This is a genomic window from Streptomyces sp. NPDC096311 (assembly GCF_044763085.1).
Classification (GTDB): domain Bacteria; phylum Actinomycetota; class Actinomycetes; order Streptomycetales; family Streptomycetaceae; genus Streptomyces.
Window position 1 is genome coordinate 110543 of record NZ_JBIWFN010000025.1, and the last position, 57671, is coordinate 168213.

Here is a 57671-nt window from a genome sequence, read left to right on the forward strand (position 1 = left end):
GGCCGGCATCGTCTGCTGGCGCAGATCCCCGCGCCCGGACGGCTGGCCCAGATCGCCCAGAAGCACTCGAAGGTCTTGCTCACAGGGGCGGGCACGGCCTCGGCGGTGCTGCTCGTGACCGTGCTCACCATCAGCCTGTGGTCCCACGGCGACGGTGGCGCCGACCCGACCGCCTCCACGGGTGTCGGCAGCAGCCACACCGTCTCGCCCAGCCCGGTCGACCCGGACCCCTCCGCCGACTCCTCGCCCCCGACCTCGGCCGGACTGCCCACCAGCACCGAGCAGACCCGGCTGCGCAACCTCGCCGCCGATCTCTGCCTCGACATCCGGGGCGGAAAGGCCGAGGTCGGTGCCGAGGCCGAGCTGGCGGTCTGCTCGTCCGCCTGGACCCAGCAGTGGTCGTACGAGAGCGACGGCCTGTTGCGCAGCGTGGCCGACCCCGCGCTGTGCCTGGACTCGCACGCCGACGACGGTGTCGTCGCCCTGGACCGCTGCGTCGCGAAGAGCGCCGCGCGGGGCGGAGACGTGCGCTACGACCTCACCGTGCGGGGCGAGTTGCTGTCCCGCTCGCGCGAGGGACTCGCGGTCACGCCCAGCTCCTCCGATCCGAACGCCGACATCGTGGTCAAGGACCGGGACGGCTCCGACGCGCAGCGGTGGCGGACCGACTCCGCCTCGGCCGACCCCGGATCGCTGTCGATCGCGGGGACGGCGAGCGCCTCGACCCGGCCGGTCAGCGAGCCGCCGTCCCCGCAGAGCACGGCCGATGAGCCGAGCGCGTCGCCCAGCGAGTCGCCGACGGACGGCAGGGCCGACCCGTCGGCGACCCCTTCGGAGTCCTCCGCCGAGCCCCGTTCCGTGACGGTCGGCGACCGCACGAGCGCCCGGCCCGCGCTCCCGCCGACCGCTCAGCTCTCCTCCCTGGCAGAGGGGTTGGGACTGTAACGGGGCGCGCCGGGCGGACGACGGGAATGTGACGACAGGACCTAGGACACCACGTCCCGTGGCGGCTTGCCCGCCACGAAGTCGGCGGCGTTCTGGACGGCCGCCAGCGCGATCCGGACGAGCGTCTCGCGCGTGACGCCCGCGACGTGCGGCGACAACACCACGTTCGGGGACTTGAGCAACCGCAGGGCCGAGGTGGGCGGTTCGGGGTCGAAGACGTCGATGCCCGCCCCGGCCAGGGCACCCGCCTCGAGCGCGTCCGCGAGGGCGTCCTGGTCGATCAGGGCGCCCCGCGAGGTGTTGACCACGAACGTGGTCGGCTTGAGGAGCGCGAGCCGCTCGGCGTTCAGCACATGCCGGGTCTCCTCGGTGAGCGGGGCGTGCAGCGTGACGTAGTCCGACGTGCGCAGCAGTTCGTCGAGTTCGACATGACGGGCGCCGCCGAGCCGCGCCTCGGCCTCCGCGCCGACGGACTGCGGACCGGCATACACGATGCTCATGTCGAACGCGACCGCGCGCCGGGCGACCTCCTCGCCGATGTGGCCGAGCCCGACGATGCCGAGGGTCTTGCCGGACAGTTCGGTGATGGACCGCTGCAGCCTGGGCAGCGCCCAGTCGGCGTCGACGAGCGCGGTGTGCGCCGGGATCAGCTGCTTGGCGAGGGCCAGCATGAGGGCGAAGGTCTGCTCGGCCACGTTCTGCTTCTCGGCGCCGCTGGAGCCGATGTTGCACACCGGCACACCCTTGGCGCGGGCGGCGTCCAGGTCGACGTAGTCGAAACCGTGGCTCGCGCACTGGACCAGTTCCAGGTCCGGTGCGGCGGCGAGGTGTTCGGCGGTCACCGGGCTGAGACCCGTGATGATGACATGGGCCTCGCGCAGCGCGGCCGGGTCCTCGTCGGTCGTCTCCACGACGGTGACCCTGGCCTCGCCGGGGAAGACGCCGGCGAGCGCGGCACCGGCGGCGCGACCGCCGACGTGGGCCGAGACCACGGCCAGAACGTTCTTCGCCACCGCGGTGACCGACGTGGCGGTCGTATCGGCCGTGTGGGCCGTGTGGGGGGTGTCGGTGGTGCTCATGCGGATTCCTCGATCAGGTCGTCGGGGCCGAGGGTGGCGGGGCGGGCGTGCCCGGACAGGGCGAGAGTGAGGTCGAACTCGGCGAGCAGACAGCGGACGACGTGTTCGACGCCCGCCTGTCCGTCCAGGCCCAGCCCATAGGCGTACGGGCGTCCGACGAGCACGGCTCGCGCGCCGAGCGCGAGCGCCTTGAAGACGTCGTCGCCGGTGCGGATGCCGCTGTCGAAGAGGACGGTCAGCTGTTCGCCGACCGCCTCCACCACCCGTGGCAGCGCGTCGGCCGCCGCCACCGACCCCGCCACCTGCCGGCCTCCGTGGTTGGAGACGACCACGCCGTCCATCCCGGCGTCGGCGGCGCGCCGGGCGTCGTCCGGGTGCAGGATGCCCTTCAGGACGATCGGCCCGTCCCAGTTCTCCCGCAGGAACGCGAGATCGGGCCAGGTCTTGCCCGGGTCCGCGAACATGCCGACGAAGTGCATCACGGCCGCGTTCGGGTCCTCGTGCACCGGCTTGGCCAGACCCGCCTGGAACGCCGGGTCGGAGAAGTAGTTCGCCGTGCCCACACCGTGCAGGAACGGCAGATACGCCTGGTCGAGGTCGCGCGGACGCCAGGCCAGCAGCGGGGTGTCGAGAGTGACGAACAGCGCGGTGAACCCGGCCGCCTTCGCCCGGTCCAGGAAGGACCGGGTGACCTCGCGGTCCTTCGCCCAGTACAGCTGGAACCAGCGCTCCGCCCCGCCCATCGCCTCCGCGACCTGCTCCATGGGCGTGCTGGAGGCCGACGACAGGATGTACGGGACGCCCTGCGCCGCGGCGGCCCGCGCGGCGGCGGACTCCGCGTCCGGATGCATGATCGACAGCACGCCCACGGGCGCGAGCGCCAGCGGCGCGGGCAGGGCGCGCCCCAACACCTCGACGGACAGATCGCGTTCGTGTACGTCGCGCAGCATGCGCGGCACGATCCGGCGCCGGTCGAGGGCGGCCCGGTTGGCCCGGGCGGTGCTCCCGTCGCCCGCGCTGCCCGCCACGTAGCCGACCGGACCGGGCCCGAGCCGCTGCTCGGTGAGCTCCTCCAGCCGGGTCAGATCGGTGGGCAGCCGCGGCACGGCGCCCGTCATTCCGTTCAGATAGATCTCGTACTGGAAGTCGGCCCAATGCTTAGCCATCCGTACGTCCCGCCTCTCGTCCCTGAGACCGCGCTGTACGCGGTCGATCCTGGCGAAGGTGACAAGGGACGTCCACCGTGGTGCGCACATCGCGCGGCTGGAATCATCACCCTGTGACAAGTCAGCCCGTTGCCGCCAGAGAACACGTCCGGCAGGAGATGGTCGCCGATCCGCGCGTCGTGGCGGCGATCGTCTCGGCGGTCCACGAACAGGTCCCGGTGTACGCCGCGCTCGACGACAGCCGGCTGCCGGAAGTACGGGCCATCGCGGCCTGGGGCCTGGAGCGGCTCCTCCACCTGTGGGTCACCGACGGCGCGCTCGAACCGTCGGACCTGCGGCGCCTGCGAGGTATCGCGGCGGCCCGCGCGGCGGACGGGCGACCCGTGCAGGCGGTGCTGCGGGCCTACCGGGTGGCGGCGACCGTGCTCACCGACGAGATCGCGGCCCGCGCGCCCCGGCTCGCCGCCCCGGACGCCTTCGCTCTCACCCGGATGCTGCTGACCGCGCTCGACACCCTCTCCGAGGAGATGACCACGGCGTACGCCGCCACCGACGAGGACCTTGCGGCGGACCGTGACCGGGCACTGCGGCTGCTGCTCGACGACCTGATCGCCGGGCGGCACGCCTCGGTCGGCGCGCTGAGCGACCGGTCGGCCCGGCTGGGGGTCCAACTTCCTGACCCCTATTGTCTGTTGGTGGCCGAACCGGTGGGCGCGGAGCGTCCCGACATGGCGCTCGACGCGGCGACGGGGCTGCTCGAGGCGTTGGCCGTGCCGGGGGACGAGGTGGCTTCGTCCGCGACGGTACGTGGCTCCCGTGCCGTTCTGTTGCTGCCGGGTGCCGCTGCCGCCGGGGCGGGGGCGGTGCTGGGCGCGCGGTCCTGGCGGGGCTGTGCGATCACCGGAGAGAGCCTGGACCGGGTCGCCGTGGCGCATCGGCTCGCCGCCGACGCCCTCGACACGGCGCCCGCCCACGCGCACCGGCCGGGGCGTGTCCTCACGGACGCCGACGCCCATGTCCTCGCCCTGCTCGGCGGGCATCCGGCCGCCGCGCCGGACCAGGTCGCCCGCCTCGTTCTCGGGCCGCTCACCGACCCGGGTCAGCGGCATCTCATGGAGGCGCTGACCGCGTACATCGACGCCGGCTCGGCGAACGCCGCCGCGCGGGTGCTCCACCTGCACGCGCAGTCCCTGCGCTACCGCCTGCGGCGCATCCACGCCCTGACGTCCCGTGATCCCCGCGACCCCTGGCAACGCCTCACCCTGGACATCGCCCGCACGATCAGGCCGTAACCTCCTCCCCCGACGAACACACCCCCAGACAGGGACTACCGCGCCCCGGGCGTGATGCGGGCCGTCGCCCGGACCGGGCCTCCGTCGGCCCCGGCGAGGCGCAGGGGGAACAGGAACACCTCCGCCGAACACCCCGCGGCCTGCGCGTCCGCGACGCCTCCGAGCCCGGTCAGGTTCTCGGCGATCACACCCCCCGCTCCGCACAGCACACGGTGGGAGGGGAGATCCACAGGACCGGTCGGATCGACGCTCAGCGCGTCGATCCCGACGGTGAGGACACCCGCCGCGACCACGGCCTCCGCCGCCTCGGGCGTGAGCCAGGGATGGGCGAGGTAGTCCTCGGTTCCCCAGTACCGCGACCACCCGGTGGCCAGCAGCAGGATCGAACCGGGCCGCAGCAGGCCGAGGGCGGGGGCGAGCTGGCCGGGAGTGATCGGCGCCCGCGCCGGCAGACCACGGACGTCGGCGACGACCGCCGCCCCCGCGAACCGCTCCAGCGGCAGATCGTCCAACGTGGGCCACGCCTCGTCCACGTGGTACGGCGCGTCGACGTGCGTACCGGACTGCGACCCCATGTGCAGCCGAAGGACGTTCACTCCGTGCTCGGCGACCCGCAACGCCCTGGAGACCTCCACCTCCGGGTCACCGGGATAGACGGGCATCCCGGTGACCACGGGCACGGACAGGTCGAGCCAGCTCTCCATCAGTTCTCCATCAGCCAGTTCTCCGTCGGTTCTCCATGAGCCAGATCTCCGTCGGCTCGTCAGCCAGTTCTCCGTCGGCGCATCAACTGCCGTCGACGGCGAGCACCGCAGGCGTGCCCTCGCTCTCCGCACCCGGACCGGTGATGGGCGGCACCGGCACGTCGACGGCGCGGGCCAGCCGCGGTCCCTCGGGCCCGTACACCGCGCGAGGCTCGGGGAACAGTCGCAGCATCGCCAGATACAGCACGGCGGCGACGGCCAGCGACAGCGGCAGGCTGATGTCGATGCCGTTCGCGAGGTCGCCCAGCGGTCCGACGAACTGGCCGGGGATGTTGGTGAACAGCACACCGACCACCGCGGCCACCCACCAGGCCGTCATGCCCCGCCAGTTCCAGCCGTGTGTGAACCAGTAACGGCCGCCGCGCTGACGGCGGTTGAAGACCTGGAGCGCGTCCGGGTCGTACCAGCCGCGCCGGGTGTAGAACCCGAGGATCATCACGACCATCCAGGGCGTGGTGCAGGTGATGATCATCGTGGCGAACGTCGAGATGGACTGAACCAGGTCGAACCCGAAGCGGCCGATGAAGATGAACGCGATCGACAGGACTCCGACCAGGATCGTCGCCTGGACCCGGGACAGCCGCGGGAACACCGACGAGAAGTCGAGCCCGGTGCCGTACAGCGACGTCGTGCCGGTCGACATGCCGCCGATCAGGGCGAGCAGACACACCGGCAGGAAGAACCAGCTCGGCGAGATGGCCAGCAGGCCGCCGACGAAGTCGGGGGCCGCCGGGTCGACGTACTTCGGCGCCTTGGTCGCGATGATGCTCGCGGTCGCGAGCCCGAACACGAACGGCAGCAGGGTGGCGATCTGGGACAGGAACGCGGCACCGACGACCTTGCGGCGCGGCGCGTTCGCCGGGATGTAGCGCGACCAGTCGCCGAGGAACGCGCCGAAGGACACCGGGTTCGACAGCACGATCAGTGCCGAGCCGATGAAGGAGGGCCAGAACAGCGCCTGCGTCGCCGAGTCGGCCGAGGCCGTGAAGACACCGGCGTACGAGGGATCGAAGTCACCCGCGAAGGCGATCGCGCCGAGCAGGAACAGCACGGTCGCCGAGGTCACCGCGATCTTGTTGACGAACAGCATGAACCGGAACCCGTACACGCAGACCGCGAGCACCAGGCAGCCGAAGAGCGCGTACGCGACCACGTACGACAGGTTGCTGCGCTCCAGGCCGAACAGCCGGTGCGCGCCGCCGACCAGGGCGTCGCCGGAGCTCCACACCGAGATCGAGAAGAACGCCACGGCCGTGAGCAGGGACAGGAACGAGCCGACGACCCGGCCGTGCACCCCGAGGTGCGCGGAGGACGCGACCGCGTTGTTGGTGCCGTTGACCGGGCCGAACATCGCCATCGGGCACAGGATCAGCGCCCCGACGACGACTCCGAGGAGGGTGGCCGCGAGCCCCTGCCAGAAGGAGAGGCCGAAGAGGATGGGGAAGGCCCCGAGGACGCAGGTGGAGAAGGTGTTCGCACCGCCGAAGGCGACTCTGAACAGGTCGAGCGGCGACGCGGTGCGGTCCGCGTCGGGGATGCGCTCGACGCCGTAGGTCTCCACCTCGGTGAGAGACGGCGACGACGTGGCGGGGGAGTTCTCGGACAAGGGTGCTCCAGCGAAGTGCCTGTGCCCGGAAGCGGGCGGTGGAGCGCGTGGTGGCGCGAGGGGAGGTCGGCTCCAGTGTCGCCGCGGGGGTGTGCGGCGGCGGATGCCGTCCTTGGTAGGTCTGCCGACGCTAAGGCCGGGCCGGAGACCTGTGCCAGAAGGTAAAACATCCATCTTCCGTGCCCGGGGTGGAGCATTCGTCCAGTCCGGCGTGTGTCTGTCGATGGAGGTGCCCGGTGGTGGGGAGGTGCCCGGCGGTGGCTCAGTGCTCCGGGCCGGGCTCCGGGGTGGCGCGCCAGCCGTGCCAGCGGTGGACGGTGACGGCGATCACCGGCCCGTCCGGCGGCCGCTGCCGGTACTGCGCGTACTTCTCGCGCAGCAGGTCGATCGCGGCCGTGTACTCGTTCTGCGGGCCGGGCGGCAGGACCCGGGCGTCGCCGTCCGCCCGTACCCACCACAGCCGCTCCCAGTCCTCGTCGTAGGCATCGACGAGCAGGCACACGGCGGGGTGGGCGGCGATGTTGCTCAGCCGCCGCAGCCGCCGCGACCTCTTCGGTTTGTGGTCGACCGCGGAGACGATCTCGCCGCCGCGCGCCGCGAAGACGAGGGGCACCAGGTGCGGGTGCCCCTCGTCGTCCACCGTCGCCAGGCGCGCCACCCGTGCCGCCACGAACCGGCGGCGCGCCTCCTCCTGGTCCAGGTCCGGCACGGCGAGCTCCGATTCCCCGGCGGCGGGAACACGGTGGGCTCGCGATCCCCGGCGGCCGGAAGCGTCAGCGGTGGGCGGACACGGCCCCGGCCAGTTCGTCGAGTGTGCGCAGCGTCTCGTCCTCCGGCAGGGTCGGCAGATACACCAGCACCCGGTCGACGCCGAGATCCGCGTAGATGTCGAGGGACTCGCGGTCGTGCCCGCCCGCGTAGACCACCACGGCCGGCCCGTCACCGGCCGTCTTGCGCATCTGTTCGATGCGCGCGCCCAGTTCCTTGGCCGGTACGCCGCTGGGCAGCCACGCCGACCCGTACTCGGCGACGCGGGCGAAGGTGCGCTCGCTGTTGCCGCCGACCCAGAGGGGCGGGTGCGGCCGCTGGACCGGCTTGGGCCAGGCGTAGACGGGTGCGAAGTCGACGAAGTCGCCGTGGAACTCGGCCTCGTCCTTGGTCCACAGCTCGATCATGGCGCGAATGCGTTCGTCCATCAGCCGGCCGCGGGAGGCCGGATCCGTGCCGTGGTTGCGCATCTCCTCCCGGTTCCAGCCGGCGCCGACACCGAACACGGCACGGCCGCCGGAGATCAGGTCGAGGGAGGCGATCTCCTTCGCGGTGGTGATCGGATCGCGCTGGACCACCAGAGCGATCCCCGTGCCCAGGAGCAGGTCCCGGGTCACGGAGGCAGCGGCGGCGAGCGCCACGAACGGATCGAGCGTGCGGTAGTAGATGCGGGGCAGTTCGCCGCCGCCCGGATACGGCGTCTCCCGGTTCACCGGGATGTGCGAGTGCTCGGCCAGGAGCAGCGTGTCGAACCCGCGCTCTTCCAGAGCGGGACCCAGGGCCCTGGGGCCGATGCCCTCGTCGGTGATGAACGTCGACACTCCGAACTTCATCCGCGACCACCTCGTCTTGTCGGCTGTTGCTGCCAGTGTGACGCGGTCGGTCACTCCTCGTCAGGTGTGGCGTCCCGCGGCGTGGCGTCCGGACCCTGGGACCGGACCCGCTGCACATGCTCCAGCGAGTCGCGCAGTTCCGTCAGCCAGTCGTCGGCGTGGCGCTGGACGAGGCGGACGCACCAGGCGAGGGCGTCGCTGCGGCTGCGCGCGACCCCGGCGGCGATGAGGGTGTCGAGAACCTGGCGCTCGGGCTGGCGCAGTCGGGTCATGACGGGTGCGGCGATGTGAGTGAACAGGGCGCGCTCGCCCCCGCACTCCACACCCCAGGAGACCCTCTTGCCGAAGCGGTGCTCGGCTTCCCGTGCCACCGCGACCCGGTCGTCGCGGGTGCGCTCGCGGAATTCCTGGATACGGGCCTGGGCGGCCGCCTCCTTCTCGGCGTCCGAGGCACCTTCGGCGAGCCCGGGCTCGGGGATGCGGCCGACGACGGTGATCTCCTCCCGGTCGACCGTCACCTCCACCAGGCTCTCGAAGAGATCGTCGGGCAGGCGGCCGGCGAACCAGCCGCGCAGCTTCTCGTGCTGCTCTGAAGTAATCATGTAATGACGATTACTCCATTGCAGGGAAGAAGCAAGAGGGTCCGCCGGGGGCTGAACCGGAATGTTTCAGGCCTATTGCGGAGCCGGGGGAATCCGGCCAGGAGGGTGTCCTTGGCGATTAGCAACCCCTCAGTTCCGGGGCTTGAACGTTCGAGTTTCGCTACTTCGCGCCACTGATTCAATACTCAAAGTTACTGAAACGCGTGGGGTCGATGTGTGTTTCCGGTCCGGACTCGGCAGACTCGCGCTCGCCGCACCGGCACTCAACCGAGCCGGTACTGCATTCAATCGAGCGGAAGGATGCACACAATGCCGACCACCGCGCGCTGGGCAGCGACTCTCACCCTCACGGCCGCCGCCGTCTGCGGCCCCCTCGGGGGGCCCGCCCTCGCCACCCCGACCCACGTGACTCAGACGGCTGAGACCCGGACGGTCACGAGCCAGGCCCACGCCACGCCGGCTCTCGCCCCCTCAGGGCTCTACGCCCCCTCGGCCCTGGTGCTCACCATGGGCCACGGAGAGACCGCCGCCACCGTCACCCCGGAGCGCGCGGTCACGCTGAACTGCGCCCCGACCCCCTCGGGCACCCACCCCGCCGCCTATGACGCCTGTGCCGAACTCCGGGCGGTGAACGGCGACTTCGACGCCCTGACCCTCAGAGACGGCGCACTGTGTACGCGGCAGTTCGATCCGGTGGTCGTCACCGTCCAGGGCGTCTGGCGCGGCAAGCGCGTCGCGTACGAACGGACCTTCGCCAACGAGTGCGTGAAGAACTCCTACGGGACGAGCTTCTTCACGTTCTGAGAGACCGGGATCGCGCGGCCTTCGTGAGCGTCGAGCGGGGTCAGTAGGTGGGGAGTGCGCGCCCCGAAGCACGGAGTACGACGCGATCTCGCATCGGGGGTCGGTCAGGCGGAGTGGGGCCGCCGGCCGGCCCCCGACATCTGTTTGTCCGGCGTCCGCCCCGGCGCCTGCCCCAGCTAGGTGTCCTCAACTCGTAGTTCTGTCAGAAGTGTTGACCCCGCATTGGAAACGTTTTAATTTCCCCTCACCCGACAGTCTCAGGTGAGGAGGCTCCGTGGCCGCAGTGTTGCGGGACCACGCAGGTACAGAGGCGGTGGACCCTTCGCGCCGCCCTCCGATCGAGCCCCGTCGCGGCTTGAAACGCTTTCATGGACGTGGCGGCAGGGCGCTGTTCCTGCTGATGCTCCCCGGGCTCGCCTACTTCCTGGTCTTCCACTACGGCGCCCTGCTCGGCAACGTCATCGCGTTCAAGGACTACGTCCCGTTCGACGGCATCTGGGGCAGTCGGTGGGTGGGTCTCGACAACTTCCGGAGGATGTTCGAGGACGGCGAGTTCTGGGACGCGGTCCTCAACACCCTCTGGATCGCGGTCCTGCAGATCACCTTCTACTTCCCCGTCCCGCTCGCCCTCGCCCTGCTGCTGCACAGCCTCACCCGCAGCAGCATCCGCCGCTTCGTGCAGTCGGTGGCCTACCTGCCGCACTTCATCTCGTGGGTGATCGTCGTCGCACTGTTCCAGCAGGTCCTGGGCGACACGGGCATGGTGAACAGCTATCTCGGCGACGCCGGCCTGCACACCGTGGACATCATCGGCAACCCCGAGGCCTTCAAACCGCTCGTCGTCGCCCAGGTCATCTGGAAGGACGCCGGCTGGGGCACGATCATCTTCCTCGCCGCGCTCTCCCAGGTCGACGAGCAGCAGTACGAGGCCGCGGCCATCGACGGCGCGGGCCCCTGGCGCCGTTTCTGGCACGTCACCCTGCCCGCCATCCGCGCGGTGATCGTGCTGTTGCTCATCATGCGGCTCGGCGACATCCTCTCGGTCGGCTTCGAACAGATGCTGCTCCAGCGCGACGCCGTCGGCCCGCAGGCCGCCGAGATCATCGACACCTTCGTCTACTACCAGGGCATCGTCGGCGGCGACTACGGATTCGCCGCCGCCGCGGGCCTGTTCAAGGGTGTCGTCGGCGCCCTGCTCGTCTACGCGGCCAACAAGGTCGCCCACCGCCTCGGCGAACAGGGGGTCTACCGGTGAGCACCCATGCCCGGCCCGGCTGGATGGAGAAACCGAGGCCCGCGACCCAGGCCGCCAAGGCCGTCGCCCTCGTCGCCGTCGTCCTGCTGGTGTGCGTGCCGTTCCTCGTCATCCTCTCCACCTCGCTCGCCTCCCAGCGGGAGGTCGTGGCGAACGGCGGCTGGGTGCTCTGGCCCCAGCACCCCACCCTCAAGGCCTACCGCGACATCCTCGACGGCGGCATCGTCACCCATGCCCTCGGCGTCAGCGCGGGCGTCACCCTCGTCGGCACCCTGCTCAGCCTCGTCTGCACCGTCACCCTCGCCTACGCGCTGTCGCGCCCCGGCGTCTTCGGCGGCAAACCGGTCCTGCTCCTGATCCTGTTCACCTTCCTCTTCCCCCCGGGCATGATCCCCGGCTTCCTGCTGGTCAAGGAGCTGGGCATGCTCGACACGTACAGCGCGCTGATCCTTCCCGTGCTCGTGAATGTGTTCAACCTCGTCGTCCTGCGCGGCTTTTTCCAGGCGATCCCGGAGGAGCTGTACGAGGCCGCACGGCTGGACGGGGCGGGGGACTGGCGGGTGCTGTGGTCGGTCGTACTGCCCCTGTCGAAGGCGGCCCTCGCCGTCGTCGGACTGTTCTACGCGGTGGCGTACTGGAACTCCTGGTTCTACGCCTCCCTGTATCTGGAGAGCGACCACTGGCCGCTCCAACAGGTGCTGCGCACCTACGTGGTGGCCGGTTCCGGGCTCACCGACACGACGGTCGGCGAGGGCACGGTCAACGCGCCGCAGACCGTGCAGATGGCGGTCCTGGTGATCGCCACCGTACCGATCCTGCTCGTCTATCCCTTCCTCCAGAAGTACTTCACCAAGGGCGTGCTCACCGGCGCCATCAAGAGCTGACTCCGTCCACCAGGAAAGGTCGGTTTCCCATGCCCTCCCTGTCCCGGCGCACCCTGCTGCGCTCGATGGCCATCGGCGGCGCCGCGCTCGCCGCCCCCGGCACACTGGCCGCCTGCTCGACCGGCTCGGGCGACGACGACGTCTCCAACGCGGGCAAAAAGCTGGCCCCTTGGCCCGCGTACAAGGCGTTCGCCGGCCCGAAGCCCGACCTCGCTCCCACCGACGCCGGGGTCCAGGCCGGATACACGGCCTACCCCGCCAACCTGGTCACGGCGGTCTCGGGCACACCGGGCGACGGCTCCACCGTCAAGGTCATGTCCGTGACCTTCGGTACGCCGCCGAAGCCGGCCTCCGCGAACCAGTTCTGGGCGGCGGTCGAGAAGGCGCTCGGCGTGAAGATCGAATACACGATCATCTCGCAGACCGACTATCAGAAGAAGATGGCCACGGTGATGGCCGGTGACCCGGGCGAACTGCCCGACATCATCAACGTCTTCTCCGGCTTCGTACTGCCCCGCGAGGCCCAGTTCGTACAGCGCAGGGCCGAGGACCTCACCCCGTACCTCTCCGGCGCGGCGATCGCGGACTACCCCAACCTCGCCAACATCCCCACCCACGCCTGGCGCGACATGGGCCGCGTCGGCGGCCGGATCTACGGCATCCCCCTGGAACGCCCGCTGCCGGGCTCCACCCTCTGGCTCAACCAGGCCTTCTTCACCGACGCGGGGATGAAGGAGGGCTGGACTTCCCAGGACTTCGCCGCCGTCGCCAAGAAAGGCACCAGGGGAAAGAAGTACGCGCTCGGGGCCGCGACCGGCTCGCTGTTCGGCAACGCGGTGCACTCCGCCGCGCACAACGCGCCGCAGGGCTGGGCCGTGGACAAGGACGGCACCTTCCACGCGAACTACGGCGACGAACGCTACAAGGCGGCGGTCGCCTATCAGGCGCAGCTCCGCAAGAATGGCTCCTACCACCCCGACGCCACCTCCCTCTCCCAGCCGGACCTGAGCACGCTCTTCCTCAACGGCACCGTCGGCTCCATGCAGGACGGATTCGGCGGGTACCTCCCCAAGTACCTGGACTCCAAAGGCCTGTTGACCCCGGCCGCCGCGCTGCCGTACAGCGTGGAAGGGACACCCGGCGGGATCGTCGCCGGCCGCCGCTCCTTCGGCTACACGGTCCTGAAGAAGGCGAAGAAGGAGCGCATCGAGCTTCTCCTGCGCGTCCTGAACTACCTCGCCGCGCCCTTCGGCAGCAAGGAGTGGGAACTCGTCCACTACGGCGTCGAGGGCACCCACTTCACCCGCGGCAGGGACGGCTCGCCCGAGGCCACCAAACTCGGCGACGTAGAGAACAACACCAACCTGCCGCTGAAGTACCTCGCCGAGGGGCCCCAGGTGCTGTTCGTGCCGGGCATGCCCGAGGCCGTACGCGCCCTGCACGCCTGGCAGGTGAAGGTGGTCCCGGTGGCGATCCGCAACGCGTCCTTCGGGTTGCAGTCCCGCACGTACACCGCCCAGGGCACCACGCTCAGGGCGCTGATGGACGACACGGTCACCGGCGTCATCGCGGGCCGCCTGCCGCTGTCCGAGCTCGACGCGGCCGCGAGGAGATGGCGCGATCGCGGCGGCGACAGAATGGCCGAGGAGTTCGCGAAGGACTACGCCGCCAACACCTGAGGCGGCGGAGCCGGTCGAAGCAGAGGCACGGGGGATGGGCATGGGGATGGGGAACGACATGACGTCGAAGGGGCGGGTCACGATCCGCGAGGTGGCCGAGCGGGCCGGAGTGTCCATGGCCACGGTCTCGCGCGTGCTCAGCGGCAACCACCCGGTGCCCGCGTCCACCAGGGCCCGGGTGCTGCGCGCCGCCCGCGACCTCGACTACGTCGCCAATGCGCACGCCCGCGCCCTGGTCGGCGGCGGCCGGAAGATGGTCGCCGTCGTCCTGCGCCAGGTCACCAGCCCCTTCTACGCCCAGGTCGCCGAGGGCGTGGAGGCGGAGGCCGCCGCCCGCGGCTGGCTCTGCCTGGTCGGCACCACGGGCGGTGACCCCGGGCGCGAGCTGGAGTTCGTCCAGCTCATGCGCGAGGAGGGGGCAGGGCTGGTGATCCTGGTCGGCGGGGTCGTCGAGGACGACGCCTACCGCGAGCGCGTCGCGCACTACGCCCAGGCCCTCGCCTCGTCCGGCGCGCGGCTCGTCCTGTGCGGTAGGCCCGCGCCGGATGCCGACATCCCAGCGCTCGTCGTCGAGTTCGACAACGAGGCCGGGGCACGCGCGATCACCGGCCATCTGCTCTCGGCCGGCCACCGCAGGATCGTCTTCCTCGGCGGCCTGCCGGGCAACACGGCCCTCGACGCCCGCGTCGCCGGATACCGGGCCGCACTCGCCGAACACGGCCTGGGCCCCGAGGCCGCCCACGTCGTCGACTGCGGCCTGGGCCGGGCCGCGGGCCACCGCGCGATGACGGAACTGCTCAAGGCGGGCGGGGGCCCGGGCCCCGGTGACACCGCCACCCCGGACACCGACACCGTCGACACCTTCACCCCGGGCACCGCCACCCCGGACACCGACACCGCGCGCTTCACCGCGGTCTTCGCCGGGGACGACATGGTCGCCGCCGGAGCCCTGCGGGCCATCGCCGACGCCGGGCTGCGCGTACCCCAGGACATCTCGGTGGTCGGCTACAACGACATCCCGCTCGCAGAGGACTTCAACCCTCCACTCACCACCGTCCGCACCCCCGCCGAGGAACTCGGCCGCGCCGCCGTCCGCATCGCCCTGCGCGACCCCGAACACGCGGCGGGCGCCCACCACTTGCTCGGCACCCACATCGTCGTGCGCGACAGCGTCCAGCCGCCCCCGCCGGGGGCCTAGAAGACGGAGGATCCACCCCCGTATGACCGTGCCGCATGTGTCGCTCACCACCCCGACACACCTGCCGCCCCCCGACCCCACCACCTCACCGGTCACCGGCTGGACCCGGGCCCACTGGGAGGCGACCGCCGACCGCCTCCTGGACGGACTGCTCCCTTACGCCTCACCCACCTGGGCCCAGTACCGCCTCCCCGGCCGGGCCAGTCACTCCGGACCCTGGTCCGACGGCCTCGAGGGCTACGCACGTTCCTTCCTGCTCGCCGCCTTCCGTATCGCGGGCTCCGGCGGCCGGGTGGGTCCCGGGCTGATCGAGCGCTACGCGGCCGGGCTCACCGCCGGGACGGACCCGCACGGCCCGGACCGGTGGCCGCCCATCACCGACCGGGGCCAGCCCATGGTCGAGGCCGCGTCCGTCGCGATCGCCCTGCACGAGACACGCCCCTGGATCTGGGACCGCCTCGGCGACTCCGTACGCGGCCGTGTCGTCGACTGGCTGAGCGGCTTCATCGGCGCGAGGGCCAACGACTCCAACTGGCGGCTCTTCCAGGTCATCACGGAGGAGTTCCTCGCCTCGGTCGGCGCCCCGCACAGCCGGGACGAGATCGACGCCGGGCTGGCGCGGCTGGGGGACTGGTACCGGGGGGAGGGCTGGTACACGGACGGCGACGGCCGCAAGTTCGACTACTACAACGCCTGGGCCCTGCATCTGTACCCGGTGCTGTGGGCGCGTGTCGCCGGATCGCGGGCCGCCCCGGAGCTGGTGGCCGGGCACCGCGCCCGACTACGCGAATTCCTCGGCGTCCATCAGTACTTCTTCGGCGCGGACGGCGCCCCCGTGCACCAGGGCCGCTCCCTGACGTACCGCTTCGCGACCACCGCTCCCCTGTGGGCGGGAGTCCTCGCCGACGCGACCCCGCTGGCACCGGGTTTGACCCGACGCCTCGCCTCCGGGGCCCTGAAGCACTTCGCCGAACGCGGTGTGCCCGATGAGAAGGGGCTGTTGTCGCTCGGCTGGTACCGTCCCTTTCTCCCGGTCACCCAGCTCTACTCGGGACCCGCCTCGCCGTACTGGGCGAGCAAGGCGTTCCTCGGCCTGCTGCTTCCCGCCGACCACCCCGTGTGGACGGCCCCCGAGGAGCCAGGACCTGTGGACACGGCCGACTCGTGCGTGGCGTTGCCCGTCCCGGGCTGGCTCCTGCACTCGACGGCCGCCGACGGCGTCGTACGCCTGGTGAACCACGGGAGCGACCGACTGCCGCCCCCGCCCGCACCGGACGAGGACAGCCCGCACTACACGAGGTTCGCCTACGCCAGCGCGGCCGCGCCCGACACCGAGTGGGCCGGGATCGCCACCGGGGGCGCCGGGATCGACAACCAGCTCGCGCTGGTCGCGGCGGACGGCACGCGGTCCCGGCGCGGCCGGATCCATCCGCTGGGGGCGGCCGGGCGCCGCGCCGCCTCCTGGCACACGGCACGTCTGGCGGGCGCCGAGCATCGCATCGAGACGACCAGCGTGGTGCACGGTCCGTGGGAGGTGCGGGTGCACCGGGTCGCGGGGCCGCGCGGCGCGGTCGTACGGGAAGGGGGGTGGGCGCTGGCCGACGACGCCGGGGCGCCTGCGGAGGGCACGGGGCCGCGATGGGCGCGGGCGCGACGCCCGGACGGGCTGACGAGCGCGGTCGTCGGACTGCTCGGCTGGGACGCGTCGGGAAACGGCCTGGTCGCGCGGGCCAGGGACGCCAACGCCTACGGGGTCCATTCGGCGACTCCCCATCTCGCGCTGCCCGCTCACCCTGGCGGGGTCCATCTCCTCGTCACCCTGGTGGTCCTCGGCCGCGATCCCGAACTCGTCGGTGCGAGCGCCCGGGTCACGGCCGGCGGTGGGGTTCTGATCCGCTTTCCGGACGGGACGCAGGAGGAACTGCCGGGCGGTTTCGCGGGTGCGTCGGTTCCGGTGGTTCCGGGAGTCCGGCCAGCGGTGGAAAGCGGCTGAGCAGGTGCGCGGCGCGCAGGAGGCGGTGGACGCGGGGCCCGTCGGAGACGACGCGGAGCCGTCCGCCGCGCTCCCGCGCCCGTGTCTCGGCGCGGCACAGTACACGCAGGCCCGAGCAGTCGAAGAAGGCCACCCGGCGCAGATCGACCAGCACGTCCGGCTCGGCCCGAGCCGTCGCCGCCGACAGATGCTCGGCCAGCGCCTCCGCCGTCGCGATGTCGATCTCTCCCGTCACCTCGACCACGGTGAACGGACCGCGCGGATAACTGTGGGCGTAGGGATTGGTCGAGGGAAGCCCGGAATCTGCGAGGGTCATGTGGTCTCGCTAGCTACCCCGGCCTGGCCGGAAACATCCTCAGGTCGCCACAGACGCGATTCTGTTCACTCGAACGGGTGAATATTGGGGATGGTGTATTGACTGGGGATGCCGAGGTGGGCCGGGTGCCGTAGCCGTGGGGCATGAGAGTTCTCGGCGAATGGGATCGGCGGCTGTTCACGCGGGTGGCCGCGGCTCGGGTGCCCGGCGCGGATCCGGCGCTGCGACGGCTCAGCCGCTGCGCCGATCACGGACGGCTGTGGCTCGGCACGGCGGTCGGCCTCGCGCTCGTCCAGGGCCGGGCGCCCCGCCGGGCGGCCCTGCGGGGCGTGGGCTCGCTCACGATCGCCTCGCTGACCGTCAACACCGTCGTGAAGTGGAGCACCCGGCGGCCCCGTCCGCTGCTGGAGCATGTGCCGTCGATCCGGCACCTGAAGCGTCAGCCGCACACCACCTCCTTCCCCTCCGGCCACTCCGCCTCGGCCGCGGCGTTCGCCACCGGTGTCGCCCTGGAGTCGGCCGGATACGGCGCCCTGGTCGCGCCCTTCGCTGCCGCCGTAGCCTTCTCGCGGGTGTACGTCGGGGTGCACTACCCGGCAGACGTGCTGGCCGGGATGGCGATCGGCGTCGCAGCCGCCGCGCTCACCTGCCGCTGGTGGCCGCCGCGCCCCGCGCTCCCGGCGCGCGAACGGCCCTCGGCGTCCGCGCCAGCGCTGCCCGGCGGCGAAGGGCTCGTCGTCTTCGTCGACACCCGGGCCGGGACGGGTGCGCCGGGCACCCCGTTGCCGCCCGCCGAGCGGCTGCGCGGACTGCTGCCGCGGGCCGAGCTGGTCGAGCGCGGCCCGGACGACGACTTCGCCGCGCTGCTGGAGCGGGCGGTGGACAGGGCGGTCGAGCGGGCCGGGGCGGCGGGCGGTGCGCTCGGTGTGTGCGGGGGCGACGGCAGTGTCAACGCGGCGGCCCGCGCGGCGGCCGGGCGGGGCCTCGCACTCGCGGTGTTCCCCGGCGGCACCCTCAACCACTTCGCCCAGGACGTCGGCGTACGGGATGTCGAGGACACCGCGGTCGCGGTCGCGCGGGGCGAGGCGGTGGCCGTGGACTTCGGCGTGGCGCGGTCGGGGGCGGGTCACGAGGTGCGGTTCCTCAACACCTTCAGCATCGGCCTGTACCCCGAACTCGTGCGGATGCGGGAGCACTTGGAGCAGCGCATGGGCAAGTGGCCGGCGGCGGCCGTCGCCCTCGTCCGGGTGCTGCGCACCGCGACGCCCGTGGAGCTGAGCGTCGACGGACACCACCGCCGGCTGTGGCTGCTCTTCGCGGGCAACGGCCGCTACGAACCCCAGGGCTTCGCTCCCGCCTACCGGCCCCGCCTGGACGACGGGCTGATCGACCTGCGCCTGATCGACGGCGAACACCGGCTCGCCCGCACCCGGGTGATCGTCTCCGCGCTCGCCGGCACGCTCGGCCGGTCCCGGGTCTATGGAGCGGAGGTGGTTCCGCGGGTCGAGCTGACGGAACTCGGTGGTACGGACACACTCGCGTACGACGGTGAAGTCGCGCCCGCGCCGCCCGGGTTGAGGCTGGAGAAGGAGCGGCGGACGCTCGTCGTGTACCGGCCCTCCGTACAGCGGAACGAACCCGCCCGGAGTACCCGGCCGGCCGGCCGCCGCAGACGTGAGAGGGGCCGCCGTCTCCCTGCAGACGGCGGCCCCTCGGCCTGTGAGTGATCACACGGGACCTACATGTGGACGGCCCGTACGGCGTCCGGGTCCGCGTCCAGGGTTCCGCGGCGGTAGAGCAGGAAGGCGATCACCGCGCCCGCGGCGAAGAAGCCCGCCGACCACCAGAAGGCGGTGGTGTAGCTCTCGATCGTCGCCTGTGCCTGGACCAGCTTGCTGGTCGCGTCCTTGCCGGCGAGGTAGCTCGTCGCGGCGCTCGCGGCCAGCGTGTTCAGCAGCGCCGTACCGATCGAACCACCCACCTGCTGCATGGTGTTGACCGTCGCGGAGGCGACACCCGCGTCCTCCGCCGCGATCCCGCTGGTGGCCAGCGACATGGCGGGCGGCATCACGATGCCGAGGCCCGCACCGATCAGCAGCAGCGGCGGCAGCACGGCGGTCGAGAAGTCGGAGGCGACTCCGATGCCGGTCAGCCAGGCCATGCCGCCCACCGCGATCGCGAAGCCCGCGGGGATGACGACCTTCGGTCCGATCCGCGGCACCAGGACGGTGGTGGAGACCTGGGCCATGACCATCAGGGCCGCCATCATCGGCAGGAACGCCACACCTGTCTTGGTGGGGCTGAAGCCCAGGTTCAGCTGCAGGTAGTAGGTGAGGAAGAGGAAGACGCCGAACATGCCCGCACCGGTGATCAGAACGGTGATGAAGGACGCGGCACGGTTGCGGTCGAGCAGCACGCGCATCGGCAGGAGCGGGTGCTCGGCGCGCGTCTGCCACCAGGCGAAGGCGCTCAGCAGGACACCACCGGCGATGAGGAATCCCCAGGTCAGGGGTGAACTCCAGTCGTGCGTCTCGGCGTTGGAGAAACCGTAGACGAGAGCGAAGAGACCGGAGGAGACCAGCAGCGTGCCCGGCAGGTCGAGCTTGGAGTTCGCCGCGTCACGGTGATTGCTCAGCAGCACCCAGCCACCGGCGAAGGCGACGACCGCGAAGACGAGGTTGACGAACAGCGTCCAGCGCCAGTCGAGCGCGTCGGTCAGTACACCGCCGAGCAGGAGGCCCACCGCGCCACCGGCGCCGGCGATCGCCCCGTAGACGCTGAACGCCTTGGCGCGTTCCTTGGCGTCGGTGAACGTCGTGTTCAGCAGCGAGAGCGCGGCGGGCGCGAGCAGCGCGCCGAAGACACCTTGCAGGGCGCGCGCGGTGACCAGCATCCCGAAGCTGGTGGAGGCGCCGCCGAGCACCGAGGCTCCGGCGAATCCCGCGATACCGATGAGGAAGGCGGGCTTGCGCCCGAAGAGGTCGGCGATGCGTCCGCCGAGCAGCAGCAGGGAGGCGAAGGCCAGCGAGTACGCCGTGACGATCCACTGCCGGTTGCCGTCGGAGAAGCCGAGGTCCGCCTGGGCGGAGGGGAGGGCGATGTTCACGATGGTGGCGTCGAGGACCACCATCAGCTGCGCGATGCCGATGATCGAGAGGATCCACCACCGCTTCGACGAGGGAGTGGACGAACCGTCCACGGTGCCCTTGCGGGCGCCTTCGGTCAGGGTCTGGGACATGGGAGAACCACTCCAGGGAAGTCGCTCAGGGGTTACAGGAACGTAAACGAAACTGTTTCGTACACCTCGAAGCCTAGGGCACCCTCAGCGAAACGGCAACGTTTCGCTGAGGGTGTCGGGTGAGGCGGCCGTCACAGTGGTGGCTGGAGTCGGTCCGACGCGTATGCCTTGACGGGCATATAACCAGCGAGGCATATTGACCCCATGTCCGACGCCACCCTCTGGACCGCTCTCGCCGACCCCCACCGTCGTGCGATCGTCGCGCTGCTCCTTGAGCGCCCGCGGCCGGTCGGAGAGATCGTGGAGGCGTGCGGTCTGAGCCAGCCGGGCACGTCGAAGCATCTGCGGGTGCTCCGGGACGCGGGCCTGGTGCGCGTACGACAGGACGCGCAACGCCGTGTCTACGCCCTCGACCCGGCCCCGATCGCCGCACTCGACGCCTGGCTGACCCCGTACCGGAAGCTGTGGAACGAGAGCCTGGACGCTCTCGGCCGCCGCCTGGACAGGACGGCGCTGGAGCCGTCGGACCCCCCGGAAGACCCCACTCCTAAGGACTGAGCGACATGTCCGCCGAACCCACCGCGCTCACCGGCACCTACCTCACCCTCGACGACGGCCGCCCCGCCGTCCGTTTCAGCCGCACCTACGACCACCCCGTCGACCGCGTCTGGCGGTTCGTGACCGACCCGGACGAACTGGTCGAGTGGTTCCCGTCCCGGGCCGAGATCGAGCTGCGCCCCGGCGGCACGATCAGGTTCAGCGGCGACCCGAACATGCCCGAGTCCACGGGCCGGGTCCTCGCCGTCGACCCGCCCCGGCACCTCTCCTTCGACTGGGGCGGCGACGAGCTCCGCTTCGACCTCGACGCCCTGGACGACAAGCGCACCCACTTCACCCTCACCCACGTCCTCGCGGCCGAGAACACCGCCGCCCGCAACGGCGCCGGCTGGGAGGTGTGCCTCGCCGCCCTGGAGAGGAAGGCCCGTGGCGGGCGCTTCGAGGGCCCGCACGCCGGGGCCACCGCGCCCTGGAAGGAGATCTACGCCCGTTACGTCGAGGCCGGGGTCCCGTCCGGTGCCCCGGTGCCGGGCATGGACTGACGGAGTCGCGGTGCTGGGGAGGGGGCGACGGCGCCCCGGTACCGGAAGGGACCGACGGCGCCGACTCAGGCCAGCTGCCGTCGCACCAGCTCGTGCAGCCGCCCGCCCGTGTCCGCCAGCAGATGCGCGGGCGGGCCCTGCTGGGCGACCCGGCCGTCCTCCATCACGATGACACGGTCCGCGTCCATCACCGTGGACAGCCGGTGCGCGATCACGATCCGGGTGGCGTTGAGCGCCCGGGTGCTCTCGATGACCGTGCGCTGGGTCTCGTTGTCGAGCGCGCTGGTCGCCTCGTCGAAGAAGAGGATGCGGGGCCGACGGATCAGCGCCTGGGCGATCATCAGGCGCTGCCGCTGGCCGCCCGAGATCGCGCCGCTGCCGGAGACGATGGTGTGCAGCCCCATCGGCATCCGCTTGATGTCCTCGGCCAGGCCGGCCATCTCGGCCGCCGCCATCGCCTCCTCGGGCGTGTACGGCTCGGTACCGCAGATGCAGTCCAGGATCGAGCCGGTGAACGGCTGGGCGTGCTGGAGCACCACACCGCACTGACGGCGTACGGCGGACTGGTCGAGCGCTCCCAGGTCCTGCCCGTCGTAGAGCACACTGCCCGAGACCGGCTTGTCGAAGCCGATCAGCAGCCGCAGCAGCGTGGACTTTCCGCAGCCGCTGGGGCCGACGATCGCCACGAACTCGCCGGGCTTGATGTCGAACGACACGTCGTCCAGGACCAGCGGACCGTCGTCGGCGTACCGGAAGGACAGCCGCCGGGCCTCGATCGCACCGGACAGCACCCCGGGGCGGGTGCTCGCCACCCGCACCTCCGGTGTGGCGTCGAGCACCGGCTTGATCTCCTCGAACATCGGCAGCGCGGCCGCCGCCGACACGAACGCGCCGGTCACCTGGGTGACCGAGGTCAGCAGCATGGTCATCGACGTGTTGAAGGTCAGGAAGTCGGCGGCCGACAGCGAGCCGCGCGCCGGACCCGCGAGCAGCATGAACATCAGCAGTGAGCACAGCGGCAGGTACACCGCGCCCATCACCGTCGTGAGGTTCTTGATGCGGCCGACCTTCTGCTGGAGCTCGCGGCTGCGCGCGAACTCGCCCGCCCAGGCGGCGTACGCGTAGTTCTCGGCCGCCGCGACCCGCAGCTTGGGCAGGCCGCGCAGGGTCTGGAACGCCTGGTTGTTCAGCTTGTTGCTGAGGACGACCAGACGGCGCTGCCAGCGCACCTGCCACAGACCGAGCCCGAGGAACGCGGCCGCGATGACGACGAGCATGCCGATCGCGGCGAGCGCCATGGGCACGCTGTACCAAAGGAGAAGCCCCAGGTTCATCGCGCCGACCGTGCCCGCCTGCGCGAGCGTCGGTCCGACGCCCGCGAGGAGGCGGCGGATCGCGCTGATGCCCATGGCCGCGCTGGCCAGCTCACCGGTCGAGCGGGACGTGAAGAACTTCGTGGGCAGCCTCAGCAACCGGTCCCACACGGCCGGTTGGAGCGTCGCCTCGATCCGCCCCTCCATCCGCAGCATCGTGAGGTTCTGGAGCAGCATGAACGCGGCCGACACGATGCTGGTGACCATGATGGCCAGACAGACCTGCACGATCAGGCCGTGCTGGGCCTTGGGCACGTACTCGCCGAGCACCTGGCCGGTGGCGATCGGCACCAGCGCGCCGATAGCGACGGTGACGAGACCGCTGATCGCGAGGTTGCGCAGGTCGCCGCCGGTGCCCTGGAGGCAGAAGCGCAGCAGCCGCAGCGGGCTCAGCTTCCGCTCGGGCAGCGGACGGTAGAACATCACGGCCCGCGGCTCGAACTCCGGCGCGTTGGCCTTCTCGACGGGGGTCTCCCGGCCCGAAGACGGCTGCAGGGCCACGTAGCCGCCGCGCCGCCACAGCAGCGCGACCGGGGAGCCCGACACGGCACGGTGGCCCACCAGCGGGCCGATGTTGTCGCGCCACCAGCGCCCGTCGAGGCGTACGGCACGGGTGCGGACGCGCGAGGCGAGCGCGATCCGCTCCACCGGGTCGAGCCGGTCGCTCTCCGTGCCGCTCTGCGCGGACTCGGCGAGGGTGATCCCGGACGCGCGGGCGACCAGCTTGCAGGCCGCGTACGTGGCGTCCGCGTCGGCCGCCGTCGGGCGCTTGGACGACTTGCCGATCGACGCCAGCAGGGTCCGGTCGGCCTGGGCGCGGACGGCCTCGCCCGCCTTGATGCCCGCCGCCGTGCGGTCCTCGTGGCTGGCCTCCAACTGCTCGATCCAGCGGTCGAGCGTGGACAGCAGCCGGTACTGCTGGTCGACCATGCCCTGCCAGACACCGGAGTCCATCAGCAGATCGGCCGCCGCCTCGGCGCCGTACAGGGAGCCGTACTGGACACTCCCGGGCGGCACCTGCATCCAGAAGACGTCGTCATCGGTCAGCGCGGCGGCGTTCTCCGTGGCCATCGGCGCCTGGAAGAGAATGGACAGGCTGCGGCCGACGCCGAGGGCGAGGGCGTACTCCAGCGGGCTCGACGTCGGCGGTACGTACTGGGGGTTGCCGTAGTCGTCGTAGGACCAGGTCTGGGTGTCCACCGGCTGGTACAGCTCGCGCAGCACGATCCGGCGCACGACGCAGTCCCGCAACGGCCGCCCCACGAGGGTGTGTTGCGGGCCGGCGACGGGGCCCAGCAGCAGGGAGCCCGCTTCGAGGCGCCCGAGGTGGTGCCAGTGGCCCTGCTGGACGGCGTCGACCGCGAACAGGTCCATGGCGCCCGCCGCCACCAGCCAGAGGACCTGCGGTCCTTCCAGATCGAGGCGGCCGAGGCCGGAGCAGTCGACCGGCGTTCCCATGCCGCCGAGCGCGCCGAGGACGAGGTCTCCCTCGCGTGCGCCCTCGTGAACCGTGGTCATCTCATCGCTCCTTGACCAGCTCGGCGTACGGACCGCCGGCCGCCACCAGGGCGTCGTGCCGCCCGCGTTCCACGATCGTGCCGTGCTGCAGCACGACGATCTCGTCGCTGTCGCGCACGGTGCTGAGCCGGTGCGCGATCACCACACAGGCACAGCCGCGCTTGCGCAGGTTGTCGATGACCGTCTGCTCGGTCTCGGCGTCCAGCGCGCTGGTCACCTCGTCGAGCACCAGGATGCTGGGCCTGCGCACCAGCGCCCGTGCGATCTCCAGGCGTTGGCGCTGGCCACCGGAGAAGTTGCGGCCGTCCTGCTCGACCCGGCTGTGGATGCCACCGGGGCGGCGCGTGACGACGTCGTACAGCGCCGCGTCCTGCAACGCCGCGACCACCGCCTCGTCGGGGATGGACGGATCCCACAGGGCCACGTTGTCGCGGACCGTCCCCTCGAACAGGAACACGTCCTGGTCGACGAAGGAGACGGAGGCGGCGAGCGCGCCGCGCGGGATGTCCTCCAGTCGCTGTCCGTCGATGCGGATCGTGCCCTCCCACGGGGCGTACAGGCCCGATATGAGCCTGGAGACCGTGGACTTGCCGCTGCCCGAGCCGCCGACCAGGGCCACCTGCTGGCCCGGTCCGACCGTCAGTGAGAAGCCGGTGAGCAGGGGTTTGTCGAGCGGGCTGTAGCCGAACGTGATGTTCTCCAGCTCGACATGACCCTGGAGCCGGCGGGTGGACTCGCCGTTGCCGGAGCGGGCGTAGAGCGGGTCGGTCTGAAAGTTCTCGACGTCCTTGAGCCGGGCCACGTCGGCGGCGAAGTCCTGGATGCGGCCCGCGACGCCGTTGAGCCGGGTGAGGGGCGCGGTGAAGCGGGTGACCAGGGCCTGGAAGGCGACGAGCAGACCGACGGAGATGTGCCCCTCGACCGCCCGCAGACCGCCGATCCACAGGATCAGCGCGGAGTTGAGCGTCGCGAGCGTCGGTGCGACCACGCCCAGCCAGGCGCTCGGCACCCCGAGGCGCTGCTGCTCCTCCAGCGTGGTCGCGTGCTGCCCGGCCCACTTGCGGAAGTAGCCGTCCTCGCCGCCGGTCGCCTTCATCGTCTCGATCAACTGGAGGCCGGTGTACGCGGTGTTGGTGAGGCGCGCGCTGTCGGCGCGCAGCTTCGCCGTACGGGTCGCGCGCAGCCGGATCACCACGCGCATGGCGATCACGTTGAGCAGCGCGACGCCGATGCCCACGGCCGTGAGCTGCGGGTCGTAGGTGTAGAGGAGCACCGCGTACAGGACGACCACGATCGCGTCCACGCCGGCCGCCGCGAGGTCGCGGGCCAGGGTCTCGGCCACCGCGTCGTTCGACTGGAGCCGCTGCACCAGGTCGGCCGGGCTGCGCTGGGAGAAGAAGGTGACGGGCAGCCGCAGCAGATGGCGCAGGAAGCGGGCGCTGGAGAGGGTGGAGGAGATGATGCGGCCGTGCAGCAGGTTGGCCTGCTGGAGCCAGGTCAGCACGACGGTCAGCGCCACACAGGCGCCCATCGACGTGAACAGCACGCCCAGCAGCGAGGTCCGGCCGCCGATCAGATACGTGTCGATGTACGTCCGGCTCAGCGCGGGGACCGCCGCGCCGACCGCGACCAGCAGCAGGCTCGCCAGCACGGCCGCGGGCATCGTGCCCGAGGTGCCGCGCAGCCGGGCCGGCATGGCACCCAGGACGCCCGGCTTGCGGCCGCCCTTGTGGAAGTCGGGCCCCGGCTCCATGACCAGCACCACACCCGTGAAGCTGGTGTCGAAGTCCTCCATCGGCACGAAACGGCGGCCCTTGCCGGGGTCGTTGATGTGCACGCCGCGCCGTCCGAAGCGGCGGCCCATGCCGTCGTAGACGACGTAGTGGTTGAACTCCCAGAACAGGATCGCGGGCGCCTTCACCTCGGCGAGCGCGGCCGTGTCCATCTGCATGCCCTTGGCCGTGAGGCCGTAACTGCGCGCCGCCTTGAGCAGGTTGCTGGCGCGCGAGCCGTCCCGGGAGACACCGCACGCGATGCGCAGCTCTTCGAGGGGGATGTGGCGGCCGTAGTGGCCGAGCACCATGGCGAGGGAGGCGGCGCCGCACTCCACGGCCTCCATCTGGAGGACGGTGGGGGTGCGGACCGTCTTCCCCTTCGCCTTGGGGACCGTGCGCTTGGGCGGGGCGGTGCGGCGTCTGCTCCGGGTGTCTGGTGCGGCGGTCACGGCAGGAGCCAATCGACGGGGCGCTGATCGGCCAGGCGGATCGAACCCGTGGCCAGGGTCATGGAGGTGAGCGCGAACGGCGGGCCGTCGGCCGAGGACCACTTCAGGCGGCTCTTCGTCGCGGCGGAGCGGTCGAGGCGGACCAGGACGGCCACCGGCCGGCCCTTCTTGGTGAACTGTTCGCCGAGTTGGCTGTCACCGAGGAAGGAGGAGATCTGCTGGGGGGTCTGCACGCTCCGGCCGACCGCCTTCACATGGCCGCGCAGTACTCCGTACTGCTGGGTCGGCACCGACTGCACGGTGAGGTCGACGGAGGCGTTCGCGGGGATGGTGGCGGCGCTCTCGGCGGGGACGTACACCGTCGCGTAGAGCGGATCGTCGGCGTGGGCGACCTTCTCCACGGCGGCGACGTTCGCGCCGGTCGAGATGATCGCGCCGATGGTGGCGGCGAGCGCGGTGACGCGTCCCGCGGCGACCGTGCGGACGACGGTCGTACCGCCCTGGGCCGTACGGACCTTGAGCACGGGCGCGTTCGCGGGCAGTCGTTCGCCCTCCTGGGCGACGACCTCGGTGACCTGCCCCGCGACGGGGCTCTGCAGTATGTAACTGCCCTCGCCGTGGGTGAGGACGGCGGGCGCGCTCACGGTGGACGCCACCGTGCCCGTCACGGCCCAGACGGACGCCGCCGCCATGACGACCACCGTCACGGACAGGGCGAGCCAGCCCTGGGGGCGGGCGAAGCGCACCGGAAGGTCGAGTTCTTCGGGCGACTGCAGCTTGGCGAGGGCCTGTTGGCGGAACTGCACGGGACTTCCCTCACCTGTTCGAGAGGTTTACGGCATCCGAGAAGTCCCGGAACCGGGGAGTGGTTCCGGGACTCAACGGCACTGAAACGCGATCAGAGACCGGCGACCAGGCCCGTGACCGGGGCGGTGTTGAGGCCGGTGACACCCTCGACGGTGCCGACGACCGTGTTGACCAGGCCGGAGACCGGGGCAACACCGTCGACCAGGCCGGAGACGGTGCCAACGGCGTTCAGCGACAGGCCGCCGGAGACGTTGTCGAGGTCGGCGTCCGAGATCTCGGCGGTGGCAACCTGGGGGGTGGAGTTCATGAGGGAACTTCCCTTCGTATGGATATTCATAAGGGGGAGAGCGGCCCCCCTCTGGGGACAGATGACGGCCGCCACCGCGGGGGTGCGGCACCCGATTCCGGGCGCTGTGGGGTGCCCGTTCCCGAATGCCTGGCTGCGACCTCCGCGGTGCAACGGATCAAAGCACGCTCGCGGCGCGCGCATCCAATCAACCGGGGCTCCCACCTGCGAACTTGAGCGCGGCCGGGGCCCAACCGTGCAGGTGTGCGCACGTCTCGGCAGTCAGTTCTTCACATGCTGCACGGCATTGTTCCGTCCCCGCGCTTGTCGCCCCGTGCCCGAAAGGGACAGTCCCACCGCAATGGCGCGGAGGGGGGCGCGCGAGTGTGCAGATCCGCTGTCCGCCGTGAGGCGCCTGCGTATTCGATGTGCAGATTCCCTGAAGTAGGGATTCCGTTCCTGTCGGAAGACGGACCGTTACCGGTCGGTAGCGGAGCGTGTCGGACTGGCTGCTCACTCGGTGTAATGGCCCGATTGCCTGGTATTTCATGTGTTTGGCCCAGCCAACTCGGCTCTTTTTTAAACACAGTTGAACAGCCCGCGAGGCTCACGCGTATCAACAGGCATCCAGGCGCCCCCTAGTCAGCCGCCGGACGGTGGCCTCGACCCCGTCCCCAGGAGGTCAAAGAGTTGAGTCACAAAAGGATTCCCAAGCGCAAGGCCGCCATCGCTGTCGGAGGCGTCGCGGCGCTCGGAGCGGCGGCCCTGCTGCTGCCCCACGCCAACGCCTCGCAGACCGACGCGAAGGACGCCACTCCCAAGACGCTGAAGTCCGCGGACGCCTCGAGCCTGGCCTCGCTCATCGCCTCCCAGCTCGGTGACGCCTTCGGCGGCGCGTACTGGGACGCCTCGAAGCAGCAGGTCATCATCAATGTCGTCGGCAACAACAGCAATGTCGTCAACACCGTCGAGAAGGCCGGCGCTGTTCCCCGCAGCGTCAACAACAGCCTGTCCTCGCTCAGGACGGCTGCCAAGACACTGAAGTCCGACGCGACCATCCCCGGCACCGCCTGGTCGATCGACCCCAAGACGAACCAGGTCCAGGTCACCGCCGACAGCACGGTCACGGGTGCGAAGTGGGCCAAGCTGACGTCGACCGTCGACTCGCTCGGTTCTGGCGTGGCCACGGTCAAGAAGTCCGCCGGTACGTTCAAGACCTTCGTGTCGGGCGGTGATGCCATCTTCGCCCAGACGGACGCGGGCGGTGTCCGCTGTTCCCTCGGCTTCAACGTCACAGCGAGCGACGGCGCCCCCGCCTTCCTGACGGCCGGACACTGCGGTGTCGCGGCCAAGCAGTGGTCGGACTCGCAGAACGGGCAGCCGGTCGCGACCGTCGACCAGGCCACCTTCCCCGGTGCCGGCGACTTCTCCCTCGTGAAGTACGACGACCCCGCCACCCAGGCGGCGAGCGAGGTGAACGAGGGCAACGGGAAGACCGTCCAGATCACCCAGGCGGCGGACGCCACGGTGGGTCAGCAGGTTCTCCGGATGGGCAGCACCACCGGTCTGCACGACGGCTCGGTCACCGGTCTCGACGCCACGGTCAACTTCCAGAGTGAGACCGACCCCAACGGCGTCGACACCGTCACCGGTCTCATACAGACCGACGTCTGCGCCGAGGCGGGCGACAGCGGCGGCTCCCTGTTCACCGCGGACGGCAGTGCGATCGGCCTGACCTCCGGCGGCAGCGGTGACTGCACCGTCGGCGGCGAGACCTTCTTCCAGCCCGTGACCGCGGCCCTCCAGGCGACCGGCGCGACGCTCGGCGCGGGTGGCGCCGCGGGTGCCGGCGACGCGAGCGCCGCGGCGACCGACCCGGCGGCCACCGACCCGGCCGCGACCGACCCGGCGGCCACGGACCCGGCCGCGACCGACCCGGCAGCCACGGACCCGGCCGCGACCGACCCCGCGGCCACGGACCCGGCGGCCACCGACCCGGCCGCGGGCGACCAGTCCGGGGCCGGCAGCGACCAGTCCGGGACCGGCAGCGACCAGTCCAGCACCGGTATGGACGCCGGCTCCGGCCTGGTGACCAGCACCCCGTGACACCGGTGACCACGAGCCACTGACCCGGCCGCGCCACCACGGCCCGGTCGGCAGTGGAAGGGTCCGGCCCTCCGGCGGGAGGGCCGGACCCCACCGCGTTTCCACCGCCGCTCACGAGAGGGCCGGACCCCGCGGGATTCCGGTACCGCTCAGTCGTGGGGACGCGCCCGCAAGAGAAGCAGCGCCACGTCGTCGAGCCGCTCCTGCGTCGCCGCCCCGCTCTGCTCGACGAGACGGTCGGCCAGCGCGTTCAGCGACAGGTCACCGGCCTCGGTGAGCTTGCGGCCGAGGTCGGCCAGGGCGTCCTCGATGTCCACGCCGGGCGACTCGATCAGACCGTCGGTGTACAGGGCGAGGACCGAACCGGGGACGAGCGGCACCTCGGTCGTCGGATACGTGGCCGCCGCGTCGATCCCCAGCAGTGGCCCACCGGCCAGGTCGAGCACCCGGACCCGCCCGTCCGGCCGCAGCAGCAGCGGGGGAGGATGACCCGCGCGCGCCATGACGGCCACCTCGCGCGCCGGGTCGAGACGCAGATAGAGACAGCTCGCGAACAGCTCGGCCCCCAGGTCGATCAGCAGCCGGTTGGTGCTGCGCATGACCTCCTCCGGCGGCTGACCGACGGTCGTGTACGCCCGTACGGCCGTGCGGATCTGTCCCATCAGGCCCGCCGCCGTCACGTTGTGCCCCTGCACGTCACCGATGACCGCGGCGGCCAGACCCTGCGAGGGCACCAGGTCGTAGAAGTCCCCGCCGATCTCCATCCCCTGAGTGGCCGGGAGATAGCGCGCGGCCGCCTCGATCGAGGGCAGCGCGGGCAACGAGTGCGGCAACAGCGCGGCCTGCAGACCCTGTGCCAGGAGCAGCTTGGCGTCGTAGAGCAGGGCCCGCTCCAGGGCCTGCGCGATCAGACCGCAGAGGCTGGCCAGCACGGCACGCTCGTCCGCCGGGAAGGTGTGCGGTTGCGCGTACCCGAGGACGCAGGTGCCCACCGGCCGTCCGGACGCGATCAGCGGCAGATACGCCCACGCCGCCATCCCGTCGGGTGTCGCACTTCGGTTCGGGTAGAGGCGCTCCAGTTGCTGACGGGAGTCGAAGAACGTCGGCACCCCGCTCTTCAGGGCCTGGGTGCCCGGGGTCTGCGCGCTCAGTGGCACCCCGTGCCAGCGCTCCACGATGTGCGCGTCCGCGTACCCACGATGGCCGAGCACGTGCAGGCGGCCGGATCGCGAGCCGAGGACGACCAGGGCCTTGCTGCCGACGGCCGGCGCGATCTCGTCCGCCACCAGCTGCACCACGTCCTCGACGCTCGCCGCCTGGGTGAGCGCGCCGGCCAGACTCAGCACCTGAGTGATCGTCACCAGGCGCGGGGTGGTGTCGTCCTCGCCGTGCCGGGACTCGACGCGCCCCATCTCGGCCACCGCCCGGGCCCGGGAGATGCGCACGCTCAGTCCGGTCGTACCAGGATAGAGCCGGAACGACAGCCAGTTGCCGGGCGGCCGCAGCGCCACGAACGACGTCACATGCTGGCTGATCAGCGCGGCCCGGTAACGGTCCTCGTAGACGGGGTCGTTGAGCCAGGGCACCGACGCCCAGAGCTGGGTGCCCAGCAGCCCGCTGACCGGGACGCCGAGCATGTCGGCCGTCGCGGCGTTGGCGAAGCTGACCCGGCCGTTCAGATCCAGCGCGCACATCCCGTACGGCAACCGCGCCACCATCCGCGCCGCCTCCACCGTGCCGAGCGTGCCGGTGGCCGGTGCTGCGGACGGCGCGAGCAGATCGGGCTCGGGGTGGACCGGAAGGTGCGCCGCCGCGGCCCGCTCCAGACGCAGCGCGAGCCGGGCGCAGGACGCGGTGAGCTGGTCGCGTTCCCGGTCGGAGAGGTCCGGGGGGTGCGAGCCGGGCCAGGTCACGAAGACGGCGCCGTACACGGTGCCCTCGGTCGCCACCGGGAGGGCGGCCAGCGCGAAGGGGTACGGCAGGACCACGGCGATCCGCGGGAAGCGGCGGGCCATCTCCTCCTCGCCACCGACCCAGACCAGCCGCCGCTCCCGCACCGCCACGGCGACCGGAATCGGCGCGTTGAGCCCCACCCTCTCCCACGGCGCCGCGAACGACCTGGGCATGCCCGCCATGACCGCCATCTCCAGCACGGACTCATCCGGCGTCAGCAGGTACACCGCCCCGGAGTGGGCGTGGACCTCCTCCAGGATCGAGGCCAGCGTCAGTGCCAGCAGCGGCCGTCCGACGGGCGTCGGCCGATCCGCCGGCGCCTGCTCGGACCTCTGCCAGCCGGACACGCCGACCACCTCCTCGCAGGGCCGTGCGACGGGCTCAGGGATCAAGGCTCCCTCGTGACGGCCCCTTCCGCACGGCGAGCGCCACGCGCGGCACAGGGTGCCGCTTTCCGGGCTCCGTCGCAGGCCCGACGGCCCCGGAACGGTCGCAGGGGCTGCGCGAGCGTCCCGGAAGCGCTGTAATTGCGGACGTGGTCAGTGAGGGCGCTGCGGAACGCGGAAAGAGGACGCTGCGTGCCGAACTTGCCCTCAAGACGCCCACCCCGGACCTGGACCCGCGCGAGCGACAGCGCCGCGTGCTCGAACAGGCACTCGTCTTCGCGGGCGCGAGCGTCGTCGCGGTGTACTCGCCCACCGAGAGCGGCGACGAGCTGTACCTGTCCGAGTCGGCAGGCGTCCCCAGGACGCTCTACGGCCTGCGCGACAGCTATGTCCTCCCCGGCGGCTCCCCGGCGGCGGACGCGTACCGCTCGGGCCGACCGCTGTGGCTCGGCCCGGCGGAGATCGCCCGCTGCGCCGACGCCCGCAGGCTGCCGTCCCAGGACTTCTGGCTGGCTGTCCTGCCCCTGGCGGACGGCGGCTGCCTCGTGGCGGCCGGCGAGCGCCCGGGCGGCTTCGACGAGGAGGACCGGGAGTGCCTCGGTCTGATCGCCGAGGCCGCCGTCACCCCCGCGCCCGGCTCGCCGCGCGCCGCCGCCCGGCCCACCAGCTCGTTCGACCTCGCCATGGACACCGGACACCTGGAGGTCGACGACGAGATGCTGGAGCTGTTCGGCCTCGACCCGGGCGAGTTCGACGGCAAGGTCGAGAGCCTGCTGTCGATGACCGTCCCCGAGGACCTGCCCGCGCTGATGTCCGTGGTGGAGGCGGGCCACATGTCCATCGGCGACCGCGAGCTGGAGTTCCGCATCCTCCAGCCCTCCGGAGAGCCGAAGTGGCTACGGCTGCGCGGCCGACTCGTGCCCGGCGGAGCGGGGCTCCCGGCGCACCTCGTGGGCACCGTCACCGACGCCTCCACACTGCGCTCCGGCGTCAGCGACGTGGTCCGCGTCCAGCGACTCGCCTCGACCCTCGCCACCGCGGGCACCGTCCGTGACGTCGGCCGGGCCGTGGTGGCCGCGCTGCGGGGCCCCCTGCGGGCCGACCGGATCGCCCTCGCCGAACTGGAGGGCGACCGCCTCGTCGTCACCCTCCTCGACCCTCCCGAACCCGAAGCCTGGCCCGAGGTGTGGCGCTCCGAGTGGCGCTCGGAGTGGCCCGACGCGCCCGTACGCGCCATGCCCACGCTGGAGGCGGCCCTCATCGAGGGGCGCCCCGCCGTCTGGCCCGCCGGAGCACCCCTGGAACCGGCGCTCGCCGACGTCGGCCCCGGCGGTCTCGCCATCCTGCCGCTGCCCGCCGGCGGCCGGATGGCGGGTGCGTGTCTCATCGGCTGGGACGACCCGCACGAGTTCGGCTCCGACGAGCGCGCACTGCTCACCGCGTCCGCGGGCCTCGCGGGCCAGGCCCTGACACGCGCCCGCGCCTTCGACGCCGAACACGAACTGGTCGGCACGCTCCAGCGCTCCCTGCTGCCGCGGCGCCTGCCCCGGATCCCCGGCGCGGTCGCCGTCGCCCGCTATCTGCCCACCACGGCAGGCCTGGAGGTCGGCGGCGACTGGTACGACGTCATCCCGCTGCCCGACAACCACGTCGCCCTCGTCATCGGCGACGTCCAGGGCCACAACGCCCAGGCGGCCACCCTGATGGGCCAGATGCGCACGGCCCTGCGCGCGTACGCCGTCGAGGGCCACCCCCCGGACGTCGTCGTGCAGCACGCCAACCGACTCCTCATGGACCTGGAGACCGACCTCTTCGTCACCTGCTGCTACGTCGACGTGGACCTGGAGGAGGGCACCGCCTGGTGCGTACGCGCCGGACACCACCCGCCCGTGCTGCGCCACCCGGACGGCACAACGGAGGTCACCATGTCCGAGGGCGGACCCCCACTGGGCGTCGTCACGCAGGCCGACTTCCCGATGATCCCGCTGCGCCTCCAGCGCGGCACGGTCCTCGCCCTGACCACGGACGGTCTCGTCGAGTCCGCCGAGGTCGACATCGAGGACGGACTGAACCGACTGGCCGGCGTACTGACCGCGTCCGACCCCGCCCACCTCGGAGTGGTGGCCGACGGACTGCTCACGGGCGCGAACCGCAGCGACGACGTGGCCCTCCTCCTGATGCGCTACGACGGTCTGGAGACCCGCCCGCTGCGGGAGAGCTGGACGGTGTGGCGCGTCCCGGAGGCGGTCCGGCACGCCCGCCGCTTCACCCGGCGCACCCTGCGCGCCTGGGGCGTGCCCGACGACAGCATGGACGGCGCGCTCCTCGTCGTCTCCGAACTCGTCACCAACGCCCTCGTGCACACCGACGGGCAGGTCAGACTCGACATCACCCTCATCAACCACCGCCTGCGGATCTCCGTCGCCGACACCTCACCCCGTACGCCCGTCAAGCCCACCAGCATCGGCTGGGAGGCCACCGGCGGCCGCGGCATCCTCCTCGTCGAGGCCATGTCGGCGACCTGGGGCACCGTGCCGGTCAGCGGCGGCAAGCAGGTGTGGAGCGAAATCCCGCTGGACGCAGGCGGATAGGGTCGGGCACCAGGTGCTCCTGGGGGCGGGGGCCGGATTACACACGGGGGGACTGCGCATGGTGAAGACGCCTGAGCGGATATGGGAGGAAGCCGGCCTGGCCGCACGGCGGCTGGCAGGGCTGGCGCTCAACCCGTCCACCCCGCAGGACGTCCTGCTGCGGCTTCTCGCCGACGGTCCGGCGGCGGTACGGATGGTGCTGTGCCGCGACCGGGTCCTGCCCGACGCCGTCGTGGACGCGGTGGTCGAGCACCCCGACACGTACACCCGCAGCTTCTTCGCCCGCAATCCCCACGTCGGTCCGGCCCAGCGGGTACGACTGATCGACGATCCGGAGTGGTTCGTCCGCGCCCACTTCGCCGATGGGCCCCGGATGCCTTTCGGGGGCAGGCCCCGACCACTGCCCGACGAGGCCCTCGTCCACATGATCAGGACGTACGGGAACGACGAACTCGGCGGCGTCTTCTACCAGCAGATCTCCACCGAGTTGCTGCGGACGATGCACACGCACCCGGACGCGAAGGTCCGCCGCTGGGGGGTCGGCGCGTGGGAGTGGCTGTCCGCCGACGCCCGGGCCGCGCTGCTGGCGGACCCCGACGAGGGCGTCCGGGACAGGGCGCTGCTGCACACGCACAACGAGGACGCGGACTGGTTGGAGAGCGCGCTGCCCGCTCATTCCTGTCACGCACGCACCGGCATGCTGTGCAACCTGCCCCTCACCAGAGCCGTCGTGGACCTTGTCCTGACCGCTCCGGCCAGTGACGACGAGCGGGCGATGATCGCCGGCAACCCCAGCCTCCCCGCCGATGTGGTGATCCTGCTGGCAGCCGATCCGGACCCGGAGGTCCGGGAGGGCATCGCGTACCGCGCGGACCTCGGACCCGCCGAACGCCGTGCGCTGGCCGTGGACCCCGACCCCACGGTGCGGCTCGCGCTGTCCGTGCACCCGGCGCTGAGCGAGGAGGAGCGGGCCGCGATCGACTACGAGGTGCCCACGGACTGCGGTTTCCACCACCGGCCCGCACCGTCGGTGCCACGGGACCCCGAGAGCGTCCGCCGGGACGCCCTGTCCGCCCACCCGATGCTGCGCAGGAGGGCGGCCGGGGTCCACACGCTCCCGCCGGACCTCGTGGCACGCCTGGCCGACGACGAGGACCTCGGCGTACGCGTCACGCTCGCCCAGAACCATCCCGACGCCCCCGCGGCCCTGCTGCTGCGCAGTTTCCTGGAGTACACCGGTCCCGACCGCGCGCACCTCGCCACCCGGCCGAACTTCCCGACCACCCGACTGGCCGCCTTCGCCGACCACGAGGACCCCGACGTCAGGGCCCTGGCCGTGCGCGACCCCGAGACCGCGCCGGCCGTCGTGGAACGCCTCACCAGGGACCCGGACCCCGCCGTACGGGCCGCGGCGACCCGCCACCCGAACCTCCCGCGGCCCCGGCTGACGGAACTCCTCGACGACGAGGAACTGGCCCATCCGGCAGCCGCGAACCCGGCGTTGGACGTGGCGGAGATACGGCGGCTGGCGCGGACGCTCGCAGACCCGGCCGGGCCCTGCGTCGACACGCCGAGCTGAGCGGTCCGGCCCGGTCGGTTGTTCCAGCGCATCGGCGCCGAGGCGTACGGACCGATGACCGGACGGTAGTTGAACATCGGCCCGGGACGACACGTGAGAGAGAGTATGGGAACCCCACTCACCGTCTCTCCACCGCTGCAGCGGCCCGAAACGCGTGGTCGCGGCCAGGTGCTGGGCCTTGACGGGCTCCGCGGCCTGGCCGCGCTCTACGTGCTGCTCTTCCACTGCTGGCTTCTGACCATGCCGGGTTTTCCCAAGAACTCGGGTCCCGCCTGGCTGGGCTGGCTGATGTACGGGCGTCTCGCCGTGGTCTTCTTCCTGGTGCTGTCCGGTTTCTCCCTGGCCATCTCGCCGGCGCGCAACGGTTGGCACCTGGGCGGCGTTTCCCGGTTCCTGCGGCGGCGCGCGTGGCGCATCCTGCCTCCCTACTGGGCGGCCCTCGCGTTGAGCCTGGCGGTCGCCTGGTTCGTGGTGCCCGCCTCACATTTCGGACCGCCGACCGGCGCATCGGTTCTGGTGTACGGCTTCGTGGTCCAGGACATGTTCACGGCTCCCACGCCGAACGGGGCGTTCTGGTCGATCGGCGTGGAGGCGGAGCTCTATCTCGTCTTTCCGCTCCTCCTTCTCCTCCGACGGCGGCTGGGCGCGGTCGTCCTGATCGCGGGCGTGACGCTCCTGGTGATCGCGCGTGGCCTGCTGGCGCCGAACGCGTCACCGGTGGAAGGCGTGAACTGGCTGACGCCGAACCTCGCCCCCGTGTTCGTCGCGGGACTGGTGGGCGCGGGGATCGTCGTCGCGCCGGAGAAGGTCCGGCGGCTGCCGTGGCACTGGCTCGCCGCTCTGGCCGCCCTGCCGGTGGTGGCGCTTGTCGTCATCAAGGGGTCGGTGTGGACGGTGGACCACTATTTCTGGATCGATCTCGCCGTGGCGCCCGCCATGACCATGATGATCGCGGCGGTTGCCACCGGCAGACCCGCGTTCCTCATGCGGCTCCTGGCCACGCGTCCGATGCGCGGCCTCGGCGACTTCTCCTACAGCCTCTACCTGGTTCACCTGCCGATCGTCATGATCGTCTGCCGGAAGATGGCCCCCCATTTCGTATCGCCCGGTCTGCCCGCGTTCTGGTTCACGCTGACACTGGCACTGCCCGCCTCGGTGCTGGGAGCGTGGCTGTTCGCCAAGCTGTTCGAGCTGCCGTTCAAGCGGAACCGATCATGGAAGTCCATGTTCGCGGCAGGGCGCGGGCCGGCACGACCGCACTCCTCGCGGTGACCCGACCGCACTCCTAGGGTGGGTGCCGTGCGTCTGCTCCTGATGTCCGACACCCACCTGCCCCAGCGGGCCGAGGCGCTGCCGCCGCAGCTGCTGGCCGAACTCCCGCACGCCGACGTCGTCGTCCACGCGGGCGACTGGGTGGACACCGCCACCCTCGATCTGCTGGAGGAGCGGGCACGCAGGCTCGTCGGGGTGTACGGCAACAACGACGGCCCGGGCCTGCGCGCCCGCCTCCCCGAGGTCGCCCGCGTCGACCTGGACGGTCTGCGCCTCGGCGTCGTCCATGAGACCGGTGCCGCCCAGGGCCGCGAACGGCGTTGCGCCGAGCGCTACCCCGACCTCGACGTCCTGGTCTTCGGACACAGCCACATCCCCTGGGACACCACCACCGGGACGGGCCTGCGCCTGCTCAACCCGGGCTCCCCGACCGACCGCCGCCGCCAGCCGCACCACACGTACATGACCGCGACCGTGACCGAAGGACAGCTGACCGAGGTGACCCTGCACCGCGTCGACCCCGGCTGAGGCACTCAGGCGTGCCGGTGCCGTCGGATGCGCACGAAGACCAGTGCCAGTACGGCGGTGGCCACCGCGACCGCCACGCGTTTGGCGACCGGCGGCCCGGCGGTCCGCAACAGGTCGATCGGCTCGACCGGTTGGACCGGTTGGACCGGCGGCACCGGTTGGACTGGTCGTGCCGGCTGGAACGGTTCGACCGGCTCGGGTGACTCGGTTCGTCCGGCCGGTTCCTCGAGGCGCCGCGCCAGACACTCCGCGAACTGCCCGACCAGCTTGTCGCCCACCTCCGCCATGACGCCGCGACCGAACTGCGCCGGACGCCCCGTGACGGTCAGATCGGTCCGCACCGACACCGCCGTGCCGCCGTCGCGTTCGGCGAGCGTGCCCGTGACCGTGGCCCGTGCCGTGCCCTGGCCACGGGTCTCCTTGCCGTTCGCGATCAGTACCATCCGGTGCGCGGACTCGTCCTGTTCCTCGAAGACGGCGGTGCCCCGGTACGTCACCGTGATGGGCCCCACCTTGACCTTCACCGAACCGGTCACGGTCTTGCCGTCGTAGTCGTCCACCGTCGCGCCCGGCATGCACGGGGCGATCCGTTCGACGTCGAGGAGCGCCCGCCAGGCGTCGTCGACGGGAACGGGGACGGTGAACTCATGATGCAGTTCCATGCTGCTCTCCTCCAGGCGTGCCGACGGGTCCGGCAGGCGTATCGACGGGACCGGGATGGATCGCCCCGCCCGTCGCCGTCAGCGGCGCCCCGCTGCCGCCCCACCGCAGTGCGACGATCTCCGCGGCGACGGACACGGCCACCTCCTCCGGCGTACGGGCGCCGAGGTCGAGCCCGACCGGCGAGCGCAGCCGGGACAGCTCGCCCTCCGACAGACCGGCGTCGACGAGCCGTTTCCTGCGGTCGTCGTGGGTACGACGGCTGCCCATCGCCCCGATGTACGCGGCCGGGCGGCGCAGTGCCTCCTCCAGCAGGGGCACGTCGAACTTCGGGTCGTGGGTCAGGACGCAGATCACCGTGCGCGCATCCGTCTTCGTACCGCGCAGATAGCGGTGCGGCCAGTCCACGACGACCTCCACACCCGCCGGGAACCGTTTCGCGGTGGCGAAGACCGGGCGGGCGTCGCACACCGTGACCCGGTAGCCGAGGAAGTCCCCGATGCGGGCCACCGCCGCCGCGTAGTCGATCGCGCCGAAGACGAGCATGCGCGGGGGCGGCGCGAAGGAATGGAGGAAGACGGTCACGGCGTCCTCGCGGCGCTCGCCGTGCGGCCCGTAGTGCCGCCGGATCGTGGCGCCCTGGGCCAGTTCGCCGCGGGCGTCGGCGGTGACGGCCACGTCCAGACCCGTGGAGCCCAGCGAACCGGCCACCTCGTCCGGCCACACCGCGAGCGTGGCCCCGAGCGGCGCCGGTCCCTCGATCACCGTCGCCACCGTCACGGGCCGGCCGGCGGCCACCGAGTCGGCCACCGCGGCGAACGAGGGGTCCTCGGCGGGCGTCACCCGGCGGATGAGCAGGGTGATCTCGCCGCCGCAGGTGAGTCCCACGGCGAACGCGTCCTCGTCGCTGTACCCGAAGGTCTCCAGACGGGCCTCGCCGGACGCCACCACCTCCTGGGCCAGTTCGTACACCGCCCCCTCGACACAGCCGCCGGACACACTGCCCACGACCTCGTCGCCGGGCCCCACGGCCATGGCGGCTCCCGGGTCCCGGGGCGCGCTGCGGCTGACAGTGACCACCGTGGCGAGCCCGAAGGGGGAGCCCGCCGCGTACCACCGCTCCAGCGCCGGGAGGATCTCACGCATCGCTCGCTCCGCTCACCACAGGGTGCGTCCCACTCAAGAGTCCGCTCCTCTCACCGCCGCCGCCAGCCGCTCCAGCGCGGCCGGACTGTGTCCCTCGACGAACGCGTCCACGCTCGGCAGCGCCGCGGCCATCCCGCCGGCCAGGGGCGCGTAACCGGGTCGGGCCTTGCGCGGATTCGCCCAGATCACCCGGTGCGCGAGCCGGTGCAGGCGGCGCATCTGCTCCGCGAGCAGAGCCGGATCGCCACGCTCCCAGCCGTCGGACAGCACGACGACCACCGCGCCGCGCGCCATGCCCCGCCGCCCCCACCGGTCCAGGAAGCCGCGCAGCATCTCACCCAACCGGGTGCCGCCACGCCAGTCCGGAACCGCCGCCGCGAGCGCGGCCATGGCCGTGTCGGGATCCCGGTGCGCCAGTTCACGGGTCACCCGGGTCAGCCGGGTACCGACCGTGAAGACCTCCGTGCGGGTGCCCCGTGCGGCACCACCCATGCGGGGGCCGTGGAGGGCCGCGTGCGCGAAACGCAGCAGCGCGTCCGCGTACGGCCCCATCGAGCCGCTCACGTCCACGAGCAGCACCACCCGGCGCGGCCGGTCCGCTCGCGCCCGGTGCCGCAGCCGCGCCGGCTCCCCGCCGCCGCGCAGCAACTCCCGTACCGTGCGCCGCGGATCGACGGCACCCCGCCGGGCCGGATGCCGCCGCGCGGTGCGCCGGACCTCGCCGCGCAGGGTGAACGCGGTCCGCAGCCGCCGCAGTTGGTCGCGCTCGGCGGCGGTCAGCTCGGCGAAGTCCCGGTGGCGCAGTACGTCCGTGGAGTCGGCCAGCACGGCCACGGGTACGGCGTCCTCGGCCCGCGCCGCCGGGCGGGGCACCGTACCGGCGCCGCGCAGGACCGTCCGGGTCCGCGGCGGGGGAGCGGCCCGGGCCGGGGCGCCGCCGGGCCGGCCGCCGAAGTACGCCGCGAAGACCCGCTCGTAGCGCTCCAGGTCGTCCTGGCTCCCGCACAGGGTGAGACGGCCCGCCCAGTACACGTCCGAGCGCGCGCCGGGATCGAGTACGTCGAGCGCGCCGAGGAAGGCCTGCACGCGGTCGGGCGAGGCGTCGACGCCCGCGGCGCGCAACGCGCGGGCGAACCCGACGACCACGGCGGACGCGTCGACGGCGCGCCGTTGTCCCACCTCGATCCCGCCGTCTGCGCCCTCCCCGCGGCTCCGGCCGTCCCGGCCGTTCACGCTGCTCACGGCTCCCGTGCCGCGAGGATCGCCGCCAGATCCAGCCCCCGTGCCCGCTCGGTGTCCTCCCGGTACTTCAGCACCGAGCCCAGGGTCGCCACCGCCAGCTCCGCGTCCACCTCGCTCGCCCCCAGCGTGTCCAGAGCCTCCGCCCAGTCGATGGTCTCCGCGACGCCGGGCGGTTTGACCAGGTCCTCGGCGCGCAGGGCCTGCGCGAGTGCGGTCACCTGCTCGGCCAGCCGCTCCGTGACCCGCGGCAACCGCCTCCGCACGATGGCGAGTTCACGGGCGAACCCGGGATGGTCGAACCAGTGGTAGAGGCACCTTCGCTTCAGCGCGTCGTGCACTTCGCGCGTCCGGTTCGAGGTCAGCACCACGATGGGCGGCAGCTGCGCCCGCAGGGTGCCCAGTTCCGGAATGGTGATCGTGTACTCGGACAGCAGCTCCAGCAGGAACGCCTCGAACTCGTCGTCCGCGCGGTCGATCTCGTCGACCAGCAGCACCGACGGCTGGGTCTCCAGCGCCCGCAGCAGTGGACGCGTGACGAGGAACCGCCGGTCGTACAGCTCCCCTTCGAGCCGGTCGGCATCCGTCACGCCCGCCGCCTCGGCCGCCCGCAGGTGCAGCAGCTGACGTGGGAAGTCCCAGTCGTACAGGGCCTGGGAGGCGTCGATGCCCTCGTAGCACTGGAGCCGGATCAGCGGAGCGTCCATCGCCTCGGCCAGGGCGGACGCGAGCGCGGTCTTGCCCACGCCCGCGTCGCCCTCGCAGAACAGCGGCCGGTGCAGCCGCAGCGCCAGGAAGCAGGCCACGGCCAGCCCGTCGTCGACGAGATACCCCGTCTTCTCCAGGCGGGCCCGCACCTCCGCCGGACCGCTCACCTCGTGCATGGGCGCTACTCCAGGGCGGCCAGCACCGCGCGTCGCGTCAGCACCCGGGCCAGGTGCGCGCGGTACTCGGGTGAGCCCGAGGGATCGGACGACGGATGCGTGCCCTCCGCCGCCGACTCGGCGGCCCGTGCCACCGCGCCCGGTTCGGCGTCGGCGCCGGTGAGCGCCGCCTCGGTGGATGTGGCCCGCAGGGGCGTGGAGCCCATGTTGGTCAGCCCGATCCGGGATTCGGCGAGGTGTCCGTCGTCCCGCCGTACGAGCGCTGCCACGCCGACCACCGCCCAGGCCTGCGCGACCCGCTGGAACTTCTCGTAGTGGAAGCCCCAGCCCTCGGTCGACGGGATCTCCACCCCCACCAGCAGTTCGTCCGGGCGCAGCGCGGTCTGCAGATAGTCGACGAAGAACTCGCGGGCCGGGATCGCGCGCCGCCCCTGCGGTCCCACCGCGATCAGGGTCGCGTCGAGGGCGAGGACCACGGCGGGCAGGTCACCGGCCGGATCGGCGTGTGCGAGCGAACCGCCGAGAGTGCCGCGATGGCGTACGGCGGGATCGGCGACCGTGGCGGTGGCCGCCGCCAGGAGCCCGGCGTGCCGACGCACCAGCGGATCGCGGATGACGTCGTGGTGCGAGGTCATCGCTCCGATGACCAGTGTGCCGGCGTCCTCGCGGATCCCGCGCAGCTCCGGGATCCGGCCGACGTCGACGACCAGTTCGGGGAAGGCGAGCCGCAGCCGGAGCAGGGGCAGCAGGCTCTGCCCGCCGGCCAGCACCTTCGCGTCCTCGCCCGCGTCCGCGAGGGTGCGCACGGCCTCGTCGACGCTCGAGGGCCGCACGTAGTCGAATGCGGGGGGAATCATGCCGACGCCTCCTCACCGGAGCGGGCGGACCCGTCCGCCGCCCGAGCGGACCGTAGGGCTTCCCAGACCCGCTGCGGCGTGCAGGGCATCCTCACCTCGGTCACTCCGAGGGGGCGCAGCGCGTCCACGATCGCGTTGACGACGGCGGGCGTGGAGGCGATGGTCCCCGACTCCCCGACTCCCTTGGAACCCAGGGGATTCGATGTCGCCGGTGTCTCCGTCCGGTCCGTCACGAACTCGGGCAGGTCGGCCGCCGAGGGCACGAGGTAGTCGGCCATCGTGCCCGAGACGAGGTTGCCCTCGTCGTCGTACACGGCCTCCTCGTACAGCGCCTGCGCGATGCCCTGCGCGACCCCGCCGTGCACCTGCCCCTCGACGATCATCGGGTTGATGACGCTGCCGACGTCGTCGACGCAGACGTAGGAGCGGATGGTGGTCCGTCCGGTCTCGGTGTCGACCTCGACCGCGCACAGGTGGGTGCCGTGCGGGTAGGAGAAGTTGTCCGGGTCGACCAGGTGCTCGGCGTTGATGGTGGGCTCCATGCCGTCGGGCAGGTCGTGCGAGGAGAACGTCTCGAAGGCGACCTCCTGGATGGTCCTGCGCGCCTCGGGCGAGCCCTTCACGGAGAACACGCCGTGCGTGAACTCCAGGTCGTGCTCGCTCGCCTCCAGCAGGTGCGCGGCCACCTTCCGCGCCTTCTCCACCACCTTGCGCGCCGCGTGGTGCACCGCGGCCCCGCCCACGACGAGCGAGCGCGAGCCGTAGGTGTCCATGCCCTGGGGCGCCGCCCTGGTGTCGCCGTGCACCACCTCGATGTCCTCGAAGGGCACCCCGAGCACATCGGCGGCGATCTGGCTCCAGCAGGTCACATGGCCCTGCCCGTGCGGGCTGGTGCCGGTGACCACCTCGACCTTGCCGGTGGGCAGCATGCGGATGCTCGCGGCCTCCCAGCCCCCGGCCGCGTACCGCAGGTCACGCAGCACCCGGCTGGGCGCGAGCCCGCACATCTCGGTGTACGTGGACACGCCGATGCCCAGGCGTACGGAGTCGCCGCGCCGGTTGCGGTCCGCCTGCTCGGCGCGCAGCTTGTCGTATCCGAAGAGGGCGAGCGCCTTGTCCGTGGCGGCCTCGTAGTTGCCGCTGTCGTAGGTCAGACCCGCGACGGACGTGTACGGGAACTCCTCGTGCCTGATCCAGTTGAGCCGCCTCAACTCGACGGGATCCAGGTTGAGTTCGACGGCCAGCTCGTCCATGATCCGTTCGATGGCGTACGTCGCCTCGGGGCGCCCCGCGCCGCGGTAGGCGTCGGTCGGCGTCCTGGTCGTGAAGACGCCGGTGCACGTGAAGTCGTACGCGTCCATCTTGTAGATCGCCGGGTACATGAAGGCGCCCAGGATCGGGATGCCCGGGGTGACGAGCATCAGATAGGCGCCCATGTCCGCGAGGAGGTCGACCTTGAGGCCGAGCAGCCTGCCCTCGCTGGTGGCGGCGATCTCGACGTCCTGGATCATGCCGCGGCCGTGGTGGGTCGCGAGGTAGCCCTCGGAGCGCGACTCGGTCCACTTCACGGGCCGTCCGAGCCGCCGGGCGACGGCCAGGGCGAGGGCCTCCTCGCCGTACACCTGGAGCTTGGAGCCGAAGCCGCCGCCGACGTCGGGGGCGATCACGCGCAGCTTCTGCTCGGGGATGCCGGTGACGACGGCGAGCATGATCCGCAGGATGTGCGGGATCTGCGTGGCCGAGTGGACGGTGTACTCGCCGGAGGCGGCGAGCGGGGTGACCACGACGGCGCGCGGCTCCATCGCGTTGGGGATCAGGCGCTGCTGGAGGTAGCGGCGCTTCAGGACGACGTCCGCGCGCTCCCGCACGGTGGCGTAGTCCGCACCGGTCGCCAGCGGCCACACGTAGCAGCGGTTGGTGCCCTTGTCGGAGTGGACCAGTGGCGCGTCCTCGGCGAGGGCGGCCTCCAGATCGAGCACCGGGGGCAGGGGTGTGTAGTCGACCTCGACGGCCTCCAGGGCGTCGGCGGCCGCGTATCGGTCGCGGGCCACGACGACGGCCACCGGGTCTCCCGCGTACCGGACCTCGTCGACCGCGATCGGCGGGTGGTCGGGCAGCACGATGTCCTCGGTGACCGGCCAGGCGCAGGGGAGTGAGCCGAGGCCCTCGGCGAGGTCCTGGCCGGTGAACGCGGCGACCACGCCGGGGCGCTCGCGGGCGGGTGCGACATCGATCCGGTCGATCCGGGCGTGTGCCATGGGGCTGCGCAGGATGGCCAGGTGGAGCAGTCCGTTGACGTTGATGTTGTCGGTCCAGTTGGTCTGCCCGGTGACCAGACGGGCGTCCTCCTTGCGCGGCCGGGAGCGGCCGACCTCGCGGTCGACGATCTGGTCCGTCACGGCGAGACCTCCTGTCGGGAGGCGGCGAGGACCGCGCGCACGATGTTCTGGTAGCCGGTGCACCGGCAGAGGTTGCCCTCCAGGGCCTCCCGTACCTCCTGCGGGCCCGGGGCCGGGTTCTCGCGCAGCAGATCGCGGGCCGCCATGATCATCCCGGGGGTGCAGTAGCCGCACTGGAGCGCGTGCCGCTCGTGGAACGCCTTCTGGAGCGCGTGCCACTCACCGTCGTGCGCCAGTCCCTGGATGGTGGTCACTTCGCTCCCGTCCGTCTGGACGGCGAGGACCGAGCAGCTCTTGACGGTCTCCCCGTCCAGGTCGACCGTGCAGGCCCCGCAGTTCGACGTGTCGCAGCCGATCGGGGTGCCGGTCAGACCCAGGTGGTCGCGCAGATAGTGGACCAGGAGAAGTCGGGGTTCGACCTCGTCCTCGTACGTGGTGCCGTCCACCTTCACCGAAATGCGGGTCATGTGCCCTCCCGGAGAGCCAGGTGAGGGGTATCAGCCATTTTACGTGGTGTGCGTCACTCTAGGGCCGGGCGGGGAGGGCGGCGAGTGCTGCGGCGGGGATTTGTTGAGCGTTAATCCGTTGCTGCCGGGCGAGGCCGCCTGCTCCACTGGGAGCGAAGCGTCCACCAAGATCAGGGAGCAGCGATGCGCACACCGTTCATGTCCCCCCAGGAAGGAATCACTCCCACTCCAAAGGACATGACACCCGGTGCATATGCTCAACCTGGGAATCCTGGCGCACGTAGACGCCGGTAAGACAAGCCTGACCGAGCGGCTGCTGCACTCGGTCGGAGTCATCGACGAGATCGGCAGCGTCGACGACGGGAACACCCAGACCGATTCCCTCGCGCTGGAGCGGCAGCGTGGCATCACGATCAAGTCCGCCGTGGTCTCCTTCGCGGTCGACGACGCGACCGTCAATCTGATCGACACCCCGGGACACCCGGACTTCATCGCCGAGGTGGAGCGCGTGCTGAGCGTGCTCGACGGCGCCGTGCTGGTGATCTCCGCCGTGGAGGGCGTGCAGGCCCAGACCCGTGTGCTGATGCGGACGCTCCGGCGGCTGCGCATCCCCACGCTCGTCTTCGTCAACAAGATCGACCGCGGCGGGGCGTGCCCCGAGCGCGTGCTCGACGCCGTCGCGGCGCGGCTCACCCCGGCGATCGTCCCCATGGGAGAGGTCCGGGCGCAGGGCACGCGGGACGCCCGCTTCGGCCCGTTCGACGAGGCAAGGCTGGCCGCGCCGTTGCTCGACCTGCTCTCCGAGCACGACGACGCGCTGCTCGCCGCGTACGTCGAGGGCCGGGTGTCGTACGACCTGATCCGCGCCGCTCTGGTGCGGCAGACCGGGCAGGCCCTGGTCCATCCGGTGTTCTTCGGCTCGGCCGTGACTGGCGCGGGGGTCGATGAACTGATCGCGGGGATCAGGGAGTTGCTGCCGCGCGCCGAGGCCGATGTCGACGGCCCGGTGTCGGGCAGTGTCTTCAAGGTCGAGCGCGGGCCCGCCGGGGAGAAGATCGCGTACGCCCGGATGTTCTCCGGGACGCTGCGGACGCGCGACCGGGTGCCTCTGGGTGACGGCAAGGAGGGCAGGGTCACCGCGATCAGCGTCTTCGACCGGGGCGCGGCGCTGCGTGAGCAGTCCGTCGCGGCGGGGCGGATCGCCAAGCTCTGGGGCCTCGCGGACATCCGGATCGGTGACACCATCGGCGTAGCGCGGAAGTCGTCGGCCGGCGAGCACCACTTCTCGCCCCCGACCCTCGAGACCGTCGTCGAACCGTGCCGTCCGGCCGACAAGGGCGCACTGCACGGCGCCCTCACCCAATTGGCCGAGCAGGACCCCCTGATCGATCTGCGCCAGGACGAGACGCGCAAGGAGATCTCCGTCTCGCTGTACGGAGAGGTGCAGAAAGAGGTCATCCAGGCGACTCTGGCCGATGACTTCGGCATCGACGTCCTGTTCCGGGAGACGACACCCCTGTGCATCGAGCGGCCCCTCACCAGCGGCGCGGCGGTCGAGTTCATCAAGAAGGGTCTCCATCCCTTTCTGGCGACCGTCGGCCTGCGCGTCGATCCGGCCCCGGTCGGCTCCGGGGTGGAGTTCCGGCTGGAGGTCGAGCTCGGAGCGATGCCGTACGCGTTCTTCAAGGCGGTCGAGGACACCGTGAAGGAGACGCTCGCGCAGGGAATCCACGGCTGGCAGGTGACGGACTGCACGGTCACCATGACCCACTCCGGCTACTGGCCCCGGCAGAGCCACGCCCACCAGGGCTTCGACAAGAGCATGTCCAGCACGGGCGCCGACTTCCGGGGCCTGACCCCCCTGGTGGTGATGGACGCGCTGCGGTCGGCGGGCACCCAGGTGTACGAGCCGATGCACCGCTTCAGGCTGGAGGCCCCGGCGGACACGCTGGGCGCGGTGCTGCCGGTGCTGGCGAAACAGGGAGCCGTCGCGGGGGCCACCGAGCTGCGGGGCGCTTCGTGCGTGCTGGAGGGCTGGATCCCGGTCGCCCGGGTCCATGGGCTGGAGCGGCAGCTCCCGGGGCTGACCCGCGGCGAGGGCGAGCTGGAATGCGCCTTCGACCACTACGCACCGGTTCTGCGGGGCACGGTCCCCGACCGCCCGCGCACCGACCTCAACCCGTTGGACCTGAAGGAGTACCTGCTGAACGTGACGCGGCGGGTCGGCGCCTGAGCCCGCGCCCGGCGACATGTCTCCCCAAGAGATCTCCAGAACATGAAACTTACTCAGGAGTCAGAAGTATTGACGCCCACTTGCGCACCCGCGAATGTTGTGGACATGTCGAAGTTACGTGCGCGTCTGCTCGGCGTCCTCGTGCTCCTCACCGGCTTCCTCTCGGCGGTGGGCGCCCAGCCCGCCGCCGCGGACGGACTCCCCGACTCCCTGTGGTTCGACGCGCCGGCGGCGGCCACTCTCACGGTCGACAAGGGCCGCTTCCTCGATGGGCTCGGCCGCGAGGTCGTCCTGCGCGGCTACAACGTCTCCGGCGAGACGAAACTCGAAGAGAACAGCGGGCTGCCCTTCGCCTCGGTCGCCGACGCCAAGAAGTCCGCGACGGCCCTGCGGGCCCTCGGTGGCGGCAACTCCGTGCGCTTCCTGCTCTCCTGGGCTCATGCCGAACCCGTACGCGGCCAGGTCGACTCCGCCTACCTCGCCGCCGTCACCGACCAGATACGCGCCTTCCTCGACGCCGGAATCCGCGTGTATCCCGACTTCCACCAGGACCTCTACTCCCGCTACCTCTTCAACTCGGGCAGCTGGTACACCGGCGACGGAGCCCCCAAGTGGGCCGTGGACGCAGGAAACTACCCGAGCGAGTCCTGCGGGATCTGCATCTTCTGGGGGCAGAACATCACCCAGAACGGGGCCGTGAAGCAGGCACAGTACGACTTCTGGCACAACGCGTACGGCGTCCAGGACGCCTTCCTCACCACGGCCCAGGCCACCATGACCTACGTCAAACAGCACCTCACCACGGCCCAGTTCGCGGGCCTCGTCGGCTTCGACCCGTTCAACGAGCCGTACGCGGGCACCTACGACTCCGGGCAGACCAGTCGCACCTGGGAGCGGGACCTGCTCTGGCCGTTCTATGTGAAGTTCCGGGCCCGGATGGACGCGGCCGGCTGGCAGGACAAGCCCGCCTTCGTCGAAGCCAACCTCTTCTGGAACTCCAACATCGACTCCCAGAAGCAGGAGGGCGGCCTGCTCGACGCGGGCACCCTCGGTCCGCGCTATGTCTTCAACACCCACTTCTACGATCAGAAGGCCATCTCGGGCATCCTCATGTGGGGCAATGCCGCGGACGGCCAGTACGCCACCGACTTCGGGACGGTCCGCGACCGCGCCTCGGCCGCGGGGACGACGGCGATCGTCAGCGAGTTCGGCCATCCGCTGTCGGGAACGGTCTCCGGCAAGGCCCCCACGGTCGACAAGGCGATGTACCAGGCCCTCGACTCCCGTCTGCCGGGGTCCACTTGGTGGACCAGACCGGCGTCCTCCGGCCCGGTGCTCTCCGGCACCCAGTGGCAGTGGGACCTCTACAGCGGCCGCCATCACGAGCTGATGAACGGCAACGCGAGCAAGGTCCTCACCTCCGGCGACGCCTGGAACGACGAGGACCTCTCGGCCGTACGCCTCGACGACTCCGGTGCGGCCGCGCTCCGTCAGGACGCCCGCCTGCTCGACCGGCTCTACCCGAGCGCGACCTCGGGCAGCACCGTCGCCTTCACCTACGAGGACCGCTCCCGGGACGGCTCCACCACCCTGACCTGGAACCCGGTTCCGTCGTCCCTGCCGCACGTCTCCCAACTGGTGGGATCGGGCCAGTACGGGCTGCTCCTGTGGCGCTCGGGCGGCGGCAGCGCTCCCACCGAACTCCATCTCCCGGCGTCCTTCCCGACCGCGTCCACGACGGTGGTCTCCGACCTCGGTGCGACGATCTCCCCGCCCGCCTACACCACGACCACCCCGATCGCCGTGGCCCCCGAACCGGGCGGTACCGGCAGTCGCCGACTGCTGCTCACCGCACCGGACTCGGGGACCCTGCACTACGCGCTGGTCACGAACGGGGCGACGGCCCCGTCCGCCGATCTGCTGAGCGCGGCCCGTTCCGAACTGAGCTCATGGGCCGCGTCGACGGTCAACTAGTCGAAGGGCCGGTCCAGTTCGCCTCCACATGGCCGAGGCGAACACGCTGGGGGTGGTCGCCGACAGGCACCGACACCGTCTTCTGCCCGGTGGCGAAGTCGATGGCGGTGACCTGGTCGGCGCCGCTCTCGGAGACGATGCAGTCCTTGCCGTCACCGCTGACGGTCGCCCAGTACGGCTTCGAGGCGGTGACGAGCGGGCCCTCCTGGAGGGTGGCCCGGTCGACGACGGTCGCGTAGTCGTCCATCGTTCCGGCGACACACAGTTTGGTGCCGGAGGGGTTCATCGAAATGCCGTGGTGGCGCGAGTCGTTGACCCACGTCGTGCGGTCGGTGCTGGTCGCGGGGTTCATCGGCAGGGTCTTCACCCGGGTGATCCGGTCGGAGGCCACGTCGTACTCCAGGAAGCCGTTGAAGAACGACACCTGGAAGTACAGCTTGGACTCGTCGGGGCTGAAGACGGCGGGCCGGACCGCGTCGGAGAAGTCCGTGAGACCGATCGCGTCCAGCCGCTGCCGCATGTCGATCACCTTGACCTGCTTGTACGTGGTCGCGTCGACGACGGTGATGTGCCGGTCGCCCTTCGTCCAGTCCAGCCACGGGTCGTCGAGCGAGGTGTTCACATCGCCGATGGCCATGTTCCAGATGTACTTGCCGTCCCGCGTGAAGATGTTCTCGTGCGGCTTGTCGCCGGTGCCGAAGGAGCCCAGCTGCTTCCCGGTGTTGATGTCCAGCACGTGCACGGTGTTCGCGGTCGACGCGGAGACCGCGACGCGGGTGCCGTCGGGGGAGACGGCCATGTGGTCGGACCGGTAACCGGCCACGGGGAAACGCCAGTTGATGTGCCCGGTCGCCAGGTCGATCGAGACGACATCGGCGAAGCTCGGGCGGGAGACGACCACCGACTTGCCGTCGGGCGTGGAGTACATGTCGTCGACGAGCTGGTCGTGGCCCTCGCCGACGCCGTTGCGGATGGCCTGGAAGTAGATCCACTTGATCGGATCGGCGTTGATCTCCGCCATCCGGGCGTCCTTGTCCGGGACGACGTTGATCCGGCCGACCTTCGCGAAGTCACCGGTGGACTTGATGACGTCCGCGGTGCCGTCCCAGTTGTTGCCCACGAACATCACTTCGCGCAGGTCGGTCGCGGCAGTCTGCGCGGCGGCCCGCGCGGGGGCCGCGGTCGCCGCACCGCCGAGGGTGAAGGTGAGGGCGACAGCGGCGGCGAGCGTACAGAGGTGTCTGGGTCTGAGGGCAGACATGGTGGGTCCCTTGTCGTAGGCGGGGGGTGCGGGTACCGAAAAGTCTGAACACGACTTCGTTCACAATGGACTTACTGGAAAGTAAGGAAGGACCGGCGCTCTCCACAAGGGTCCGTGCACGACAAAATCATCGGAGGGACGAACGTTCGTCCCTCCGGCGAGGGAGGAACGTGTGGCGGGCAGGATCAAACAGCCGACCGGCCGTTACGGAGGCAGGACCGCCGCGGAACGGCAGGCCGAGCGACGCTCACGCTTTCTGACCGCCGCGCTCCAACTCTTCGGTGACAGCCCGGGGTTCAGATCCACGACCATCGCGGCGCTGAGCGAGGCGGCGGGACTGTCGACGCGTCAGTTCTACGAGGAGTTCCGCACCCTCGAGGATGTGCTGGCCGCCCTCCACCTCCAGGTCAACGACTGGGCCGAGCAGGCGGCTCTGGCCGCCCTCGCCGACGCCCAGGACCTGCCGCTCGCCGAGCGCGCCACCGCGATCTTCCGCGCCTACGCCGCGAACGTGACGGCGGACCCGCGCCGCATCCGCATCACCTTCGTCGAGATCATCGGCGTCAGTCCGCGCCTGGAGGAGCAGCGGCTCGCCCGCCGGGCCCGCTGGATCGACTTCATCTGCGCCGAGGCGACCGCGGCCGCCGACCGCGGTGAGGCGGTGCCGCGCGACTACCGGATCGCCGCCACCGCCTTCATCGGCAGCGTCAACGGCCTTCTGCACGACTGGCGCGCCGGCTGGGTGGCGGCGACGCTCGACGAGGTGGTCGAGGAACTGGTCCGTCAGCTGTTGGGGATCCTGCGACCGGCGGGGTGGAACCCGTAGGGGTCCGGAAGCCGATGCCGTGACCTCACCGTGAGTGCCGTGCCGTACCGGGCGCCGGTCGAGGTGTCCTCGAACCCGGCGGTGAATCCCGGGGATCCGCCACCGGGTTCGGGACCCGCGCGCCGCTCCCCGTCCCCACGGGTTCGGCGCGGTGGGGCCGCCTCCGCGCGAGGATGCCCCTGCCGGCAGCCCACGACCGGGGGAAGTCGTGGGCGTGCGCGGCCCGAGGGCCCAGAGGCGCAGAGGTGAACACGGTCGCTCCCCGGGCACCGCCCATCCTGTCCGACCGGGACCCGCCGCGTCGTCGTGCGCGTGCCGAACATCGCGCTACTCGGAATGCAGGAGATGAGCTCGACCATGTCCTCCGGAGGTAGGACGGGCGCGGGGGAGAGACCCCCGAACGACACGGGTCCCGGAGTCAGGACTCGACCCCGATGAGCGCGAGGATGAGGACGTCCGGTCCGGCGTGTACGCGGCCTTCGACGGTGCGTCCGAGCTGCTGGACGCTCTGCCGCCGGACGCCTGGGCGCTGGTGACGTCGAACTACGAGCACCGGGTGCGATGCCGCTTAGCCCGCACCGGCCTGCCGGTCCCGAGGTGCCGCGGCTGAAAGTCGCTCTGGTTGCCCTTCCGTCGGAGTGATCGAATCGGTGCTCGATTCAATCTCGGTGGTGAGGGGTCTCCACGTGCGTTCCATGTCCTACTTGGATCTTCATCGTCGTTTTTCGGTGGACATCGACGCGGAGATGGAGGCCACGCTGGAAAGACTCTCCCCTCAGGCCGACGCGGTGCGGGCCGCGGTCGCGGAACTCGTGCGGAACCGCGAGTTCACGTACCCGCTCTCGGTGCTGCCGCTGATCGTGCATGCCGTGGAGACGGGCGCGCCCGAACCCGCTGTGCCGCTGGCCGTCGTGCATGAGCTGTGGTGGATCTCGGCATGCCATCTCGACGACCTGGCCGACGGGCAGAGCGCCCACCTCGCCGGTGACCTCGGCGGAGCTGAGGCGCTACTCGCCGCGCTCGTCTGCGGGACTCCGCTGCCTCTGCTCGCCGTCCAGGCGCAGGCCGTCCCGGAATCGGTGCGCGGCGCCTTGTCGGCCGAGATCGTGAAGTGCTGGATCGTCGCGGCCGAAGGCCAGTTGAGTGACCTGCGTGGAGACGCGGCGACGGCCACGCGCGAATCGGTGGTCACGGCCTACCGAGGGAAGTCCGGGGCCCCCTTCAGCATGATCACCGCAATGGCCGCCGAATTGGCGGGTGCCGAGAAGGAGCGAGTGGAGCTCTGGCGCGAGTTCGGCGATTTATTCGGCATCCTGTGGCAGATGTTCAACGACCAGGAAGACATCCTGTCCGGACGCAACGAGGACCTTCTGAACGGCACGGTGACGTATCTCCTGGCATGTGCCCTCGATGCGTCCGCTTCCCGCTCCACCCAGCGCATCCTGAGGCTGCACGCCGACGCGAGGAATTCCCGTGACGCCCGAGCGGAACTCATCGACACGCTTCTGGCACGGGTCGTTCTTGGGCGCTACGAGGACGACATCAACGAGTTCCGCGGCGAGGCGCACCGCATTCTGGACGAACTGGGTGGCGACGAGCCTTATTGGTCGATGACGCGGAATCTGGTGGACGAATCGTCCAGGATGCTTCTGCGTGCCGGCCGCGCTCGCGAGGTCACCGTCGGCTGACCGCATCGACGGTCACCAGCGCGAAAGCGGCACCGAGAAGCAACACCGCGCCAAGGCGCCGACGCAGCGCGCGGTACCTCGCCTCGTACTCGGCGCGCAGTTCCCGGCCGCGCCGTGCCGTCCGTTCCCAGGAGCGGCGGGTCAGGGCCAGGTAGGTGTCCGCGAAGCGTTCTTCCACCTCTTCGCGTTGGGTGTCCGTCAGGCAGGCCAGGGAATGGGTGAAACGAGCCGCTTCCGCCCGCCCCTCGGCCTTGGTGGCCTCGATGAGCAGATGGCCCTCCAGTTCGTCGATGAGTGCCCGCGAGGCCGGTGGCCGGTCGTCCATGGTCGTCATCGCAGTTCCTTCCGGGGCGTCTCCAGACGTGCGGCCGCGGCCGTGATCGCCGGGTGGTGCAGGTCGAAGGCGGGGGACTCGCTGCGGATGCGCGGCAGGGTGAGGAAGTTGTGGCGCGGCGGGGGACAGGACGTCGCCCACTCCAGTGAGCGGCCGTAGCCCCACGGGTCGTCGACCTCGACCTTCTCGCCGTACTTGGCGGTCTTCCAGATGTTGTAGAAGAACGGCAGGAGGGAACTTCCGAGGAGGAAGGAGAAGATCGTCGAGATGGTGTTGAGGGTGGTCAGGCCCTCCACCGCCAGATAGTCGGGGATACGGCGCTGCATTCCGTTCGCACCCAGCCAGTGCTGTACCAGGAACGTGCCGTGGAAGCCCACGAACAGCGTCCAGAAGGTGATCTTTCCAAGGCGCTCGTCGAGCATCTTGCCGGTGAACTTCGGCCACCAGAAGTGGAATCCGGAGAACATCGCGAACACGACCGTACCGAAGATCACGTAGTGGAAGTGCGCCACCACGAAGTACGAGTCCGAGACCGGAAAGTCCATCGGCGGCGAGGCGAGCATCACGCCCGTCAGACCGCCGAAGACGAAGGTGATCAGAAAGCCGGTCGCCCACAGCATCGGGGTCTCGAAACTCAGCGACCCCTTCCACATCGTGCCGATCCAGTTGAAGAACTTCACGCCTGTCGGTACGGCGATGAGGAACGTCATGAAGGAGAAGAACGGGAGCAGCACGCCACCGGTGACGTACATGTGGTGCGCCCACACGGTCACGGACAGACCGGCGATGGAGATCGTCGCGGCGATCAGGCCCATGTAGCCGAACATCGGCTTGCGGGAGAACACCGGGATGACTTCGGAGATGATGCCGAAGAACGGCAGGGCGATGATGTACACCTCTGGATGGCCGAAGAACCAGAAGAGGTGTTGCCATAGCAAGGCTCCGCCATTGGCGGCGTCGAACACATGTGCACCGAATTTTCGGTCCGCCTCCAGCGCGAACAGCGCCGCCGCGAGCACGGGGAAGGCCAGCAGCACCAGAACACCCGTGAGCAGCACGTTCCACACGAAGATCGGCATGCGGAACATCGTCATGCCGGGAGCGCGCATGCAGATGATGGTCGTGATGAAGTTGACCGAGCCGAGGATCGTGCCGAAGCCGGAGAAGGCCAGACCCATGATCCACATGTCGGCGCCGACACCGGGCGAGCGGACCGCGTCCGACAGCGGGCTGTAGGCGAACCAGCCGAAGTCGGCCGCGCCCTGCGGGGTGAGGAACCCGCCCACAGCGATCAGCGAGCCGAGGAGATAGAGCCAGTACGCCAGCATGTTCAGCCGCGGGAACGCCACGTCGGGTGCGCCGATCTGCAGCGGCATGATCCAGTTCGCGAAACCGGCGAACAGCGGCGTCGCGAACATCAGCAGCATGATCGTGCCGTGCATCGTGAACGCCTGGTTGAACTGCTCGTTCGACATGATCTGAAGCCCCGGCCGGGCGAGTTCGGCGCGCATCAGCAGCGCCATCACCCCGCCGACGCAGAAGAAGCCGAACGCCGTGACCAGATACAGCGTGCCGATCGTCTTGTGATCCGTGGTGGTCAGCCACTTCACCGCGGCGAGTCCAGGACGCCGCGCACGCGCGGGAAGCGCTGTGGGCGGCGTCGTCACTGTGGTGCTTTCCATGCCCCGCCTGTGTCCGTCGTCGGCCCTGCCGTCACACTTGAAGGAAGCGACGAGCGTCACACCCGCACCTGTGACGATCGCGCACTTGCCGGACACCTACGGATCATGAGCAACGACGAGACCTTCGCCGCTGCCTATCGCGAGCACTACTGGGCGGTCAGCCGCTACGTGGCGAGGCGACTGGACGGCGGGAGCAGTGATGTCGAGGAGGTGGTGGCGGAGGTCTTCACCGTCGCCTGGCGGCGCCGGTCCGACCTCCCGCCGTCCCCGCTTCCCTGGCTGTACGGGGTGGCACGCCACTGCCTGGCCAACGCCGTACGCGGCTACGGGCGCCGCCGCAGGCTCCTCGACCGGATCGGCAACGACGAGAGCGCGCACAGCAGACAGGTCGTCGACAGCCCCGACTCCGCGTCGCCGGGCGACTGGGTGCACGAGGCGCTGGCCCGGCTCTCCCTGGCCGACCAGGAGGTACTGCGCCTCACCGCCTGGGAGGAACTCGGCGTCGACGAGGTCGCCGTCGCCCTCGGCTGTGGCAGCCGCGCCGCGGCCATGCGCCTGCACCGCGCCCGCCGCCGGCTCAGAGCCGAGATCGACCGTATGCACATCACCGTGGCCGGCGGCACCGCTTCGCCCCGCCGCGACGCCCCGAAGGAGCACGGCCATGGCTGACGAACTCGACATCCTGCGCCGCGCCAACCCGGTGCCGGCCATCGACCCCCGCTTCCACGACCGCCCCCTCGACCAGCACGCGCAGCGCCGCCTCAACCACCTGCTGCACGGCGAACGGCAGCGCACGAGCCCCCGTCCGCCGCGCCGCTGGGTCTGGAGCGTCGGCACCGCGGCCGCCGTCGGTGTCGTCGCCTTGACACTCACGCTGTCGGGATCGACCACCACCCCGGCCGTGGCCGCACCCCGCCCGCTGATCGTCGAGGCGGGCTCCACCCCCGTACCCCTGGCCCGGCTCGCCGACCGAGTGGCCGCGTCCGCGGGCTCGCAGCGGCTCGTCCAGGGCACCCACGTACAGACCTGGAGCATGAGTCTGACCTCCGGGCCGGGGGCCCGGCCGCCGATCACCCTCCCCGCGGAACGCGTGGTCCGCTGGAAGGCCGACGGCAGTCACACGGAACTCGTCGTGGCGACCGACCCCCGTCATCCGGGCAGGCCGGTCGTCACCGACGCCGACCCCGTCCCCCGCACGGTCGAGGACGGGCACGTCCTCAGCCGGCAGACCTACCCGCCGAGCTGGAGCGACGCCCCGCCGGTGGCCCGGCCGCCGCACGACGCCGAGCGGCTGCGCGCCTACCTCGAGGAGATCGACCGCATCGAGCGGATGGGTACGCCCCAACTTCTTGACGCTGTTGCCGAGTTGCTTGACAACTGGACGCTGGGCGCCCGTGAGGACGCCGCGCTCGTCCGGGTCCTCGCCGACGCGAAGGGCCTGCGCCCGGCCGGAGCGGTCACCGACCGGCTGGGCAGGCAGGGACAGGCGTACGTGTACGAGGACACCGCGCACTCCGTGCGCCGGATGCTGGTCCTCGACCCGAGGAGCGGCACCGTACTCGGGATCGAGGACACCGTCACCAAGGACGATCCCGAATATGGCGTCAAGGCCGGGGACGTGATGTCGTACAGCGCGTGGATGCGTTGAGCGGACCGAAGGTCTGTGAGCGAACCCCCAACGCGGTAGGCGAGGCCGAGACGCTCTACCGGAGGCCGAGTTGGCGCTCGGCCCCGGTCACGGTCTGCTCCAGCAGGACCGCGATCGTCATCGGGCCGACACCGCCCGGCACCGGCGTGATCAGCCGGGCCCGCTCGCGGGCGGTGTCGAAGTCGACGTCGCCGACGTTCCCGGCGTTGTAACCCGCGTCGATCACGA

Annotated in this window: 46 protein-coding genes and 2 pseudogenes (2 of these 48 running past the window's edge); 23 read left to right on the top strand and 25 right to left on the bottom strand. The window is 71.2% G+C overall.

The window, feature by feature from the left end; translation table 11 throughout:
- A protein-coding gene (locus ACIRA5_RS44400) for a ricin-type beta-trefoil lectin domain protein (RefSeq protein ID WP_403701554.1) crosses the window boundary here: on the top strand, positions 1-945 show its final stretch. It extends 945 nt beyond the left edge of the window; 945 of the gene's 1890 nt are visible here — the last part of the coding sequence; the start codon falls outside the window, past its left edge; its stop codon occupies positions 943-945.
- A gap of 41 nt (positions 946-986) precedes the next feature.
- Here the strand turns inward: ACIRA5_RS44400 and ACIRA5_RS44405 are convergent, their stop codons facing one another.
- On the bottom strand, positions 987-2024 hold the full coding sequence (locus ACIRA5_RS44405; RefSeq protein WP_403701557.1) for a 2-hydroxyacid dehydrogenase: 1038 nt from the start codon (positions 2022-2024) through the stop codon (positions 987-989).
- Complete coding sequence (locus ACIRA5_RS44410; protein WP_352045146.1) at positions 2021-3190, bottom strand: lactate 2-monooxygenase; 1170 nt, start codon at positions 3188-3190, stop codon at positions 2021-2023. The genes ACIRA5_RS44405 and ACIRA5_RS44410 overlap by 4 nt, the downstream gene beginning before the upstream one ends.
- Positions 3191-3303: 113 nt before the next feature.
- Here ACIRA5_RS44410 and ACIRA5_RS44415 point away from each other — a divergent pair, with 113 nt between their 5' ends.
- Positions 3304-4482 (top strand): helix-turn-helix domain-containing protein, encoded by a 1179-nt coding sequence (locus ACIRA5_RS44415; protein ID WP_352045147.1) that lies wholly within the window; start codon positions 3304-3306, stop codon positions 4480-4482.
- 35 nt (positions 4483-4517) lie between these two features.
- On the opposite strand, the gene ACIRA5_RS44420 is transcribed toward ACIRA5_RS44415, so the two are convergent.
- From ACIRA5_RS44420 to ACIRA5_RS44440, 5 genes are all read right to left on the bottom strand, one after another.
- Positions 4518-5186, bottom strand: coding sequence for a cyclase family protein (locus ACIRA5_RS44420; RefSeq protein WP_403701561.1), 669 nt, complete (start codon positions 5184-5186; stop codon positions 4518-4520).
- Positions 5187-5268: 82 nt separating this feature from the next.
- Positions 5269-6852, bottom strand: a complete 1584-nt coding sequence (locus tag ACIRA5_RS44425; protein WP_352045149.1) for a cytosine permease — start codon at positions 6850-6852, stop codon at positions 5269-5271.
- 262 nt (positions 6853-7114) lie between these two features.
- Positions 7115-7561 (bottom strand): TIGR03668 family PPOX class F420-dependent oxidoreductase, encoded by a 447-nt coding sequence (locus tag ACIRA5_RS44430; protein ID WP_403701565.1) that lies wholly within the window; start codon positions 7559-7561, stop codon positions 7115-7117.
- A 64-nt stretch (positions 7562-7625) separates the two neighbouring features.
- A complete protein-coding gene (locus ACIRA5_RS44435; protein WP_403701569.1) occupies positions 7626-8453 on the bottom strand; it encodes an LLM class F420-dependent oxidoreductase in 828 nt (275 codons plus the stop codon).
- Positions 8454-8503: 50 nt separating this feature from the next.
- Complete coding sequence (locus tag ACIRA5_RS44440) at positions 8504-9055, bottom strand: hypothetical protein (RefSeq protein ID WP_403701572.1); 552 nt, start codon at positions 9053-9055, stop codon at positions 8504-8506.
- A 309-nt stretch (positions 9056-9364) separates the two neighbouring features.
- Here ACIRA5_RS44440 and ACIRA5_RS44445 point away from each other — a divergent pair, with 309 nt between their 5' ends.
- From ACIRA5_RS44445 to ACIRA5_RS44470, 6 genes are all read left to right on the top strand, one after another.
- On the top strand, positions 9365-9859 hold the full coding sequence (locus tag ACIRA5_RS44445) for a subtilase-type protease inhibitor (RefSeq protein ID WP_403701575.1): 495 nt from the start codon (positions 9365-9367) through the stop codon (positions 9857-9859).
- Between the two features lie 400 nt (positions 9860-10259).
- Positions 10260-11114, top strand: a complete 855-nt coding sequence (locus tag ACIRA5_RS44450) for an ABC transporter permease (protein ID WP_403701695.1) — start codon at positions 10260-10262, stop codon at positions 11112-11114.
- Positions 11111-11998, top strand: a complete 888-nt coding sequence (locus ACIRA5_RS44455; RefSeq protein ID WP_403701578.1) for a carbohydrate ABC transporter permease — start codon at positions 11111-11113, stop codon at positions 11996-11998. Before ACIRA5_RS44450 ends, ACIRA5_RS44455 begins: the two co-directional genes overlap by 4 nt.
- A 29-nt stretch (positions 11999-12027) precedes the next feature.
- Entirely contained in the window at positions 12028-13677 is a 1650-nt protein-coding gene (locus ACIRA5_RS44460; protein WP_403701581.1) for a sugar ABC transporter substrate-binding protein, read from the top strand.
- A 58-nt stretch (positions 13678-13735) separates the two neighbouring features.
- On the top strand, positions 13736-14875 hold the full coding sequence (locus tag ACIRA5_RS44465; protein WP_403701584.1) for a LacI family DNA-binding transcriptional regulator: 1140 nt from the start codon (positions 13736-13738) through the stop codon (positions 14873-14875).
- A 22-nt stretch (positions 14876-14897) separates the two neighbouring features.
- Entirely contained in the window at positions 14898-16868 is a 1971-nt protein-coding gene (locus ACIRA5_RS44470; protein WP_403701586.1) for a DUF2264 domain-containing protein, read from the top strand.
- A gap of 19 nt (positions 16869-16887) precedes the next feature.
- Here the strand turns inward: ACIRA5_RS44470 and ACIRA5_RS44475 are convergent.
- Positions 16888-17184, bottom strand: a pseudogene (locus ACIRA5_RS44475) (STAS domain-containing protein); the annotation flags it as partial.
- A 143-nt stretch (positions 17185-17327) separates the two neighbouring features.
- Here ACIRA5_RS44475 and ACIRA5_RS44480 point away from each other — a divergent pair.
- On the top strand, positions 17328-18911 hold the full coding sequence (locus tag ACIRA5_RS44480) for a bifunctional phosphatase PAP2/diacylglycerol kinase family protein (RefSeq protein WP_403701589.1): 1584 nt from the start codon (positions 17328-17330) through the stop codon (positions 18909-18911).
- Positions 18912-18922: 11 nt separating this feature from the next.
- Here ACIRA5_RS44480 and ACIRA5_RS44485 read toward each other — a convergent pair whose 3' ends face one another.
- Positions 18923-20422: an MFS transporter gene (locus ACIRA5_RS44485; protein WP_403701592.1), complete on the bottom strand. Its 1500-nt coding sequence runs from the start codon at positions 20420-20422 to the stop codon at positions 18923-18925.
- A 204-nt stretch (positions 20423-20626) separates the two neighbouring features.
- On the opposite strand from ACIRA5_RS44485, the gene ACIRA5_RS44490 reads away from it, so the two are divergent.
- Both ACIRA5_RS44490 and ACIRA5_RS44495 read left to right on the top strand, forming a co-directional pair.
- Complete coding sequence (locus ACIRA5_RS44490; protein ID WP_403701594.1) at positions 20627-20980, top strand: ArsR/SmtB family transcription factor; 354 nt, start codon at positions 20627-20629, stop codon at positions 20978-20980.
- Between the two features lie 5 nt (positions 20981-20985).
- Positions 20986-21522: an SRPBCC family protein gene (locus tag ACIRA5_RS44495; protein ID WP_403701597.1), complete on the top strand. Its 537-nt coding sequence runs from the start codon at positions 20986-20988 to the stop codon at positions 21520-21522.
- A gap of 65 nt (positions 21523-21587) precedes the next feature.
- Here the strand turns inward: ACIRA5_RS44495 and ACIRA5_RS44500 are convergent, their stop codons facing one another.
- The 4 genes from ACIRA5_RS44500 to ACIRA5_RS44515 form a co-directional block, all read right to left on the bottom strand.
- On the bottom strand, positions 21588-24413 hold the full coding sequence (locus ACIRA5_RS44500; RefSeq protein ID WP_403701599.1) for an NHLP bacteriocin export ABC transporter permease/ATPase subunit: 2826 nt from the start codon (positions 24411-24413) through the stop codon (positions 21588-21590).
- Between the two features lies 1 nt (position 24414).
- On the bottom strand, positions 24415-26637 hold the full coding sequence (locus ACIRA5_RS44505) for an NHLP family bacteriocin export ABC transporter peptidase/permease/ATPase subunit (protein ID WP_403701602.1): 2223 nt from the start codon (positions 26635-26637) through the stop codon (positions 24415-24417).
- The gene (locus ACIRA5_RS44510) at positions 26634-27443 is read right to left on the bottom strand and encodes an HlyD family efflux transporter periplasmic adaptor subunit (RefSeq protein ID WP_403701605.1); all 810 of its coding nucleotides are present in this window, start codon (positions 27441-27443) and stop codon (positions 26634-26636) included. Before ACIRA5_RS44510 ends, ACIRA5_RS44505 begins: the two co-directional genes overlap by 4 nt.
- 92 nt (positions 27444-27535) lie before the next feature.
- A complete protein-coding gene (locus tag ACIRA5_RS44515) occupies positions 27536-27751 on the bottom strand; it encodes a hypothetical protein (RefSeq protein WP_067360085.1) in 216 nt (71 codons plus the stop codon).
- Positions 27752-28420: 669 nt separating this feature from the next.
- On the opposite strand from ACIRA5_RS44515, the gene ACIRA5_RS44520 reads away from it, so the two are divergent.
- Positions 28421-29836: a S1 family peptidase gene (locus ACIRA5_RS44520; protein ID WP_403701608.1), complete on the top strand. Its 1416-nt coding sequence runs from the start codon at positions 28421-28423 to the stop codon at positions 29834-29836.
- 149 nt (positions 29837-29985) lie between these two features.
- Here the strand turns inward: ACIRA5_RS44520 and ACIRA5_RS44525 are convergent, their stop codons facing one another.
- Entirely contained in the window at positions 29986-32145 is a 2160-nt protein-coding gene (locus ACIRA5_RS44525) for a SpoIIE family protein phosphatase (protein ID WP_403701698.1), read from the bottom strand.
- 179 nt (positions 32146-32324) lie between these two features.
- Here ACIRA5_RS44525 and ACIRA5_RS44530 point away from each other — a divergent pair, with 179 nt between their 5' ends.
- The 4 genes from ACIRA5_RS44530 (at position 32325) to ACIRA5_RS44545 (ending at position 38145) form a co-directional block, all read left to right on the top strand.
- Positions 32325-34766: a SpoIIE family protein phosphatase gene (locus ACIRA5_RS44530; RefSeq protein WP_403701610.1), complete on the top strand. Its 2442-nt coding sequence runs from the start codon at positions 32325-32327 to the stop codon at positions 34764-34766.
- 58 nt (positions 34767-34824) lie between these two features.
- On the top strand, positions 34825-36345 hold the full coding sequence (locus ACIRA5_RS44535) for a HEAT repeat domain-containing protein (protein WP_403701613.1): 1521 nt from the start codon (positions 34825-34827) through the stop codon (positions 36343-36345).
- Positions 36346-36450: 105 nt separating this feature from the next.
- Positions 36451-37617, top strand: coding sequence for an acyltransferase family protein (locus ACIRA5_RS44540; protein WP_403701616.1), 1167 nt, complete (start codon positions 36451-36453; stop codon positions 37615-37617).
- Positions 37618-37644: 27 nt separating this feature from the next.
- Entirely contained in the window at positions 37645-38145 is a 501-nt protein-coding gene (locus ACIRA5_RS44545; RefSeq protein WP_403701619.1) for a metallophosphoesterase family protein, read from the top strand.
- A 5-nt stretch (positions 38146-38150) separates the two neighbouring features.
- Here the strand turns inward: ACIRA5_RS44545 and ACIRA5_RS44550 are convergent, their stop codons facing one another.
- Genes ACIRA5_RS44550 through ACIRA5_RS44580 form a run of 7 tightly spaced genes read right to left on the bottom strand, consistent with a single transcriptional unit; the run spans position 38151 to position 45797 of the window.
- Positions 38151-38807 carry an SRPBCC family protein gene (locus ACIRA5_RS44550; protein WP_403701622.1) on the bottom strand — a complete coding sequence of 219 codons (657 nt, stop codon included), beginning with the start codon at positions 38805-38807 and terminating at the stop codon, positions 38151-38153.
- Positions 38791-39951: an XdhC family protein gene (locus ACIRA5_RS44555; protein WP_403701625.1), complete on the bottom strand. Its 1161-nt coding sequence runs from the start codon at positions 39949-39951 to the stop codon at positions 38791-38793. Before ACIRA5_RS44555 ends, ACIRA5_RS44550 begins: the two co-directional genes overlap by 17 nt.
- A gap of 33 nt (positions 39952-39984) precedes the next feature.
- Positions 39985-41136, bottom strand: a complete 1152-nt coding sequence (locus ACIRA5_RS44560) for a VWA domain-containing protein (RefSeq protein ID WP_403701701.1) — start codon at positions 41134-41136, stop codon at positions 39985-39987.
- A 53-nt stretch (positions 41137-41189) separates the two neighbouring features.
- Positions 41190-42074 (bottom strand): AAA family ATPase, encoded by an 885-nt coding sequence (locus ACIRA5_RS44565; protein ID WP_403701627.1) that lies wholly within the window; start codon positions 42072-42074, stop codon positions 41190-41192.
- A gap of 5 nt (positions 42075-42079) precedes the next feature.
- Positions 42080-42931, bottom strand: a complete 852-nt coding sequence (locus ACIRA5_RS44570; RefSeq protein ID WP_403701629.1) for an FAD binding domain-containing protein — start codon at positions 42929-42931, stop codon at positions 42080-42082.
- Positions 42928-45330, bottom strand: coding sequence for a xanthine dehydrogenase family protein molybdopterin-binding subunit (locus tag ACIRA5_RS44575; RefSeq protein ID WP_403701631.1), 2403 nt, complete (start codon positions 45328-45330; stop codon positions 42928-42930). Before ACIRA5_RS44575 ends, ACIRA5_RS44570 begins: the two co-directional genes overlap by 4 nt.
- Positions 45327-45797: a (2Fe-2S)-binding protein gene (locus tag ACIRA5_RS44580; protein ID WP_403701633.1), complete on the bottom strand. Its 471-nt coding sequence runs from the start codon at positions 45795-45797 to the stop codon at positions 45327-45329. Before ACIRA5_RS44580 ends, ACIRA5_RS44575 begins: the two co-directional genes overlap by 4 nt.
- A 247-nt stretch (positions 45798-46044) precedes the next feature.
- On the opposite strand from ACIRA5_RS44580, the gene ACIRA5_RS44585 reads away from it, so the two are divergent.
- The gene (locus tag ACIRA5_RS44585; protein ID WP_403701636.1) at positions 46045-48030 is read left to right on the top strand and encodes a GTP-binding protein; all 1986 of its coding nucleotides are present in this window, start codon (positions 46045-46047) and stop codon (positions 48028-48030) included.
- 105 nt (positions 48031-48135) lie between these two features.
- Entirely contained in the window at positions 48136-50004 is a 1869-nt protein-coding gene (locus tag ACIRA5_RS44590; protein WP_403701638.1) for a cellulase family glycosylhydrolase, read from the top strand.
- Here ACIRA5_RS44590 and ACIRA5_RS44595 read toward each other — a convergent pair.
- Positions 49997-51265: a YncE family protein gene (locus tag ACIRA5_RS44595; RefSeq protein ID WP_403701640.1), complete on the bottom strand. Its 1269-nt coding sequence runs from the start codon at positions 51263-51265 to the stop codon at positions 49997-49999. The two genes, ACIRA5_RS44590 and ACIRA5_RS44595, sit on opposite strands and share 8 nt — an antisense overlap.
- Before the next feature lie 172 nt (positions 51266-51437).
- On the opposite strand from ACIRA5_RS44595, the gene ACIRA5_RS44600 reads away from it, so the two are divergent.
- The 3 genes and pseudogenes from ACIRA5_RS44600 (at position 51438) to ACIRA5_RS44610 (ending at position 53779) form a co-directional block, all read left to right on the top strand.
- On the top strand, positions 51438-52091 hold the full coding sequence (locus ACIRA5_RS44600) for a TetR/AcrR family transcriptional regulator (RefSeq protein ID WP_403701642.1): 654 nt from the start codon (positions 51438-51440) through the stop codon (positions 52089-52091).
- Positions 52092-52527: 436 nt separating this feature from the next.
- Positions 52528-52686, top strand: a pseudogene (locus ACIRA5_RS44605) (phosphatase); the annotation flags it as partial.
- Positions 52687-52729: 43 nt separating this feature from the next.
- Positions 52730-53779 (top strand): polyprenyl synthetase family protein, encoded by a 1050-nt coding sequence (locus ACIRA5_RS44610; protein WP_403701645.1) that lies wholly within the window; start codon positions 52730-52732, stop codon positions 53777-53779.
- Here ACIRA5_RS44610 and ACIRA5_RS44615 read toward each other — a convergent pair.
- Positions 53766-54113, bottom strand: coding sequence for a hypothetical protein (locus tag ACIRA5_RS44615; protein WP_403701648.1), 348 nt, complete (start codon positions 54111-54113; stop codon positions 53766-53768). The genes ACIRA5_RS44610 and ACIRA5_RS44615 overlap by 14 nt on opposite strands.
- The gene (ctaD, locus tag ACIRA5_RS44620; protein ID WP_403701651.1) at positions 54110-55795 is read right to left on the bottom strand and encodes a cytochrome c oxidase subunit I; all 1686 of its coding nucleotides are present in this window, start codon (positions 55793-55795) and stop codon (positions 54110-54112) included. Before ctaD ends, ACIRA5_RS44615 begins: the two co-directional genes overlap by 4 nt.
- A gap of 105 nt (positions 55796-55900) precedes the next feature.
- Between ctaD and ACIRA5_RS44625 the strand changes: the two genes are divergently transcribed.
- Positions 55901-56464, top strand: coding sequence for an RNA polymerase sigma factor (locus tag ACIRA5_RS44625; protein WP_403701654.1), 564 nt, complete (start codon positions 55901-55903; stop codon positions 56462-56464).
- Positions 56457-57443, top strand: coding sequence for a CU044_5270 family protein (locus tag ACIRA5_RS44630; protein ID WP_403701657.1), 987 nt, complete (start codon positions 56457-56459; stop codon positions 57441-57443). The genes ACIRA5_RS44625 and ACIRA5_RS44630 overlap by 8 nt, the downstream gene beginning before the upstream one ends.
- A gap of 55 nt (positions 57444-57498) precedes the next feature.
- On the opposite strand, the gene ACIRA5_RS44635 is transcribed toward ACIRA5_RS44630, so the two are convergent.
- Positions 57499-57671, bottom strand: partial view of a bifunctional 5,10-methylenetetrahydrofolate dehydrogenase/5,10-methenyltetrahydrofolate cyclohydrolase gene (locus ACIRA5_RS44635; RefSeq protein ID WP_403701661.1) — the 3' end only. It continues 679 nt past the right edge of the window; the window shows 173 of its 852 coding nt (coding positions 680-852); its start codon lies off the right edge, out of view; its stop codon occupies positions 57499-57501.

Coding starts and splice junctions, on each gene's coding strand:
- ACIRA5_RS44405 (WP_403701557.1), bottom strand. CDS start 2,024: ATGAGCACCACCGACACCCCCCACACGGCCCACACGGCCGATACGACC.
- ACIRA5_RS44410 (WP_352045146.1), bottom strand. CDS start 3,190: ATGGCTAAGCATTGGGCCGACTTCCAGTACGAGATCTATCTGAACGGA.
- ACIRA5_RS44420 (WP_403701561.1), bottom strand. CDS start 5,186: ATGGAGAGCTGGCTCGACCTGTCCGTGCCCGTGGTCACCGGGATGCCC.
- ACIRA5_RS44435 (WP_403701569.1), bottom strand. CDS start 8,453: ATGAAGTTCGGAGTGTCGACGTTCATCACCGACGAGGGCATCGGCCCC.
- ACIRA5_RS44440 (WP_403701572.1), bottom strand. CDS start 9,055: ATGATTACTTCAGAGCAGCACGAGAAGCTGCGCGGCTGGTTCGCCGGC.
- ACIRA5_RS44445 (WP_403701575.1), top strand. CDS start 9,365: ATGCCGACCACCGCGCGCTGGGCAGCGACTCTCACCCTCACGGCCGCC.
- ACIRA5_RS44450 (WP_403701695.1), top strand. CDS start 10,260: ATGCTCCCCGGGCTCGCCTACTTCCTGGTCTTCCACTACGGCGCCCTG.
- ACIRA5_RS44460 (WP_403701581.1), top strand. CDS start 12,028: ATGCCCTCCCTGTCCCGGCGCACCCTGCTGCGCTCGATGGCCATCGGC.
- ACIRA5_RS44465 (WP_403701584.1), top strand. CDS start 13,736: ATGACGTCGAAGGGGCGGGTCACGATCCGCGAGGTGGCCGAGCGGGCC.
- ACIRA5_RS44470 (WP_403701586.1), top strand. CDS start 14,898: ATGACCGTGCCGCATGTGTCGCTCACCACCCCGACACACCTGCCGCCC.
- ACIRA5_RS44480 (WP_403701589.1), top strand. CDS start 17,328: ATGAGAGTTCTCGGCGAATGGGATCGGCGGCTGTTCACGCGGGTGGCC.
- ACIRA5_RS44485 (WP_403701592.1), bottom strand. CDS start 20,422: ATGTCCCAGACCCTGACCGAAGGCGCCCGCAAGGGCACCGTGGACGGT.
- ACIRA5_RS44490 (WP_403701594.1), top strand. CDS start 20,627: ATGTCCGACGCCACCCTCTGGACCGCTCTCGCCGACCCCCACCGTCGT.
- ACIRA5_RS44495 (WP_403701597.1), top strand. CDS start 20,986: ATGTCCGCCGAACCCACCGCGCTCACCGGCACCTACCTCACCCTCGAC.
- ACIRA5_RS44500 (WP_403701599.1), bottom strand. CDS start 24,413: ATGACCACGGTTCACGAGGGCGCACGCGAGGGAGACCTCGTCCTCGGC.
- ACIRA5_RS44515 (WP_067360085.1), bottom strand. CDS start 27,751: ATGAACTCCACCCCCCAGGTTGCCACCGCCGAGATCTCGGACGCCGAC.
- ACIRA5_RS44535 (WP_403701613.1), top strand. CDS start 34,825: ATGGTGAAGACGCCTGAGCGGATATGGGAGGAAGCCGGCCTGGCCGCA.
- ACIRA5_RS44540 (WP_403701616.1), top strand. CDS start 36,451: ATGGGAACCCCACTCACCGTCTCTCCACCGCTGCAGCGGCCCGAAACG.
- ACIRA5_RS44550 (WP_403701622.1), bottom strand. CDS start 38,807: ATGGAACTGCATCATGAGTTCACCGTCCCCGTTCCCGTCGACGACGCC.
- ACIRA5_RS44555 (WP_403701625.1), bottom strand. CDS start 39,951: ATGCGTGAGATCCTCCCGGCGCTGGAGCGGTGGTACGCGGCGGGCTCC.
- ACIRA5_RS44565 (WP_403701627.1), bottom strand. CDS start 42,074: ATGCACGAGGTGAGCGGTCCGGCGGAGGTGCGGGCCCGCCTGGAGAAG.
- ACIRA5_RS44570 (WP_403701629.1), bottom strand. CDS start 42,931: ATGATTCCCCCCGCATTCGACTACGTGCGGCCCTCGAGCGTCGACGAG.
- ACIRA5_RS44580 (WP_403701633.1), bottom strand. CDS start 45,797: ATGACCCGCATTTCGGTGAAGGTGGACGGCACCACGTACGAGGACGAG.
- ACIRA5_RS44590 (WP_403701638.1), top strand. CDS start 48,136: ATGTCGAAGTTACGTGCGCGTCTGCTCGGCGTCCTCGTGCTCCTCACC.
- ACIRA5_RS44595 (WP_403701640.1), bottom strand. CDS start 51,265: ATGTCTGCCCTCAGACCCAGACACCTCTGTACGCTCGCCGCCGCTGTC.
- ACIRA5_RS44615 (WP_403701648.1), bottom strand. CDS start 54,113: ATGACGACCATGGACGACCGGCCACCGGCCTCGCGGGCACTCATCGAC.
- ctaD (WP_403701651.1), bottom strand. CDS start 55,795: ATGGAAAGCACCACAGTGACGACGCCGCCCACAGCGCTTCCCGCGCGT.
- ACIRA5_RS44625 (WP_403701654.1), top strand. CDS start 55,901: ATGAGCAACGACGAGACCTTCGCCGCTGCCTATCGCGAGCACTACTGG.
- ACIRA5_RS44630 (WP_403701657.1), top strand. CDS start 56,457: ATGGCTGACGAACTCGACATCCTGCGCCGCGCCAACCCGGTGCCGGCC.